38 protein-coding genes are annotated in these 44332 nt (G+C 66.0%); 18 read left to right on the top strand and 20 right to left on the bottom strand.

Annotation, left to right across the window (positions count from 1 at the left end):
• Together QPK29_RS30675 and QPK29_RS30670 are read right to left on the bottom strand one after the other, a co-directional pair.
• A partial coding sequence (locus QPK29_RS30675; RefSeq protein ID WP_400189900.1) for an acyl-CoA dehydrogenase family protein occupies positions 1 to 360 on the bottom strand: 360 nt, incomplete at its 3' end.
• 132 nt (positions 361 to 492) lie between these two features.
• Complete coding sequence (locus tag QPK29_RS30670) at positions 493 to 993, bottom strand: flavin reductase family protein (protein ID WP_056124627.1); 501 nt, start codon at positions 991 to 993, stop codon at positions 493 to 495.
• Between the two features lie 106 nt (positions 994 to 1099).
• Here QPK29_RS30670 and msrA point away from each other — a divergent pair, with 106 nt between their 5' ends.
• Positions 1100 to 1639, top strand: a complete 540-nt coding sequence (gene msrA, locus QPK29_RS30665) for a peptide-methionine (S)-S-oxide reductase MsrA (RefSeq protein WP_371772085.1) — start codon at positions 1100 to 1102, stop codon at positions 1637 to 1639.
• A 2-nt stretch (positions 1640 to 1641) separates the two neighbouring features.
• On the opposite strand, the gene QPK29_RS30660 is transcribed toward msrA, so the two are convergent.
• The gene (locus QPK29_RS30660; RefSeq protein ID WP_056124620.1) at positions 1642 to 2856 is read right to left on the bottom strand and encodes an SAM-dependent methyltransferase; all 1215 of its coding nucleotides are present in this window, start codon (positions 2854 to 2856) and stop codon (positions 1642 to 1644) included.
• Between the two features lie 38 nt (positions 2857 to 2894).
• Complete coding sequence (gene pdxH / locus QPK29_RS30655) at positions 2895 to 4091, bottom strand: pyridoxamine 5'-phosphate oxidase (RefSeq protein ID WP_371772086.1); 1197 nt, start codon at positions 4089 to 4091, stop codon at positions 2895 to 2897.
• Between the two features lie 99 nt (positions 4092 to 4190).
• Here pdxH and tcdA point away from each other — a divergent pair, with 99 nt between their 5' ends.
• The 3 genes from tcdA to cysK are packed head-to-tail and all read left to right on the top strand — an operon-like array spanning position 4191 to position 6611.
• Positions 4191 to 5072, top strand: coding sequence for a tRNA cyclic N6-threonylcarbamoyladenosine(37) synthase TcdA (gene tcdA, locus QPK29_RS30650; protein WP_371772087.1), 882 nt, complete (start codon positions 4191 to 4193; stop codon positions 5070 to 5072).
• A 35-nt stretch (positions 5073 to 5107) separates the two neighbouring features.
• Complete coding sequence (locus QPK29_RS30645) at positions 5108 to 5650, top strand: FKBP-type peptidyl-prolyl cis-trans isomerase (protein ID WP_371767228.1); 543 nt, start codon at positions 5108 to 5110, stop codon at positions 5648 to 5650.
• A 28-nt stretch (positions 5651 to 5678) separates the two neighbouring features.
• Positions 5679 to 6611 carry a cysteine synthase A gene (cysK, locus tag QPK29_RS30640; RefSeq protein WP_371772088.1) on the top strand — a complete coding sequence of 311 codons (933 nt, stop codon included), beginning with the start codon at positions 5679 to 5681 and terminating at the stop codon, positions 6609 to 6611.
• Positions 6612 to 6656: 45 nt separating this feature from the next.
• Here cysK and QPK29_RS30635 read toward each other — a convergent pair whose 3' ends face one another.
• The 5 genes from QPK29_RS30635 to QPK29_RS30615 form a co-directional block, all read right to left on the bottom strand.
• The gene (locus QPK29_RS30635) at positions 6657 to 7658 is read right to left on the bottom strand and encodes a cation diffusion facilitator family transporter (RefSeq protein WP_371772089.1); all 1002 of its coding nucleotides are present in this window, start codon (positions 7656 to 7658) and stop codon (positions 6657 to 6659) included.
• The gene (locus tag QPK29_RS30630; protein ID WP_036236165.1) at positions 7655 to 7972 is read right to left on the bottom strand and encodes an ArsR/SmtB family transcription factor; all 318 of its coding nucleotides are present in this window, start codon (positions 7970 to 7972) and stop codon (positions 7655 to 7657) included. Before QPK29_RS30630 ends, QPK29_RS30635 begins: the two co-directional genes overlap by 4 nt.
• 89 nt (positions 7973 to 8061) lie before the next feature.
• Positions 8062 to 10857, bottom strand: a complete 2796-nt coding sequence (locus QPK29_RS30625) for a M16 family metallopeptidase (protein ID WP_371772090.1) — start codon at positions 10855 to 10857, stop codon at positions 8062 to 8064.
• Positions 10858 to 10871: 14 nt separating this feature from the next.
• The gene (locus QPK29_RS30620; protein WP_160409469.1) at positions 10872 to 11762 is read right to left on the bottom strand and encodes a metallophosphoesterase family protein; all 891 of its coding nucleotides are present in this window, start codon (positions 11760 to 11762) and stop codon (positions 10872 to 10874) included.
• A gap of 2 nt (positions 11763 to 11764) precedes the next feature.
• Positions 11765 to 12247, bottom strand: a complete 483-nt coding sequence (locus QPK29_RS30615) for a CinA family protein (protein ID WP_036236278.1) — start codon at positions 12245 to 12247, stop codon at positions 11765 to 11767.
• Between the two features lie 369 nt (positions 12248 to 12616).
• Here QPK29_RS30615 and QPK29_RS30610 point away from each other — a divergent pair, with 369 nt between their 5' ends.
• The 3 genes from QPK29_RS30610 to QPK29_RS30600 are packed head-to-tail and all read left to right on the top strand — an operon-like array spanning position 12617 to position 17749.
• Positions 12617 to 13159 (top strand): YfiR family protein, encoded by a 543-nt coding sequence (locus tag QPK29_RS30610; protein WP_371772091.1) that lies wholly within the window; start codon positions 12617 to 12619, stop codon positions 13157 to 13159.
• Between the two features lie 4 nt (positions 13160 to 13163).
• Positions 13164 to 15170, top strand: a complete 2007-nt coding sequence (locus tag QPK29_RS30605) for an ATP-binding protein (RefSeq protein ID WP_371772092.1) — start codon at positions 13164 to 13166, stop codon at positions 15168 to 15170.
• Positions 15167 to 17749, top strand: coding sequence for an EAL domain-containing protein (locus QPK29_RS30600; RefSeq protein ID WP_371772093.1), 2583 nt, complete (start codon positions 15167 to 15169; stop codon positions 17747 to 17749). Before QPK29_RS30605 ends, QPK29_RS30600 begins: the two co-directional genes overlap by 4 nt.
• Position 17750: 1 nt before the next feature.
• Here the strand turns inward: QPK29_RS30600 and thiL are convergent, their stop codons facing one another.
• Together thiL and QPK29_RS30590 are read right to left on the bottom strand one after the other, a co-directional pair.
• A complete protein-coding gene (gene thiL, locus QPK29_RS30595) occupies positions 17751 to 18725 on the bottom strand; it encodes a thiamine-phosphate kinase (protein ID WP_160409468.1) in 975 nt (324 codons plus the stop codon).
• A 9-nt stretch (positions 18726 to 18734) separates the two neighbouring features.
• Positions 18735 to 19670 carry an AraC family transcriptional regulator gene (locus QPK29_RS30590; protein WP_160409467.1) on the bottom strand — a complete coding sequence of 312 codons (936 nt, stop codon included), beginning with the start codon at positions 19668 to 19670 and terminating at the stop codon, positions 18735 to 18737.
• A 112-nt stretch (positions 19671 to 19782) separates the two neighbouring features.
• On the opposite strand from QPK29_RS30590, the gene QPK29_RS30585 reads away from it, so the two are divergent.
• The 6 genes from QPK29_RS30585 (at position 19783) to QPK29_RS30560 (ending at position 27565) form a co-directional block, all read left to right on the top strand.
• Positions 19783 to 20319 (top strand): carboxymuconolactone decarboxylase family protein, encoded by a 537-nt coding sequence (locus QPK29_RS30585; RefSeq protein WP_056124590.1) that lies wholly within the window; start codon positions 19783 to 19785, stop codon positions 20317 to 20319.
• Positions 20320 to 20463: 144 nt separating this feature from the next.
• A complete protein-coding gene (locus QPK29_RS30580; RefSeq protein WP_056124587.1) occupies positions 20464 to 22776 on the top strand; it encodes an NADP-dependent malic enzyme in 2313 nt (770 codons plus the stop codon).
• Positions 22777 to 23139: 363 nt separating this feature from the next.
• Positions 23140 to 24183 carry a GDP-mannose 4,6-dehydratase gene (gene gmd / locus QPK29_RS30575; RefSeq protein WP_371772094.1) on the top strand — a complete coding sequence of 348 codons (1044 nt, stop codon included), beginning with the start codon at positions 23140 to 23142 and terminating at the stop codon, positions 24181 to 24183.
• A 1-nt stretch (position 24184) separates the two neighbouring features.
• Positions 24185 to 25126 carry a GDP-mannose 4,6-dehydratase gene (locus QPK29_RS30570; protein WP_082577100.1) on the top strand — a complete coding sequence of 314 codons (942 nt, stop codon included), beginning with the start codon at positions 24185 to 24187 and terminating at the stop codon, positions 25124 to 25126.
• Positions 25123 to 26388, top strand: coding sequence for a glycosyltransferase family 4 protein (locus QPK29_RS30565; RefSeq protein WP_371772095.1), 1266 nt, complete (start codon positions 25123 to 25125; stop codon positions 26386 to 26388). Before QPK29_RS30570 ends, QPK29_RS30565 begins: the two co-directional genes overlap by 4 nt.
• Before the next feature lie 25 nt (positions 26389 to 26413).
• The gene (locus QPK29_RS30560; RefSeq protein WP_056124582.1) at positions 26414 to 27565 is read left to right on the top strand and encodes a glycosyltransferase family 4 protein; all 1152 of its coding nucleotides are present in this window, start codon (positions 26414 to 26416) and stop codon (positions 27563 to 27565) included.
• Here QPK29_RS30560 and QPK29_RS30555 read toward each other — a convergent pair whose 3' ends face one another.
• Together QPK29_RS30555 and QPK29_RS30550 are read right to left on the bottom strand one after the other, a co-directional pair.
• A complete protein-coding gene (locus QPK29_RS30555) occupies positions 27566 to 28594 on the bottom strand; it encodes a response regulator (protein ID WP_371772096.1) in 1029 nt (342 codons plus the stop codon).
• Positions 28591 to 31947 carry an MHYT domain-containing protein gene (locus QPK29_RS30550; RefSeq protein WP_371772097.1) on the bottom strand — a complete coding sequence of 1119 codons (3357 nt, stop codon included), beginning with the start codon at positions 31945 to 31947 and terminating at the stop codon, positions 28591 to 28593. Before QPK29_RS30550 ends, QPK29_RS30555 begins: the two co-directional genes overlap by 4 nt.
• Before the next feature lie 222 nt (positions 31948 to 32169).
• Here QPK29_RS30550 and QPK29_RS30545 point away from each other — a divergent pair, with 222 nt between their 5' ends.
• Positions 32170 to 32910: a substrate-binding periplasmic protein gene (locus tag QPK29_RS30545; protein WP_371772098.1), complete on the top strand. Its 741-nt coding sequence runs from the start codon at positions 32170 to 32172 to the stop codon at positions 32908 to 32910.
• Between the two features lie 64 nt (positions 32911 to 32974).
• Here QPK29_RS30545 and QPK29_RS30540 read toward each other — a convergent pair whose 3' ends face one another.
• Positions 32975 to 34084 carry a helix-turn-helix transcriptional regulator gene (locus tag QPK29_RS30540; RefSeq protein ID WP_371772099.1) on the bottom strand — a complete coding sequence of 370 codons (1110 nt, stop codon included), beginning with the start codon at positions 34082 to 34084 and terminating at the stop codon, positions 32975 to 32977.
• A 95-nt stretch (positions 34085 to 34179) separates the two neighbouring features.
• Between QPK29_RS30540 and QPK29_RS30535 the strand changes: the two genes are divergently transcribed.
• Both QPK29_RS30535 and QPK29_RS30530 read left to right on the top strand, forming a co-directional pair.
• Positions 34180 to 35214, top strand: a complete 1035-nt coding sequence (locus QPK29_RS30535) for a hypothetical protein (protein ID WP_056124567.1) — start codon at positions 34180 to 34182, stop codon at positions 35212 to 35214.
• Between the two features lie 13 nt (positions 35215 to 35227).
• Entirely contained in the window at positions 35228 to 36583 is a 1356-nt protein-coding gene (locus QPK29_RS30530; RefSeq protein WP_371772100.1) for a hypothetical protein, read from the top strand.
• A 355-nt stretch (positions 36584 to 36938) separates the two neighbouring features.
• On the opposite strand, the gene QPK29_RS30525 is transcribed toward QPK29_RS30530, so the two are convergent.
• The 6 genes from QPK29_RS30525 to QPK29_RS30500 form a co-directional block, all read right to left on the bottom strand.
• Positions 36939 to 37544, bottom strand: a complete 606-nt coding sequence (locus QPK29_RS30525; RefSeq protein WP_056124561.1) for a GAD-like domain-containing protein — start codon at positions 37542 to 37544, stop codon at positions 36939 to 36941.
• 83 nt (positions 37545 to 37627) lie between these two features.
• Positions 37628 to 38233 (bottom strand): GAD-like domain-containing protein, encoded by a 606-nt coding sequence (locus QPK29_RS30520; RefSeq protein WP_056124558.1) that lies wholly within the window; start codon positions 38231 to 38233, stop codon positions 37628 to 37630.
• Between the two features lie 83 nt (positions 38234 to 38316).
• The gene (locus tag QPK29_RS30515) at positions 38317 to 38922 is read right to left on the bottom strand and encodes a GAD-like domain-containing protein (RefSeq protein WP_056124767.1); all 606 of its coding nucleotides are present in this window, start codon (positions 38920 to 38922) and stop codon (positions 38317 to 38319) included.
• Positions 38923 to 38936: 14 nt separating this feature from the next.
• Positions 38937 to 40361, bottom strand: coding sequence for a DUF6861 domain-containing protein (locus QPK29_RS30510; protein WP_371772101.1), 1425 nt, complete (start codon positions 40359 to 40361; stop codon positions 38937 to 38939).
• Between the two features lie 413 nt (positions 40362 to 40774).
• On the bottom strand, positions 40775 to 41323 hold the full coding sequence (locus QPK29_RS30505; RefSeq protein ID WP_056124553.1) for a DUF2726 domain-containing protein: 549 nt from the start codon (positions 41321 to 41323) through the stop codon (positions 40775 to 40777).
• Between the two features lie 10 nt (positions 41324 to 41333).
• Positions 41334 to 43097: a class I SAM-dependent methyltransferase gene (locus QPK29_RS30500; protein WP_371772102.1), complete on the bottom strand. Its 1764-nt coding sequence runs from the start codon at positions 43095 to 43097 to the stop codon at positions 41334 to 41336.
• A gap of 133 nt (positions 43098 to 43230) precedes the next feature.
• Between QPK29_RS30500 and QPK29_RS30495 the strand changes: the two genes are divergently transcribed.
• Entirely contained in the window at positions 43231 to 43470 is a 240-nt protein-coding gene (locus tag QPK29_RS30495; protein WP_371772103.1) for a type IV toxin-antitoxin system AbiEi family antitoxin domain-containing protein, read from the top strand.
• Between the two features lie 445 nt (positions 43471 to 43915).
• Positions 43916 to 44332, top strand: a 417-nt coding sequence (locus QPK29_RS30490) for a hypothetical protein (protein WP_400189899.1), incomplete at its 3' end; no start/stop codon positions are given.

The following is a 44332-nucleotide window of genomic DNA, read 5'->3' as shown; positions in this document are numbered from 1 at the left end:
GAATTCGTAGATGGGCACCATCACGAGCGACGACTGCACGCTCATCATCGAGCGGTAGCCGGAATCGACGCGCTCGACTTCGCGCGCGATCAGGCCGTAGCTGACGTAGTTCAGGCCGGGGCCGCCGTATTGCTCGGGGATGGTCGGGCCCAGCAGGCCGAGCTCTCCCATCTCGCGGAAGATGGACGCGTCGGTGGTTTCGTGGCGGAAGGCTTCGAGGACGCGCGGCAGCAGCTTGTCCTGGCAATAGGCCGCGGCGGCGTCGCGCACCATGCGTTCTTCGTCGAGCAACTGCTCGTTCAGCAGCAACGGGTCATCCCAATGGAACTGGGCTTTGCGGGGCGTATCGGAACGGCTCATGGGGCTCCTGTCTCAATCTTTGTAAGAATGTGGCGGGCGAATGGATGGCCGCCCGGGTCGATCCATTATAGAAACCCAGCCCCGCCGCATCTTTTCAAACTGCGACAGGCATTTTCATTTTTCAAACAGGGATCAGGTGCTGCCGAAGCGCCCGCCATGGAACAGCAGGGCGGACTGCGGGTGCACGGCGCAGTCTTCCACTTCGCCCACGAAGATCACGTGGTCGCCTTCCGGGTAGCGGCTGCGGTTGTGGCATTCGAACCAGGCGGAGACGCCTTTCAGGATCGGCTGGCCGGTGCGCGACAATTCGTACTCGACGCCTTCGAACGGATCGTGGCCGCGTCGCGAGAACCGGCGCGCCAGCTCTTCCTGGCCGGCGGACAATACGTTGATGACGTAGTGCGAATTGCCGGTGAAGATGGGCAGGCTGTTGGCGACGTTCGACAGGCTCCACAGCACCAGCGGCGGCTCCAGCGATACGGAATTGAAAGAGGACGCGGTCAGGCCGCGGAATTTGCCGTCGCCCAGGCGGGTCGTGATGACGGTGACGCCGGTCGCGAATTGGGACAGGGCCTGGCGAAAATGGGCGGAATCGAAACCGCGCGTGGTGGCGCGAGGTGAGCTGGTGTTCATGCGCGCATTATGCCATCAATGGCCGCAGCCTCCCCGAGCCTGCACGACCGCGCACTTTCGTTTACAGTGAAACCATGGACAACTATTTATCCCTCGAGGAGTCAGCATGAGCCAGCAATCAGCAACCGAAGTGGCCATCCTGGGCGGCGGGTGTTTCTGGTGCCTGGAAGCCGTCTATCTGGAAGCGCGCGGTATTTTCCGCGTGGAATCGGGCTATATGGGCGGCGAGGCCCCTGCGCCGACCTACGAGCAGGTGTGCGCGGGCACGACGGGCCACGCGGAAGTCGTGCGTCTGGAATTCGATCCGAACGTGATCAGTTATCGCGACATCCTGGAAATCTTTTTCACCATCCACGACCCGACGACGCTGAACCGCCAGGGCAACGACGTCGGCACGCAATACCGCTCGGTGATCTTCTTCACGTCGCCGGAACAGGAAGCGACGGCGCGCAAGGTGATGGCCGAGATGGCCGCCGTGTGGGATGCGCCGATCGTCACGCAGGTGCTGCCGGCCGAGCCGTGGTACAAGGCCGAGGACTACCACCAGAATTATTTTGCGCAGCACCCGTTGCAGGGGTATTGCGCGTTCGTGGTGGCGCCCAAGGTGGCCAAGTTCCGCAAGATGTTCACGGACCGGGTGAAATAGCGCTAACGATACATGTACCGCCGCGACCACGGAATCAGGTCCGGTTCCTCGCCCGCCTTGCCGCACACGATCTGGTACAGGCTGATCCAGTCGTGTGCGAAGCCGTACGCGCAGCCGGCCAGGTAGACGTGCCAGATGCGGAACGTCTTCGGATCGCACGTCGCCCGGATGCGGTCGGCATTGTTCTCGAAATTCTCGGTCCACAGCGCACACGTGCGGGCATAGTGGCGGCGCAGGTTTTCCACGTCGCGGACTTCGAGTCCACCTTCCTGCATCGTGCGGATGACGGTGGACAGATGCGCCAGCTCGCCGTGCGGGAACACGTATTTGTCGATGAACTCGCCACTGCCGTGCGGGCTGTTGCGCTGCTCGACATCGGTCGTGGTGATGCCGTGGTTCATCACGACGCCACCCGGCGCCAGCAGCTTGCCGATGCGACGGAAGTATTCCGGTAAATTGTCCACGCCCACGTGCTCGAACATGCCGACGCTCGTGATGCGGTCAAAACTGCCGGCGACGTCGCGGTAGTCCTGCAAGCGGATCTCGACACGGTCCTGCAACCCGGCCTGAGCCACGCGCTCGCGCGCCAGCTCGTACTGGCGTTCGGACAGCGTGACGCCGACGCAGCGCGCCCCGAACCTGCTGGCCGCGCGGATCACGAGCGCGCCCCAGCCGCAGCCGATGTCGAGCAGCGTCTGGCCCGGCTGCACGCCGATCTTGGTGAGGATGTGGTCGATCTTCTTTTGCTGGGCGGTGGCCAGGTCCTCGTCGCCGTTCTCGAAATAGGCGCAGGAATAGACCATGGCCGGGTCGAGGAACAGGCTGTAGAACTCGTTGGAGACGTCGTAGTGGTAGCGGATTGCCTCGGCATCCTTCTCGCGCGTGTGCGGCGAGACGAGGCGCAGGGCAGCGCTGGCGACGCGGCTCGCGCGCGCCGGCTTGCCCGTCGTTTCCGCGAGGGCGGAACCCACCTGGATCATGTCGGCCGCGCGTCCTTCGATCTCGAGCGCGCCTTCGACATAGGCTTCCCCGAGGTTGCCCAGCGACGGCGCGAGGAGGTAGCGCAGGCCGCCCGGGTTCGGGACGCGGATTTTCACGCGTGGCTGCTCAGGGGACAAGTCCACCTGCGCGCCGTTCCATAATTCCACGCGCAGGGGCAGGTTGAATTTACTGCGTATGCCTGAGGTCCAGGCGGAAAGCTTCATTTGATCGAACACGCGTCTTCTCCGGCTGATCCTGAACCGGATGCACCGGGTCAGGGTTGCAAACGTTGCCGCGTCCAGCTGCCATCTTCCTGCCGCATATAGACGATGCGGTCGTGGAAGCGTGAACGCCGCCCCTGCCAGAACTCGATCCGTTCCGGCACCAGGCGAAAACCGCCCCAGTGTTGTGGCCGTGGCGGTGCTTCGCCATATTGACGCGCCACTTCCTCGTAGTGTTCTTCGAGGGCGGCACGGTTTGCGATCGGCTCGCTTTGTTCGGACGCGATCGCCGACAGCCGGCTTTTCAATGGTCGGCTGTTGAAATACTTATCGCTTTCCTCGGCACTCGTGCGCTCAACCCTGCCTTCGATCCGCACCTGCCGTTCAAGTTCACTCCAGAAGAATAGCAGAGCTGCGAAAGGCTTGCTTGCCAGCTGCTTGCCTTTCTGGCTGTCGTAATTCGTGTACCAGGTGAAGCCGCGCGCGTCGAATTGCTTGACGAGAACAATGCGCGACGTCGGCCGCCCGTCCTCGCCCACGGTGGCCACGCTCATCGCGTTCGGCTCGTTCACTTCGGCCTTCAGCGCTTCCTCGAACCAGCGCGTGAACTGGTCCATCGGGTCGTCGGCGACGTCGCTTTCGTCCAGGCGAGCCTGGCCGTAATCCTTGCGCAGGTCGGCGACTTTTTCGCCGATGGAAGGTGCCGGGGCCACCGCCTGTTCGAGGCCGCGGCGCTGGCGCATCGCGCCGCCCAGGCGCGCCATCTGATCCGGACCAAAGAGGCGCAGCGCCATCGGCGCGACGATGCCTTCTTCGCGTTCCATATGGCCGTGATAGCCCTGCACGAAGCGCCGCACGATCGAAGCCGACAGCTGCGTGCCGCCGCCGTCCGCGATGCCCGTCAGTTGCTCGTGCAGGTCTTGCCACATCGCATCCATGTCCTTGTGTTCCTGCAGGATCACGGGCACGAGCGCCTGCAGCGTGGCCGCATCCTCGCCCTTGGCGACGGCGAGCAGCATCGGCAGCAGGTCCTGCTCTTCGTCTTCGTGGTGCAGGTGGGCGGCCTTGTCGAAGTATTTCAGTACGGCCGTTGCCGCCTGGCGTGCCTGCTCGTCGGCGCCGTGTTCGGGCAGGTGGGCGAGCAGTTTTTCGATGGTCGCAAGCTGTTTGCGGATGCGGCCGTGGCAATGTTCGAGGACGGCGACGGGTTGGTCGAAATCGGGAGCGGGGTCGGCTAGAAGGTTGTTCATGATCGCTGTTGTGGACGTGCGGAATGCGGAAATTTTTTGATTGACTGAAAGTTATTTTAGAGCAATGAGCGCCATTCCGTCCGGTAAAATGAAGGGATCATGACTACGATTTCCACCTCCCTCTTCGATGACGTCGACTTCGAGCGGCGCTTCGGCGGCATTGCCCGCCTCTACGGCGAGCGTGCACTGGAACGGTTCCGTGCGGCGCACGTTTGCGTGGTCGGCGTCGGCGGCGTCGGCTCCTGGATCGTCGAGGCGCTGGCCCGCAGCGCCGTCGGCCGGCTCACGCTCATCGACCTCGACAACGTGGCCGAATCCAACATCAACCGGCAGATCCAGGCCCTGTCGACCACGGTCGGCATGCCCAAGATCGAGGCGCTGAAACAGCGCATTGCGCTCATCAATCCGTACTGCGAAGTCGAGCTCGTCGAAGACTTCATCGATCCGGACAACATCCCGCAGATGATCGGGACGAACAAGCCCGGCGCGGCCCGATTCGACTACGTCGTCGACGCGATCGACAGCGTCCAGGCCAAGGCCGCGCTGATCGCCTACTGCAGCCAGCATGTGATCCCGCTGATCGTCATCGGCGGCGCCGGCGGCCAGCTGGATCCGACCAGGATCGAAGTGCGCGACCTCGCCCGTACCGAGCAGGAGCCGCTGCTGAAAAAAGTGCGCAAGATCCTGCGTGCCCGCTACGGCTTCGCGCGCGGCGAGAAGAACAAGTACCACATCGACGCCGTGTTCTCGATGGAACCGCTGCGCTACCCGCAGTCCGGCGACGCCTGCGAAGTCGACGCGAACAGCATCACGGGCCTGAACTGCGCCGGCTTCGGCTCGAGCATGGTCGTCACCGCGACGTTCGGCATGGTCGCGGCCGGCCACATGCTGCGCAAGATGGCGGAGGAGGCGAATGCCGTGCCGGTACATGTAACCGAATCCGTCGACGCTGTCCAAGTGGAAGAGGCCTTGTTATCATAGGATCAGTTTTTTACTGATTCGTGAAAAGAGGCTCCATGATCCGTCGTATTGCCGTAGCCAGCCTGCTGCTGGCGGCCGTCGCCGCCAACGCGCAGGACGCATCCCAGCAGGCCGGCGACGGCCTGCAAGGTCCCAAGGACCCGGCCCAGGCCACCGCCAACGCGGCCCATCCCGGTAACCCGAACAATCCCGTCGACCCGACGCCCGCTGGCCAGGAACAGCAAGGGCCGAAGGTGCAGGTCATCGACCACGTGATCGGCAAGGGTGCCGAAGCCAGCGTCGGCAGCACGGTCGTCGTCAACTACACGGGTTGGTTCTACAAGCCGCTGGCCGCCAGGCAACGCGGCCGCAAATTCGACTCGTCGCTGGACGCGGGCCGCGAACCGCTCGAGTTCCAGCTCGGCGCGCGCCAGGTCATCAAGGGCTGGGAGCAGGGCGTGCAGGGCATGAAGGTGGGCGGCAAGCGCACGCTGATCATCCCGAGCGAACTCGCGTACGGCAAGCGCGGCGCCGGCGGCGGTTCGATTCCGCCGGATTCCGACCTGATCTTCGACGTGGAACTCCTGAAGGTCAAATAAGTCAAAACTCATCAACCAGGAGGACTGCATGCGCATCGCGAACGACGTGACGGAACTGATCGGCAATACCCCCTTGGTGCGGATCCGCCGCCTGGCGCAGGGCGCCGGCGCTGACCTCACCGCCAAGCTCGAGTTCTACAATCCGGCCCACAGCGTCAAGGACCGGATCGGCTGGGCCATGATCGAAGCGGCCGAGCAGGCCGGCAAGATCGGCCCGAACACCATCATCGTCGAGCCCACCAGCGGCAACACGGGCATCGCGCTGGCAATGGTGTGCGCGGCGCGCGGCTACCGCTGCCGCCTCGTCATGCCGGAAACGATGAGCAACGAACGGCGCATGCTGCTGCGCGCGTACGGCGCCGAACTGGTGCTCACGCCGGGGCCGGAAGGCATGCTGGGCGCCATCCGCCGCGCCGAGGAAATCGTCGCGGCCGACCCGAACTGCTTCATGCCGCAGCAGTTCAACAATCCCGCCAACCCGGAAGTCCACCGCCGCACGACGGCCGAGGAAATCTGGCGCGATACCGACGGCAAGGTCGACATCCTCGTGGCCGGCATCGGCACGGGCGGCACGATCACGGGCGTGGCCGAAGTGATCAAGGCGAGGAAGCCGTCGTTCCAGGCCATCGCCGTGGAACCGGAAGCGTCGCCGATCCTGTCGAAGGGCACGAAGGGCCCGCACCCGATCCAGGGCCTCGGCGCCGGCTTCATTCCGGACGTGCTGAACACGAAAGCCTACGACGAAGTCATCACCGTCAAGAACGAGGATGCTTTCGAGACGGCTCGTGCGGCCGCGCGCGAGGAGGGGCTGCTGGTCGGCATCTCGTCCGGCGCTGCCCTGTGGGCCGCGATCCAGGTCGCCAAACGGCCGGAAAATGCGGGCAAGCTGATCGTGACGATCATCCCGTCGTTCGGCGAGCGCTATCTCAGTACGGCGTTGTACGCGGACCTGGCCGGCTGATCAGGCTTCCCTCGACGACAAGGCCCGCTTGCATGCGGGTCTTTTTTAATGCGCGTGCGAGTGACCGTGGGGATGGTCGTGGTCGTGGTTGTGGTCGTGGTCATCGTGCGCATGCGCCTCCAGTCCATCGTGCAGGCTGCAAGTGCGGTGCTTGGTCGTTCCTTGTTCCACCTGCAGCGTGCAATGGTGGATGGAAAAATATTCGCGCAGGTGTTCCACGATGCTGTCGATGGCCGCGTCGCCCGGATAGCCGTCCGGCATCACGAGGTGGGCCGTGAGGGCCGTTTCCGTCGTGCTCATCGCCCAGATGTGCACGTCGTGCACTTCGGTCACGCCTGGTTGCGCGGCGAGGTAGGCAGTGACGCCGGTCGCGTCGACGCTGGCCGGCACGCCCGCCAGCACCATCTGGATCGATTCCCTGAGCAGCGACCACGTTCCCACGACGATCACGACGACGAGCACGAGGCTGACGACCGGGTCGAGCCACGACCAGCCCGTGTAGATGATCACGACGCCGGAGATGACGACGCCCAGCGACAGCAAGGCATCGGCCGCCATGTGCTGGTAGGCGCCGCGCACGTTGATGTCGTCCTTGCTGCCGGCCACGAACAGCCAGGCCGAGAAGCCGTTGATCAGCACGCCGACGAAGGCGACGATGGACACCGTCGTGCCGGCCACCGGTTCCGGATGGGCGAAGCGGTGCACGGCTTCCCACGCGATGGCGCCGCAGGCCACCATCAGCAGCAGGGCGTTGGCGAGGGCGGCCAGGATGGTCGTGCCGCGCATGCCGTACGTGAAACGGCGCGTGGGCGCGCTCTTCGTCAGCAGCGCGGCGCCCCAGGCGAGGCCCAGCCCCAGCACGTCGGACAGGTTGTGGCCGGCATCGGCCATCAGCGCCGTCGAGTTGGCGATGAAGCCGTAGATGAATTCGATGGCGACGAACGCGGTGTTCAGGCCGATGGCGATGCCGAACGCGCGACCGTTGTCGCCCGGCGTCGGGTGATGATGATGGCCATGTCCATGGCCGTGGGAATGGTGGTGACTCATGCGTCCAGTCCGGTGGTGGGTTCGGCGATGTGTTCGAACATATTGGAGAGCAGGCCGCTGATGTGGGCATCGGCGGCCGCATAGAACACCTGCTTGCCCTGGCGCTCCGCCTTGACGATGCGGGCCGCGCGCAACAGGCGCAGGTGGTGGCTGACCAGCGAACTGGACAGGTTCAACGCGCCGGCGATGTCGCCCACGGCCGTCGGCTGCGCCAGGCAGGCGAGCACGATCCGCAACCGCGTGGGGTCGCCCAGCAGGTGGAACAGGTCGGCGAGTTCGTCGACCGCGTTGTCGATGTCGGGTGGGATGCTCATGCTTAACGTTTGAAGAACTGTTCACATGTTAATCGCATAGACGTGGCGGACGCAAGCCATATCGTATGCAAGCGTGGTGAAGCGATGCGTTACGGAAGCTGGCCGTCCGTATCGCGCGTTTCGGGCTGCCCCAGCCCGAGCTTCTGCAACTGCGGCAAAATCGCCGCCCGATCCCCGACGGCGATGACTTTCAACTGCTCGGGTTTCAAGTATTTCTGCGCCGCCGCCTGCACCTGCGCCGCCGTCACGGCGCGATAGCGGTCGGGCAGGGTGCGCCAGTAATCCGCCGGCAGGTCGAACACAAAGGTCTCGGCCAGGCTCGCCCCGATGCCGCTGTTCGTTTCGAACTGTCCCGGCAGCGAATACACCTGCGAGTCGCGCGCGCCCCCGAGTTCGGGGCCCGGCAGCGGCTTGTCGCGCATGCCGTTCACTTCCTTGAAGATCTCGGCGACGGCAGGCCCCGTGACGTCCGTGCGCACGCTGCCCGCGATGGTGAATGGGCCCGGCGTGCGGTCGTAGCGGAATGCCGAGAACACGCCATAGCTGTAGCCCTTTTCTTCGCGCAGGTTGAGGTTGATGCGGCTCGAGAACAGGCCGCCCAGCGCCGCGTTCATCACCTGCATGGCCGGATAGTCCGGCGTCCTGCGCGCGGCCGCGATGGTCGTCACGCGCAGCGCCGTCTGCGGCGTGCCCGGCTTGTCGACGACGACGAGGCGCGCCCGGGTGCCGGATGGATCGCCGACCGACGTCACGGCCGCATCGGCGCGTTCCCAGCCGCCGAAGCGGGCCGCCGCCAGCGTGTGCAGCTCGTCCGCCGTGATGTCGCCGGAGACGACCAGGGCCGCATTGCCCGGCAGGTAGTGGCGGCGCCAGAAGCGCACGAGGTCTTCGCGCGTCGTCGCGCGGATCGCCTGTTCCGTGCCCAGCTGGCCGTAGCCGTATGGATGATCCGGGCCGTACAGGGCACCGGCCGCGGCGACGGCGGCGACGAGGGCGGGATCGTCGCGCTGCTGCGTCAGTTCGCCAATGCGGGAGGCGCGCTGCCGTTCGACTTCGGCGGTCGGGAAGGCCGGATGCAGCACGACGTCGGCCAGTACGTCCAGCGCCTGCGGGAACGTGGAGCGCAGCGCGAGCAGCGACACGGTCGACGCGTCCGCCGTACTCCCGCTGCCGAGGAAGGCGCCGAGCTGCGCGATCTCGTCGGCGATGCGCGGCGCGCTGCGGATGGCCGTGCCTTCGTCCAGCATCTGCGCCGTGAAGCCGGCGAGGCCCGGCTGGTCGGATGGATTGGCGTCGGAGCCGCTTTTCACGACCAGTTCCGCCGCCACGAGCGGCAGCGCGGGGTTCGGGTGGACGATGACGGTCAGCCCGTTCGGCAGCTTGAACGCGTCGCCTTGCGGCAGCGTGAAGCGCGGCACCGGGCCCGGCTTCGGCGGCGTGCGGCGCCACGCTTCGTCGTGGTTGATGCCGGCGGCGCGGTCGGTCCTGCCGGCCTTCGAGACTTGGGGCGGCGCCGGCACGTCTGGACCGAGGTCCGGCTTGCCCGGTATGCCGGCGACGATCACGCGCGCGTTCGGCTGCAGGTAGGCCTGCGCCACGCGGCGCACGTCGGCGGCGGTGACGCGGCGCAGGCGCTCGATGTCCTTCGGCAGGTAGCCCGGGTCGCCCGTGTACTGGTTGTACTGGTTGATCTGGTTCGCGAGGCCGGTGCCGCCCAGCTTTTCGATCGACGTCAGCATCGCCGTCTCGATCGTGTTGCGCGCGCGTTCGACTTCCTGTTCGGACGGTCCCGCGTCGCGCAGCGCCTTGAGTTCCGCATCGATCGCCGTCTCCAGCTCGGACGGTTCGTGGCCCGGGCGTGCGGTCGCGTCGACGATGAAGGTCGAGGTGAGCGCGTTCGAATTCTGCGCGGCCGCCGCTTCCTGCGCGATCTGGCGCTCGTACACGAGGGTTTTATACAGACGACTGGACTTGCCGCCGGCGAGGATCTGCGCCGTCACCGCCAGCTCGGCGTCGCCCGGCTGGAAGGCCGGCGGCGTGAGCCACGCCATGTACAGGCGCGGGAGCTCCACGCGGTCCGGTACCGTGATGCGGCGCTCGCGCGTGATGGCGGGCGTGGCCACCTTCGGATGCACGACCGGCGGGCTCTTTTTGAAGCTGCCGAAGTATTTCGCGACGAGGGCGCGCGTCTTGACCTTGTCGATGTCGCCGGCGATGACGATGCTGGCGTTGTTCGGGCCATAGTAGCGCTTGAAGAAGTCGCGCACGTCGGCCAGCTTCGCGTTCTGGATGTCGGCGTGCGAGCCGATGACGGCCGCGTAATACGGGTGCGTCTTCGGGAACAGCGCGTGGTTCAGCGCTTCCTCGACGACGCCGTACGGGCGGTTCTCGACGCTCTGGCGCCTCTCGTTGCGAACGACGTCCTGCTGGTTCGACAGCGCCGCCTGGTCCAGCACGTCGAGCAGGTAGCCCATGCGGTCGGCGTGGACCCACAGCGCGAGTTCGAGCTGGTTAGCCGGCACCGTGTCGTAGTAATTGGTGCGGTCGTAGTCGGTGCTGCCGTTGCTGTCGGTGGCGCCGGCGCCTTCCAGCAGGCGGTCGGCGAGGCCGCGCGGCAGGTGCCGCGTCCCGGCGAACATCATGTGCTCGAACAGGTGGGCGAAGCCGGTGAGTCCTGGCGCCTCGTTGGCGGGGCCGACGTGGTACCAGATGTTGACGGCCACGATGGGCAGGCGGTGGTCCTCGACGAGGATCACTTCCAGGCCGTTGGGGAGCGTCGTCTTGTCGTAGCGGACCTCAGGCACCTCGGCCGCTGCCGTCGGCCCTGCGAGGAGGAGGAGCAGGGAAAATCGGGACAGAAACAAGCAGGACAGGAGGCGTTTCATGCGGGCTCCGTTTTTTAATGACAGGCGGCGCTGCCGCGGTCGGGCGGGGCGATGCTGAAGGACGCGAGCCGCGTCGACTCGACGAATTCCCAGCCGTAGCCGCCCGCGTACAGGCGCAGGCGCAGCACGCCGGTGCGGTTGCTGTCGCGGACTTCGCTGTGCGCGACGGTGAACAGGAATGGCGTCGGATACGCGCCGCCGGTGCCGACGACGAACTGGCGGATGCCGTGCGTCGGGTCGAGCCGGCCATCCGCGTCCTGCGGGGCGAAGCGTTCGTAGTCGTGGTCATGGCCGGACAGCACCAGCTCGGCGCCGGCCGCGTACAGCAGTTGCCAGGCGTCGCGCATCTTCGGGATGCTGCCGTGGCCGCCCGAGCTGTACAGCGGATGGTGCCAGTAGGCGAGCGTGCAGCGCGCGGGGTGGGCGGCGAGGTCGGCGCGCAGCCAGTCCAGCTGGGCCGCGTGCTGGGCCGGGGCGAGGTTGCTGTCCAGCGAGACGATGTGCCAGGTGCCCAGCTCGAAGCTGTAGTAACCGCGGCCGGCGCGCGCGCCCCACCAGTCGAAATAGGGCTTCGCGCCCGGCGTGTAGTACTCGTGGTTGCCGGGTGCGGGCCACGTGCGGTCCTTGAAGCGGCCCCACGTCGGCGCGTAGCAGCCGGTGAATTCCTTCATGGCGCCGCGCGGATAGGTCAGGTCGCCCAGCGCCAGCACGACGGCCCGCGGGTCCTGCGCGAGTCCGGCGGCGACGGTGGCGGCCGTGTCGGCCGCGCCCGAATACGCCGGATCGCGGTACGCACAGCGCGCGATGTCGCCGGCCGCGTACACGGTGATGCCCTGGTCCGGACTTGCTGCGGCCGCGTTCAAGGAAGCGGCCGCCAGGAGCGCGGCCGCGGCCAGACGGCGCATCCTTACTCGAGCAGCCGCAAGAGGCCGGCCAGCGCGTGCGCCACCGTCTGCTCGCGTACCGCGTGGCGGTCGCCGGAGAACACGAGGCGTTCGGTGTACGTCGTGTCGCCCTTCGACCAGCCGAAGCACACCGTGCCCACGGGCTTGCCGGGTACGGCGCCGGTCGGGCCGGCGATGCCGGTCGTGGATACGGCCACGTCGGCGTTGCTGTTGGCGACCGCGCCCTCGGCCATCGCGCCCGCGACTTCCTCGCTGACGGAACCGAATTGCGCGATCAGCGCGGCCGGCACGTCCAGCATTTCCGTCTTGGAGGCGTTCGAATACGTCACGAAACCGCATTCGAACCAGCCGGTCGAGCCGGGGATTTCCGTGATGGCCTGGGAGACGCCGCCGCCGGTGCAGGATTCGGCGGTGGCCAGCAGCAGGTTCTTGGATTCGAGTGCCCGGCCCACACGGGTGGCCAGGTCGATGATGTCGTTCGTCACGTGTCGCTCCTCCTTGTAATGGCGGTAGCAGAGAACCGCCAGGTCTCCAGGATCCAACCGAGGCGCCGCCGTGTGCCGGTCGCGGAAACGTTCCGCTGCGCGCTCGCGTCCATTCTAGCGCGCCTTCCCGCCCTGCGGCGTCGGAATCTTAACGAAAAGCCATTCTTGCGGTTATGCCTTTGCCGTCCTTACAAACGCAAATGTCTTTACCGCTGTAAATGGCAGGCCCCGTTCCGTGCGACATCATCCCCGGTCGTGCTGCTATCCTCCTCGCCTTGCGGGCTGGCCCGCTTCTTGTTCATTGACCGAACCAGGACCTCGCATGCCGCTCGACCGTTTCGCGCATGACCATCCGGGGCCAGCGTACTCATGATGGTCTTTTCACGCGCAGCCGCGCGGCCTGTCCGCCGGGCGGCGCTGTGCCTGCTGATCTTCGCGGGTGCCGCCCAGGCCGGCACAGGCCCGCTTGGCGCGCCTGAGCACAAGCTCAAGGCGGCCTACCTGTACCGTGTGGCCACGTTCGTCGACTGGCCGGACGCCGCGTTCGCACGCGCCGGGAGCCCGTTGCTGGTCGGCGTCGCCGGCAACGACGCGCTGGCCATCGAAGCCGCACAGTTCATGACGGGTCGCCTCGTGCATGGCCGCCAGCTGGCGGTCCGCCGCGTCGACCCGCGCGCGCTGCCGCCCGGCCTGCACGTCCTGTACGTGGCCGCATCGCCCGCGCGCGGCCGGTTGCTCGCGGCCGTGCGCAGCCAGCCCGTATTGACGGTGTGCGACGGCGTCCCCGAACCGGGTTGCGTCGTCGGACTCGTGGCGGACGGGGATCGCCTGCGGCTGCGCATCGACCGGCTCGAAGCGATGGCCGCGCAACTGCGCATCAGCGCGCGCCTGCTGGCGCTGGCGACGTGGTGACGCCATGATCCGTCCGCGCCGCTCCATTCGGGAAAAACTCGTCACGATCGTGATGTCGACGACGCTCGCCGCGCTGGCCGTGTCCGTCGGCACCGTCGTCGTGTACGACCTGCGCAGCTATAAACATGCGCTGCTGAACGACCTCGCGACGCAGGCCGAACTGGTGGGGCACATGACGTCGGCCGCGCTGGCCTTCGACGATGCGCGCCTGGCGCGCGAGAACCTGGCCCTGCTGCGCAGCCGGCCGTCGGTGCGCGCCGCCGCGATCTACGACGAGAAGGGCGCGCTGTTCGCGACCTACGTGGCGCCCGGCGCGGACAGCACGTTCCCGGCGCGGCCCGCGAAGGGCGGCCGGTCCGTGCATGCGGGCGGCACGGAAACCTATGTCGGGAGCGGCGACGAGCTGGTGCTGTACAAGCCGATCAGCGAAAACGGCGACCTGCTCGGCACCGTCTATCTGCGCTCGGAAAACCAGCTGATGGAACGCATGCGCGACTATCTCGTCATCTGCGCGTGCGTGACGGTGCTGGCCCTGTTCACCGCGTGGCTGCTCGTGCGCCGTCTCGGCCACACGATCACGACGCCCATCGACGCCATCACCAGGATCGCGCGCGAGGTCGTGGCGCGGCGCGACTATTCGCGGCGCGCGCCGCGCATCAGCGAGGACGAGGCGGCGGAACTCGTCGACTCCTTCAACGCGATGCTGACCGAGATCGAGCAGCGCACACGCGCGCTGGAAGACTCGAACCGCGAGATCGTGCGCCTGAACGAAGGCCTGGAAGCGCGCGTGCAGGAACGCACGGCCCAGCTGGAGCTCGCCAATTCGGAACTGGGACTCGCGATCGACGAGGCGCGGAATGCCAACCAGGCCAAGTCCGCGTTCCTGTCGTCGATGAGCCATGAACTGCGCACGCCGCTGAACGCCATCCTCGGGTTCGCGCAGATCCTGGCATCGAAGGACATGCCGACGACGCCGGAGCAGAAGCTCGAATTCTCCGGCCACATCCTGAAATCCGGCCGGCACCTGCTCACCCTGATCAACGAGATCCTCGACCTGGCCAAGGTCGAGGCGGGGGCCGTGAGCCTGTCGATGGAACCGGTGCTGCTGGCCGAGGTGCTCGCCGAATGCGAGGGCATGATCGCGCCGCTGGCCGCCGCGCGCGGCGTGCGCGTGCTGTTCCCGGAGGCGCCGACGGCGCGCCTGCAGGCCGACCGCACGCGCCTGAAGCAGGTCCTGCTGAACCTGTTGTCGAACGCGGTGAAGTACAACCGCGACGGCGGCGCCATCGTCGTCGATTGCGCGCAACCGGCGCCGCAGCGCCTGCGCCTGTCGGTGCAGGACACGGGCATGGGCTTGAGCCCCGAACAGGTCGCGGGGCTTTTCCAGCCCTTCAACCGCCTGGGCCAGGAAGCGGGCACGCAGGAAGGCACGGGCATCGGCCTCGTGGTGACGCGCCGCCTCGTCGAGCTGATGGGCGGCGAGATCGGCGTGACCAGCAGCCCCGGCGTGGGCAGCGTGTTCTGGATCGAGCTGGCCGTCGCCGGTACGGATGGCGCGCTGCCCGCCGCTCCGCCTGCCGCGCGGTCGGTGCCCGTCCCGGCGGACGGCGCCGGACCCGGAGAGCCGCATACGGTGCTGTACATCGAAGACAATCCGGCCAACCTGAAGCTCGTGCAGGAGATCGTGCGCTTCCGGTCCGACCTGCGCCTCGTGAGCGCGCCGGACGGCCACTTCGGCCTGTCGCTCGCGCGCAGCCAGAAACCCGACATCATCCTGATGGACCTGAACCTGCCCGGCCTCTCCGGGTTCGAGGTCCTGGCGCAGCTGCGCCGCGAACCCGAGACCGCGCGGATCCCGGCCATCGCGGTATCCGCCAACGCCATGCGCTCCGACATCGACCGCGCGCTGGCGGCCGGCTTCACGTACTACCTGACCAAGCCGATCGACATCGGCCAGTTCAACGAGGCGATCGACGCCGTACTGTCAGCCCGAATGAGGACGACCCCATGATTTCCCCCGCCGACATCCGCCACGCGCACATCCTCGTCGTCGACGACGAACCGGTGAACGTGCAGCTGCTCGAGTTCCTGCTCAAGACCAGCGGCTACGAGAAAGTCGCCAGCACCACCGACCCGCGCCAGGTGGCCGCGCTGCACCTGCAGCACCGCTACGACCTGATCATCCTCGACCTGCAGATGCCGCACATGGACGGCTTCCAGGTGATGGAAGCGTTGAAGCCGATGGAGCGCGAGTCCTGGCTGCCCGTGCTCGTGGTGACGGCGGAGCCGGACAAGAAACTGGCCGCGCTGGAAGCGGGCGCGCGCGACTTCATCGGCAAGCCGTTCGACACGGTGGAGGTCCTGACGCGCATCCGCAACCTGCTCGAAGTGCGGCTGTTCCACAAGGAGTCGCAGGACTACGGCGCGCGCATGGAGCGCACGGTGCGCGAGCGGACGGCCGAGCTGCAGCGCTTCCGCGGCGCGATGGACGCGACCACCGACGCCATCTTCCTCGTCGACGCGCGCACGATGGCGATGATCGACGTGAGCGACGGCGCCTGCCGCATGCTGGGTTTTTCGCGCGAGGCGCTGCTGCGCATCGATCCGGTGGCGCTGGGCCTCGCGGAACGCGCGCAGCTCGAACGCTATGCGGACCCGGCGTCCACGTCGCGCGAGCACGACATCGTCGAGACGGAGCTGCTGCGCTCGGACGGGCAGGGCGCGGTGCCGGTCGAGATCAGCTGGCAGCTGCAGCAGCAGGACAACAGCCACCGCATCCTGATCGCCGTCGCGCGCGACATCAGCGAGCGCCTGCAGGCCGCGCAGCGCCTGAAGCACATGTCGAACTACGACAGCCTGACCGGCCTGCCGAACCGCAGCCTGTTCTTCCATACGCTGCGCGACGCCATCGAGCTCGCGCAGGACAAGAACTGGCGCATCGCCGTGCTGTTCATCACGCTCGACCGCTTCAAGATCGTCAACGACTCGCTCGGCCCCGCGCTGGGCGACGAACTGCTGCGCCAGTTCAGCACGAGACTGGTGCGCTGCGTACGCCTGCGCGACACGATCGGCCGGCTGGGCGGCGACGAGTTCGCGCTGATCCTGACGATGACGCGCGAGCAGACGGAGGACGAAGCGGTCAGTGTCGCCAACGAGGTGCGCGAGGCGCTGCGCGCGCCGTTCGACCTGAATGGCCAGCAAGCCGTGCTGACGGCCAGCATCGGCATCGCGATGTACCCGGACGACGCCACGGACCCGGGCACGCTGGTGAAATACGCGGACGTGGCGATGGTGCGCGCGAAGGAGGCGGGCCGCGACGGCTACCGCTTCTTCACGGCCGGGATGAACGTGCAGGTGCTGGCGCGGCTCGACCTGGAACTGGCGCTGCGCGCGGCCATCGACGGCGAGCAGTTCGAGCTGCACTACCAGCCCAAGCTGGACCTGAACACGGGGCGCGTGACGGGCGTGGAGGCGCTGCTGCGCTGGCGCCGTCCCGGCGTGGGCCTCGTGTACCCGGCCGAATTCGTGCCCGTCATGGAGGACACGGGCATGGTCGTGCGCGTGGGCGCGTGGATCATCGGCGAGGCCTGCCGCCAGATCGCCGCCTGGAACGCGGAAGGCGTGCGCGACGTGCGCGTGGCCGTCAACGTGTCGAGCCGCCAGTTCGTCGAGGGCGACCTGGAAGGCGACATCCGCGCGGCGCTGGCGGAGCACCGCGTGGACCCGGGCCTGCTCGAACTGGAGCTGACGGAAAGCGCGCTGATGTCGAACTTCGAGCACACGGTGCAGGTGCTCGAGCGCCTGAAGGCGCTGGGCATCCGCATCGCCATCGACGATTTCGGCACCGGCTATTCGAGCCTCGCGTACCTGAAGCGCTTCCCGATCGACAAGCTGAAGATCGACATCGCGTTCGTGCGCGACATCACGACGAACCCGGACGACGCGGCGATCGCGCTGGCCATCATCAGCATGGCGCACAGCCTGCACATGCAAGTGATCGCGGAGGGCGTGGAATCGCGCGCGCAGATGGCGCTGCTGCGCCGTCACCGCTGCGACGAGATCCAGGGTTTTCATTTTTCGCGCGCGCTGCTGCCGGCCGACCTGGCCCGGCTGGTGCTGGAGAACCGCGCCCAGCCCACGCGGCCCGCGGAGGACGACCGCAACGTCCAAACGCTGCTGCTGGTGGACGACGACGTCAACGTGCTGGGCGCGCTGCACCGGCTGTTCAGGCGCGACAACTACCGTGTGCTGACGGCCGCGTCGCCGTCCGAGGGTTTTGAATTGCTGGCGCTGTACCACGTGCAGGTGATCCTGTGCGACCAGAAGATGCCCGGGATGAACGGCACCGAATTCCTCAGCAAGGTCAAGGAGATGTATCCGGACACGATGCGCATCATCCTGTCCGGCTACACGGGCGTGGAGACGGTGCTCGATTCGATCAACCGGGGCGCCATCTACCGTTTTTACACGAAGCCGTGGAACGAGACGGAATTGCGCGACAACGTGCGGCTCGCGTTCCGCCAGTACTGGCTCACGCACGGGCCGTACGACGACCGCAAGACGCCGCGGGGGGACGAGGAAGCGGCGTAGGTCAGCCCGGACTGAAGTGGTCCCAGCCGGCCAGCTGCAAATCCAGCGCCGCCCCGTCCGCGTCGACGAGGCACAGGCCCGGTTCGGCAGTGATCGACCCCACGCGCGTCACGGCCGTCCCGCAGGCCGTGCCGGCGGCCACGATGGCATCGCGCTGCGCCACCGGCGCCGTGAAGCACAGTTCGTAATCGTCCCCGCCGGCCGCGGCGAAGCGGCGGCGCAGTCCGACCGGCTGGCGGGCCAGCGCCGGGCCGGCCGGCAGCGCGTCCACGTCCAGCACGGCGCCCACGCGCGACGCGGCGAGTATGTGCTTCACATCGCCAACGAGGCCGTCCGAGATGTCGAGCGCGGCGTGCGCGAGGCCGCCTTCCGCGAGCAGGCGCCCGAGCGCCACGCGCGGCGTGGGCGCGTGCATGCGCTGGCCGGTGGCGGCGTGGTCCGCTGCATCCAGCGCGACTTCGCTGCGGCGCGCGGCCAGCCACAGGCGCGCATCGCCCAGCGTGCCCGAGATCCAGATGTCGTCGCCCGCGCGCGCCGCGTCGCGCCGCAGTGCCTGGCCGGGCGCCAGTTCGCCGAAGATCGTGATGCAGACGTTCAGCGGGCCCTTGGTCGTGTCGCCTCCGACCAGTTCGCAGCCGTGGGCGTCGGCCAGCGCGAACAGGCCGCGCGAGAAGGCGTCGAGCCAGTCGGGTTCCGCCACGGGCAGCGACAGCGCCAGCGTGAAGCCCAGCGGCCGCGCGCCCATCGCGGCGAGGTCCGACAGGTTCACGGCGAGACACTTGTGCCCGAGCGTGAACGGGTCGGCGCCGGCAAAGAAATGGCGGTCCTCGACCAGCATGTCGGACGAGATGGCGAGCACCTTGCCGGGCGTGGGGGACAGCAGCGCGCAATCGTCGCCGATGCCCAGGAAGGTGTTGGGGCCGGGCGCACGGTCGCGCTGGAAGTAGCGTTTGATGAGATCGAATTCGGAGAGCATGCCGCGATTCTAATCCGTGACCGTCGCCACGTGGGCCGCGCGCCGGTAGCCGCCAGGGCCGATCCCGTAATGGCGCTTGAACACGCGGTTGAACGCCGCCTCCGACTGGTAGCCGACGGCCAGCGCGACGTCGCCGACGGCGCCTTCGCCCTGCAGCAGGGCGCGGGCGGCGCGCGCCATGCGCAGCTGGGTCAGCATGTCGGCCGGCGGCATGCCGCACAGGCGCGCGAACAGGCGGGCGAACGTGGCGCGCGACATGTGGCAGGCCTCGGCCAGGTCCTCCACCTTCCACGGCCGTTCGGGCGATTCCAGCATGCGGGCGAGCGCGTTGCCCAGGCGGCGGTCGGCCAGGATGGCGAACAGGCCGGGCGCCTCGTGACCGGTCCCGGCCAGCCAGGCGCGCAGCAGCAGCGCGAACAGGGCACCCGACAGCTGGGCGACGACGACGTCGCCGCCGGGCCGCACCGCGGTCGTCTCGTGCTGCAGCAGCCGCACGAGCGCATGCAGGCCGGGGAAGTCATCGGCGCGGCTGGCGCGCACGACCATCACGTCGGGCAGGGCGCGCGCGAGGGCCTGGCGCGCGGCGCCGTCGAACACGAAGCTGCCGCACAGGATCGCGGTGGCGGGGCCATCGCCCTCGTTGCCCTTGCGTTGCAGCGGGCCGTCGGCGCCGAGTGACCGCACCGGGGCGGCGTCCGCGGCCGGCCCCGCGTGCAGGCGGTGCGCGCTGCCGCTGGGGAAGACGACGACGTCGCCCGTGGCCAGGTCCAGCGTGGCGTGTCCGGGGACGTCGACGCGCGCGCCGCCTTCGACGATCACGTGGAATGGCGCCACGCCCGGCGTCGCGGCGGGTTCGTCCAGCACCCAGGGCGCCGCCAGTTCGCAGCGGATGTCGAGGGAGGTGCGGATCGTGTAGAGGGACAGCAGGCGGCTCAGGGTATCCATGTTTTTATCAGATGAGACGATCGGGCAAATTATCGCAGCATCCGGGCATTCATCGTACTAGTCCGAAGGCCTAGACTTCTTTCCACACCAACCCACAACGAAAGGAAAGATCATGAGCCGTCTTAACGCACTGGGTACCAACGCCACCGGCCGTACCGCCGAACTCTTCACCGCCATCAAAGCGAAACTGGGCAAGGTCCCGAACGCGTACGACACGATCGGCAGCAACAGCGCCGTGGCCCTGGAGGCGCTGCTGAGCTTCGATGCGAAGCTGGCCGACACGAGCCTGTCGAAAAAAGAGATCGAGGTGATCAAGTTGGCCGTCAGCGAAGTGAGCGGTTGCGATTATTGCCTGGCCGCGCACACGCTGATGGGCAAGATGGCCGGCCTGGGCCCGGAGGCGATCCTCGCCGCACGCAAGGGTAACCCGGGCGGCGATGCGAAACTGGACGCGCTGTCGACGTTCGTGCGTGAAGTGGCGGGCACCCGCGGCACCGTGCCGCAGCCGGTGGTGGATGCGTTCAGGGCGGCCGGCTACACCGATACGCAGGTGGTGGACACGATCTTCGCGGTCACCAGCATCACGTTCACGAACCTGCTGAACCGCATCAACGATACGGTGGTGGACTTCCCGAAAGCGCCCGCCTGAAGCGGAAACGGGAGAGAAGCGGAGGCAGGTGCCATGCTACCTGCCTCCGGTCACTACTGTCGATACCAAGAAATACGTAGACGGTGCGCGGTGACACTCTGCTAAAATCGGAGACCCCCGGTCAGTTCAGGAAGGCTGCAAAGCATGGATTCGTCAATCGATAAAAAAGAAGAACTACGTCAACAACTGCGGGCTGCCGCGCTCGAGTACCACCAGTTTCCCTCTCCCGGCAAGATCGCCGTCACCCCGACCAAATCCGTCTTGAACCAGCGTGACCTGGCCCTGGCGTACTCGCCGGGCGTCGCCGCGCCGTGCGAAGAAATCGTCAAGGACCCCTCCACGGCGTATAAATATACGGCGCGCGGCAACCTGGTCGCGGTGATCTCGAACGGTACCGCCGTGCTCGGCCTTGGCAACATCGGCCCGCTTGCCTCGAAACCGGTCATGGAAGGCAAGGGCGTGCTGTTCAAGAAGTTCGCCGGCATCGACGTGTTCGACATCGAGATCAACGAAACCGATCCGGACAAGCTGATCGAGGTGATCGCCGCGCTTGAACCGACGTTCGGCGGCGTGAACCTGGAGGACATCAAGGCGCCCGAGTGCTTCTACATCGAGCGCAAGCTGCGCGAGCGCATGAAGATCCCGGTCTTCCACGACGACCAGCACGGCACCGCGATCATCGTCGGCGCCGCCATCCTGAACGGCCTGAAGGTCGTCGGCAAGGATCTCAAGAAGTGCAAGATGGTCGTGTCCGGCGCGGGCGCGGCGGCGCTGGCCTGCCTCGACCTGGCCGTCGACCTCGGCTTCCCGATCGAGAATATTTACGTGACCGACCTCGCCGGCGTCGTCTACAAGGGCCGCACCGAGCTGATGGACCCGGACAAGGAACGCTTCGCGCAGGACACCCCGCACCGCACGCTGGCCGAGATCATCCCCGACGCCGACATCTTCCTGGGCCTGTCCGCCGGAGGCGTGCTCAAGCCGGAGATGGTCGCGAAGATGGCGCCGAACCCGCTGATCCTGGCGCTCGCCAACCCGAACCCGGAAATCCTGCCGGAAGACGCGAAGGCCGTCCGCGACGACGTCATCATCGCCACCGGCCGTTCGGACTACCCGAACCAGGTCAACAACGTGCTGTGCTTCCCGTACATGTTCCGCGGCGCGCTGGACTGCGGCGCGACGACGATCACGCGCGAGATGGAAATCGCCGTCGTGCACGCGATCGCCGACCTGGCCCACGCCGAACAGTCGGACATCGTGGCGTCCGCCTACGGCATCTCGAACCTGTCGTTCGGTCCGGAATACCTGATCCCGATGCCGTTCGACCCGCGCCTGCTGACGCACATCGCGCCGGCCGTCGCCAAGGCCGCGATGGACGGCGGCGTCGCCACCCGTCCGATCGCCGACCTGGCCGCGTACGCCGAGAGCCTGCAGCAATTCGTCTACCGCAGCGGCAGCTTCATGAAGCCGCTGTTCCAGATCGCCAAGAGCGCGCCGGCCGAGCGCAAGCGCATCGTCTTCGCCGAGGGCGAGGAAGAGCGCGTGCTGCGCGCGGTGCAGGTCGTCGTCGACGAGAACCTGGCCCGCCCGATCCTCGTCGGCCGTCCGGCCGTGCTGGAAAAGCGCATCGAGAAATTCGGCCTGCGCCTGAAGCAGGGCAAGCACTTCGACGTCATCAACCCCGACTTCGACGAGCGCTACCGCGATTACTGGCAGTCGTACCACCAGATGGTGATGCGCAAGGGCGTCACGGAAGACCTCGCCAAGCTGGCGATGCGCCGCCGTCATACGCTGATCGGCGCGATGATGATCCACAAGGGCGACGCCGACGGCATGATCTGCGGCACCTACGGCACGACCGACGTGCACCTGCAGTACATCGAGCAGGTGCTGGGCAAGCGTGCCGGCAGCAACGTCTATGCGGCGCTGAACTTCATCATCACGCAGGAGCGCCAGATCGCGATGGTCGACACGCACGTCAACGAGAATCCGACCGCCGAAGAGCTGGCCGAGATCACGCTGATGGCGTCCGAGGAACTGGAGCGCCTGGGCATCACGCCGCGCGTGGCGCTGCTGTCGCACTCGAACTTCGGCACGTCGAACAGCGCGTCGGCCAAGAAGATGCGCGCCGCGCTGGGCCTCATCCAGCAAAAGGCGCCGAACCTGGAAGTCGACGGCGAGATGCACGGCGACACGGCCCTGGATGCGAAGCTGCGCGCCAAGATCATGCCGCAATCGACGCTGAAGGGCGACGCCAACCTGCTCGTCATGCCGAACATCGAGGCCGCGAACATCGCCTACAACGTGGTCAAGACGGCAGCCGGCAGCGGCGTCGCCATCGGCCCCGTGCTGCTGGGCTGCGCGCGTCCGGTGCACATCCTGACCCCGTCGGCGACCGTGCGCCGCATCGTCAACATGACGGCGCTGTGCGTCGTCGACGCCGTCTCGGAGCGTTGATACGACACCTTTGTGTTGTAGATTTGCCACCTGTGACGAAATGACTCAAAAGGGCCCATTGCGGCCCTTTTGTCATTGAAATGTAGAAGTTCCCGACATTTCGTGAATATGTAATAAAGCTTGAGGGACTCGTAACAATGCGTAATCACGCGACGTGTTTGCGGGCTTTCAGGCGATAATAGACGAGTACATATTGTTTCTTTTGCACGATTTCTTTTGTGCAAGGGCCCAAGCACCACTCTGTTACAATGCGGGGTTGTTGGAAAATTATCTGGTCCGCGCCAGCGCGGCCGACAATCCGCATGCCGACCCGCCTCGGCTGTTGCGGCGGCCGCTACGGACCACCACTGGATCACCAAGAACATGCAAACAACAAAAAAGGCCCTGATCACCGGTATTACCGGGCAGGATGGAGCCTATCTGGCACAATTGCTCCTCGAAAAGGGCTACCTGGTGACCGGCACTTTTCGCCGGTCCAGCTCGGTTAATTTCTGGCGCATTGCCGAACTCGGTATCGAGCAGCATCCGAACCTGAACCTCGTCGAATACGACCTCACCGATCTCTCCTCGAGCATCCGCCTGATCGAATCCACCCGTCCCGACGAGGTGTACAACCTGGCCGCGCAGAGCTTCGTCGGCGTCTCGTTCGACCAGCCCGTGACCACCGCCTCGATCACCGGCATCGGCGCCGTCAACCTGCTGGAAGCGATCCGCATCGTCCACCCGAAAGCGCGCTTCTACCAGGCCTCCACGTCCGAGATGTTCGGCAAGGTGCAGGCCGTGCCGCAGGTCGAGTCGACCCCGTTCTACCCGCGCAGCCCGTACGGCGTCGCCAAGCTGTACGCCCACTGGATGACCGTGAACTACCGCGAGTCCTATGGCATCTTCGGCAGCTCGGGCATCCTGTTCAACCACGAGTCGCCGCTGCGCGGCCGCGAGTTCGTCACCCGCAAGATCACGGATTCCGTCGCCAAGATCGTCCTGAACAAGCTGGATGTGCTGGAACTGGGCAACATGGACGCCAAGCGCGACTGGGGCTATGCGCGCGAATACGTGGAAGGCATGTGGCGCATCCTGCAGGCCGACGAGCCCGATACGTTCGTGCTGGCCACCAATCGCACCGAAACCGTGCGCGACTTCGTCACCATGGCCTTCCGCGGCGCCAACCTGGACGTCGAGTGGAAAGGCAAGGGCGAGCAGGAGACGGGGCATTGCGCCCGTACCGGCAAGCTGCTCGTGCGCGTGTCGCCGAAGTTCTACCGTCCGGCCGAGGTCGACCTGCTGATCGGCGACCCGTCCAAGGCGCAGCGCGAGCTGGGCTGGAAGGCCGGGACGTCGCTCGAACAGCTGTGCCAGATGATGGTCGACGCCGACCTGCGTCGCAACGAGACCGGTTTTTCGTTCTGACATGAACCGCATGGTCACGGAAGACCTCGTCCGGATGGTTGAGCCCAAGGAAGGCGAGGGCAAGCGCGCCCTCATCACCGGCCTGCGCGGCTTCACCGGCTACTACATGGCGCGCGAGCTCACCGCCGCGGGCTATCACGTGTTCGGCACGGTGTTGCCGGGCAGCGAGACCGGACCGGATATCTTCACCGTCGACCTGACCGACCGCGCCGCGCTGGCCGCGGTCATCGAACAGGTGCGGCCGGACGTGGTGGTCCACCTGGCCGCCATCGCGTTCGTGGCCCACAACGACGCCGAGCAGATGTACCGCGTCAACGTGGTCGGCACCCGCAACCTGCTGGAAGCGCTGGCGCACGGTGCGCACAAGCCATCCAAGGTGCTGCTCGCGTCGTCCGCCAATATCTACGGCAACGCCGCGGTGCCCGTGATCGACGAATTCGTGCCGCCCGCGCCGGCGAACGACTACGCCGTCAGCAAGCTCGCGATGGAATACATGGCGCGCCTGTGGATGGACAAGCTGCCGATCGTGATCGCGCGGCCGTTCAACTACACGGGCGTCGGCCAGAACGAGAACTTCCTGCTGCCCAAGATCGTGTCGCACTTCCGCAAGGGCGCGCGCCGCATCGAGCTGGGCAACCTGGCGATCGCGCGCGATTTTTCCGACGTGCGCACGGTGGCGAAGAGCTACCGGCGCCTGCTCGCGGCGGCGCCCGCCGGCGAAGTCTTCAACGTCTGCTCCGGCCGCTCGCACTCGCTGGAGAGCCTGATCGACATGATGAGCGACATCGCCGGCTACCGCATCGAAGTGCACGTCAACCCCGCCTTCGTGCGCGCCAACGAGGTGCTCACGCTGTCCGGCAGCAACGCCAAGCTGGCGGGCACGATCGGTACGATCGAGCCCACGCCGCTGGTCGACACGCTGCGCTGGATGTACCAGGCATGAACAGGGTCCCGACCGGCCTGGACACCACCATGATCGAACTGGGCCTCCCTAAACGACGACCGGACGGCGCGCCCGCCCTCCAGGACCGCCTGCGCGCGCTCCCTGGTTCCGCCGAGGCCGCCAACGATGCGCTCGTGCAGCCGGACCTGCGCATCGGCATCGGCACGACCATGATCGAACCCGCGTTCACGGGCGGACACCTGGACGGCATCGGCGTCTATACGCAGGCATTGCTGCGCCACCTGCCGCACGCCGGCTGCGCGATGCGGCCGTATTCCTGGCCGCGCCTGCGCAGCGCCGGGCCCGTGACGAAGGGCGAAGCGTTGCCCCATACGTTCGAACGCGCGTCCTTCGTCGACCTCATGACCCCGGACGCGCACCGCGTGCACATGCCCGTCGACGTGTTTCACGTGACGGACTACCGCGTCGTGCGCATGGATTGCCCCGTGGTCGCCAGCCTGCACGATGCGCTGCCCGTGAAACATCCCGAGTGGTGCAACCCGCGCATGCGTGGCCTGAAGAACTGGCTGCAGCGCAAGGCCGCGCAAAAGGCCGACCACGTGATCGCGCTGTCGCACTTCGCCATCGACGAACTGGTCGACTGCTTCGGCATCGACGAGCGCCGCATCACCGTCGTGCCGTGCGGCGTGGATGAAGAATGGCTGGCGCCGCCGCCGGCGCATGCCGTGGCGACGACCCTGCAGGCCAACGGACTGCGTCCGGGATATTTCCTGTTCGTGGGCACGCTGCAGCCGCGCAAGAACGTCGAGCGCCTGCTGGACGCCTACCTGTCGCTGCCGCCCGCCGTGCGCGCGGAGCGCCAGCTCCTCATCGTCGGCAGTGCCGGTGCGCGTTCGGAAGAACTGCTGCGCCGCATCGCCGCCGCCGTGCAGGACGGCGCGAACGTCGTCTGGCTGAACCGTCTCACCGACAACACCGAACTGCGCCACGTCTACGCGGGCGCGGGCGTGTTCGTGTTCGCGTCGCTGTACGAAGGCTTCGGCATCCCGGTCGTCGAGGCGTTCGCGTCCGGCGTGCCGGTCGTCGCGTCGAACACGACGTCGCTGCCGGAAGTGACGGCCGGCGCGGCACTGGAGGTCGATCCGCTCGACACCGGCGCGATCGCCGACGCCATGCTCACGCTGGCGCGCGAACCCGCCGTGCGGGCGCGCTGCATCGCGGCCGGGCGCGCGCGCGCCGCCCAGCTGACCTGGAACGCGACGGCGCGCCAGACCGCCGCCGTCTACCGCTCTTTACTCTGACCAGACTGCCTCCATGTCCCAGCCCATGCGTGTCCTGCACTTCTACAAGACCTATTTCCCCGATTCGGTCGGCGGCGTCGAACAGGTCATCCGTCAGATGTGCGTGGGAACAGGGCGTTTGGGCATCACGAACCAGGTGTTGTCGCTGTCGCGCGACCGGCGCCTGGAACCGTTCGACTACGAAGGCCATACGGTGCACCGCGTGCCGCTGAACTTCGAGGTGGCGTCGAACGCGGTGTCGGTGCAGGCGATCGGCAAGCTGGCGCGCATGGCGGCGGAAGCCGACGTCGTGCACTACCACTTCCCGTGGCCGTTCATGGACCTGGCGCACTTCATCGCCCGCATCGACAAGCCGACCGTCGTCACGTATCACTCCGACATCGTGCGCCAGAAAGCGCTTCTGAAGCTGTACCAGCCCCTGAAGCACCGGTTCCTGGAAAGCGTCGACACGATCGTCGCGACGTCGCCCAACTACCTGGCGTCGTCGGCCGTGCTCGACCGCTACCGCGACAAGACGCGCGTGATCACGTTCGGCCTCGACAAATCCGGCTACCCGGAACCGGACCAGGCCCGCCTGGACCACTGGCGCGCGCGGGTCGGCCCGAAATTCTTCCTGTTCGTGGGCGTGCTGCGCTACTACAAGGGGCTGCACATCCTGCTCGACGCCGTGGCCGGCACGGACTACCCCGTCGTGATCGTCGGCGCGGGGCCGATCGAGGCGGAACTGAAGGCGCACGCCGAGCGCCTGGGCCTGAAGCGCGTGCAGTTCGTCGGCGCCGTGGACGACCTCGACAAGGCGGCGCTGCTCAAGCTCTGCTACGCCGTCGCCTTCCCGTCGCACCTGCGCTCGGAAGCCTTCGGCATCTCGCTGCTGGAAGGCGCGATGTACGGCAAGCCGATGATCTCCAGCGAGATCGGCACGGGCACCACGTACATCAACGTGCACGGCGAGACCGGCCTGGTCGTGCCGCCGTCCGACCACGAGGCGCTGCGCGCCGCGATGACGCGGCTGTGGCACGATCCGCAGATGGCGCAGGAGATGGGCCAGCGCGCGGAGGCGCGCTACTGGCAGCTGTTCACGTCGGCGCAGATGGCCGACAACTATGCGCGCCTGTACCAGGAACTGGTGGCGCGCCGGGCCGAAGTGCGGCTCGCGGCCGCGCCACGCCTCGGCTGATTACGCCGCCGCCTGCATCGGCGCTGCCGCGGGTTCCACTTCCTGCTCCGCCCACCGCTCGCGGATCGCGCGGATGGCCGGCATCTGCGCCAGGAACAGGTCGACCAGCTCCGGGTCGAAGTGCTTGCCCTTCTGCTTGACGAGGAAGTCGAGCGCCTCCTGTTCCGTCCACGCCTTCTTGTACGGCCGGATCGACGTCAACGCGTCGAACACGTCGGCGATGGCGCAGATGCGGCCTTCGAGCGGAATGTCCTTGCCGGCCAGTCCGTTCGGATAACCGCTGCCGTCCCATTTCTCGTGGTGCGTGAGGGCGATATTGTGCGCCAGCGCCAGCACGCCGTGGTCGTGGTGGCCGATGATCTCGGCGCCGATCTGCGCGTGGCTCTGCATGATCTTCCATTCGTCCGGATCGAGCGGTCCGGGTTTCAGCAGCACGCGGTCGGGAATGCCGATCTTGCCGACGTCGTGCATGGGCGCGGCGTGCAGCAGGTCGTCCACTTCCGCTTCCGTCATGCCGGCCGCGAGGCCCAGGATGCGCGCGAAATGGCTCATGCGGATGACGTGCAGGCCCGTCTCGTTGTCCTTGTATTCGGCGGCCAGGCCGAGGCGCTGGACGATCTCCAGGCGCGACGCGCGCAGTTCTTCCATGCGCACGAGCGACAGGTGGGTGCGCACGCGCGCGCGCACGATCGGCGGGCTGACGGGCTTGGTGATGTAGTCGACGGCGCCGGCTTCGAAGCCTTCCACCTCGTCGCTCGTGTCGTTCAGTGCGGTGACGAAGATGACGGGGACGGCGGCCAGCGCCGGATCGGCCTTGAGGGCGGCGCACACTTCGTAGCCGCTCATGCCGGGCATCATCACGTCGAGCAGGATCAGGTCGGGCGTCTCTTCGCGCGCCAGTTCGAGCGCACGCGGGCCGTCCTTGGCGAAGCGCAGGCGGAAGTGGTCTTGCAGGATCTGGCGCAGCAGCTGGAGGTTGCTGGCCTCGTCGTCGACCGCGAGGATCAGCGGTTGGTTGACGGTGGTCATTCGATGGTCTCCTGTGCCGGCTCGTCGATGGCGGCCAGCACGGTGTCAAGTTGTTGCAGGGCGAGGTCGAAGTCGAAATCGGAAATGGCGGCGTGGACTTGCGCGACGCGGGAGGCGAGCGGATGGCCGCTCGTGGCGGCGGCGAGGCCCGCCAGCGCGGCGTCGTCCAGGCCGCCGCGCTTGAGCGCATCGCGCAGCACGTTGCCGGCGCGGCGCGCGCGGTCCAGGTCGGCCACGGGGCGGGCCGCCTGCGGCTTGGCGGCGGCCGGCTTCGGCAGGGCGGCGCGGATCGCGTCCAGCGCGGTGTCGAGCAGGCCGCGCAGGTCCTCCAGCGACGCTTCCAGCGTGGACTCGGCGGCCGGATACAGCTTGCCGCTGTCGCCGTCGACGAGGCCTTCCAGCTTGGCGAGCGCATCGGCCAGCAGTTCCAGGCCGAGGTTGGCGGCGATGCCGCGCACCTTGTGCGCGTGCATGCGCAGCGCGCGGTAGTCGGCCGCCGTGGCGTGGGCCGCGAGCGTGGCGCCGAGGCCGTCGAGCTGGGCGGCGAAGTGGGCGAGGGCTTCCAGCCACGCGTCTTCCTTGTCGCTCCAGCGGCGCAGGCCGGCGTGACGATTGAGGGTCTGGCGTTCCTGCGCCGGCAGGTCGTCCGCGTGGTGGCCGGGGCCAAGGCCCAGCACGCGCGCGATCTCGTGCGACAGCGCGAACCAGTCGACCGGCTTGCTCGCGAAGCCATCCATGCCCGCCTCGGCGCTGGCGCGGCGGTGCTCGGCCAGCACGCTGGCGGTCATGGCGATGACCGGGACGCGCGCCCGGCCGGTGGCGGCTTCCTGTTCGCGGATCATGCGCGTGGCGGTGAGACCGTCCAGCGTCGGCATCTGGAAATCCATCAGGATGACGTCGAAGCGCTCGCGGGCCGCGAGCTCGACGACGGCGGCGCCGTCGCCGACGGCCGTCATCGTGTGGCCGCGGCGCGCCAGCAGCAGCTGCAGCAGTTCCTGGTTCTGCGGCACGTCGTCCGCCACCAGCACGCGCAGCGGCGGCAGCGCGGCGGCCGTGCGCACCCGCGGCTGCTGCGGGGCGAAGCGCGCCAGCGCGAGCGGCAGCACGACATGGAAGGTCGTGCCCCGGCCCGGTTCGCTCTCGGCCCAGATGCGGCCGCCCATCAGCTCGACGAGCTGCTTGCAGATCGTCGTGCCGAGCCCCGTGCCGCCGAAGCGCCGCGTCATCGACGCGTCGGCCTGGGTGAACGGTTCGAAGATGGCGGCCAGGCGCTCCGGCGCGATGCCGATGCCGGTGTCGCTGACCGTGAAGTGCAGGTGTTCGTCCTTCAGGTCGGCGCGCAGGGTGACGCTGCCCTGTTCCGTGAACTTGATCGCGTTGTCGAGCAGGTTGGTGAGCACCTGGCGCACGCGCAGCTCGTCGCCGCGCAGGCAGGTCGGCAGCGCCGGATCGTAATGGATGTCGACTTGCAGGCCCTTGGCGCGCGCGTTCGCGGCCAGCGTCGACGACAGCTCGTCGATCAGCGACAGCAGGTTGTAGTCGTTATGTTCCAGCTCCACCGCGCCTTTTTCCAGCTTGGCGGTGTCGAGGATCTCGTTGAGGAGGCGCAGCAGGGCGCGGCCCGAGCTGCGGATCGTGTCCAGGTGGCGGCGCTGGTCGGCGTTCAGCTCGCCGTCCAGCAGCACGTCGGTGAAGCCGAGGATGGCATTCATCGGCGTGCGGATCTCGTGACTCATGTTGGCGACGAAGCTCGCGCGCGCCGCGGCCGCCTGTTCGGCGTTTTCCTTCGCCACGCGCAGCGCGTCTTCCATCTCGCGCCGCTCCGTGATGTCGAGGATGACGCCGTCCAGCCAGCACAGCTCGCCCGCCTCGTTGCGCACGCCGGTGCCGTTTTCCCACATCCAGCGGGTGCTGCCGTCCGCATGCAACAAACGGTATTCGACGAGGTACGGCCGGTCCTCGCGCAGCGCGGTGGCGATCGTTTCCGACACGCGCACGCGGTCGGCCGCATGGATCAGCGGCGCGAACGTGCGGCGCGGCGCCGCGCCCAGGAAGTCGCGGCCCGGATAGCCGGTGATGCGCTCGACGGCGTCGCTGATGAACAGCATCGGCGCCTCGCCTTCGATCAGGCTGCTGCGGTACGAGATGCCGGGAATGTTGCCGATCAGCGAACGGAACTGCTGCTCGCTGGCGCGCAGCGCCTGCTCCATCTTGCGCCGGTCGGTGATGTCGGTGATGAAGCAGACGAACAGGTCCTGCCCGTCCAGGCGCGCATGGCCGAGGGCGCGCCGGATCGGCACGATGCTGCCGTCCTTGCAGCGGCCCGTTACCTCGGCGCCGCGCGCGCCGGGGCTGATCTGGCCCATGCGCAGCGAGTGCAGCAGGCCGACTTCCTCGGACGCGGTCTCGTTGCCGATCACGAGGCGGATGTTGTGGCCGACGATCTCGTCGCGGCGCCAGCCGAAGATGCGCTCGGCCGAGGCATTGAACTCGCGGATGGTGCCCTGGCGGTCGACCGTGATCACGCCGTCCACGGTGGTGGTGAGCAGTGCCCGCATCCACGCCTCGCTGCGCGACAGTTCGCGGAACAGCTGGCGGTAGCGCAGCAGGCCGTTGGCGGCCACCACGAAGACGGTGAACGCGACCGTGATCAGCGTGATCGCCAGTGCGAGGAAGGTGCTGGTCTTGTGGGTCGCCGGCGCTACCGTGTGGCCGACGAAGCGCGCCGCGGCCATGCCCGTGTAATGCATGCCGGCGATGGCACAGCCCATCACGATGGCGGCCAGGAGCAGGCGGCGCTGTTCGCTCAGCCGGTGCGACAGGCTGGACAGGCCGAAACGCACCCACAGCGCCAGCGTCGCCAGCACGACGGCGACGACGATCGACAGGCCGAACATGAACGGGTCGTAGCGCAGTTCCAGGCCCATCTGCATGCCGGTCATGCCCGCGTAGTGCATCACGCCGATGCCCGCGCCGACGATCACGCCGCCGGCCAGCAGGCCCCAGCCGCCCAGGCGCTCGCGCGCGATCAGGGTCAGCGCCACGAACGAGGCGCCGATGCTCGGCAGGCTGGAGAGGATGGTGGCGGACGGGTCGTAGTCGACCTCCGTGCACAGGTCGAACGCGAGCATGCCGATGAAGTGCATGGCCCACACGCCGGCGCCGAGCGCGAGGCTGCCCGTGCCGAGGATGATCCAGCGCTGGGCGCGGTTGGCGGCGGCCTGGCCGGCGATTTGCAGGCCCATCCAGGATGCGAAGATGGCGACGAGGATGGACAACGCGACGAGCTTCGGCGTGTACAGCCCGTAGCTGAGCAGCGACGGATCGGAAGGAAGCGTGAACACGGACAGCATGGCGTGTGATTTTTGGTGAGAATGGCCAAAGTATGGCACTTTCACCACTGAAAGTCTTGCTTGGAAGAATTTAACGCCAACTGACTCGGCAAAATGTCGCAAATACGCTACCGGTGAGTGGTCAACATTGCCGGCTTGTTATGCGTTGCCGCGTGCGCGATGTTGCTGCTATGCTAGTTAAACGGGTTGTCCGCCGGGGACGCCCGCACTGGGTGCGAACGTATGAAAACGACAGTTCTTGCCGCATTGCTGGCGGTAGCGTGCGCGTGGGCGCGGGCGGAGCCGGCGCCGCGGCTGTACCTGACCACCGAGACCTCGGCACCGTACAGCATGCGCGAAGGCGACCGCGTGACGGGGATCGGTACCGACATGGTGCGCGAGATCATGGTCCGCTCCGGCATCGCCTATTCGATCGACCTGCTGCCCTGGAAGCGCGCCTACACGGCCGCGCTGGAACGCAAGGACGCCTGCGTCTATTCGACCACGCGCACGCCGGAGCGCGAATCGCATTTCAAATGGATCGGACCGATCGGCGAGGCCGAGTGGGTCCTGATGGGCCGCGCCGACCGCCGTTTCGACGTGCGCACCCTGGACGACGCGCGCGCCTACCGCGTGGGCACCTACAACGGCGACGCGCGCGACCAGTTCCTGCGCGCGCGCGGCTTCAACGTCGACCCCGCGCCGAACGACCTGATCAATCCCCGCAAGCTCATGATGGACCGCATCGACCTGTGGGCCGCCAGCATCCGCCGCGGCAGCCTCACGCTCGACCGCCTGGGCTACGCGGGCAAGGTGGTCCCGGTCCTCGTGTTCAACCGCATCCGGGTCTACCTGGCCTGCAACCGCGCCGTGCCGGATGCGCTCGTCGCGCGCATGAACGGTTCCCTGGAAGCCATGGAGCGCGACGGGACCTCGAGCGCGATCGTGCACAAGTACGACGACTGGGGCGTGAAGTCGCGCTGACCGTTCATGCGACCGGGATCGGGCAGGCGACCGGCGTGCCGGTCAAGGCTGCCTGGCCGTTCCGTCAGTCGCCCTGTTGCAAGGCGAGCGCCTCGGCCAGGAAGGCGCACATCTCCTGTTTGAGATCGGCTGGCGCCAGCACCTTGGCTTCGCGGGCCATGCTTTGCAACATGCGGCGCAGCGTCGACGTATTGGTCACGGTGGCCATCAGTTCCCGTTGTCCGGCCATGTTGAGGAAGATGGTTTGGTCGTCGGACAACGGCATCTCTTCCAGTGTACGCGCGAAGACGTCCGCGTTCTCGCCGCCGGCGAAGCGCAGGTGCAGGGTGATACGGCCCTTCGACCACATCTCCAGCGTGCCGCGCGCGAGCGCCTCGTCCAGCGTGGGCACCCTGATGTTGCGCGCGACCGGATCGCCCAGTGCCACTTCCCGCATGCGGTGAAGGTGGAAACTCTTGACCGTCATCGCCGCTGGATCCAGGGTGACCTCGGCCTCGTCGACAGCCAGCAGGCGCAGCGTACGGTCATGAATCACGAGGCCGACGGGATACACGCGATGCGTCTTGTTCACCTCGGACCTGGCCGCGCGATAGACGAGACGCAGCATCAGGTTCTTCATCAAGGCCTCGTTGACGGTCTGCAGATGCGCCGGAGCTACCTTGCCAGGTCCCATCGGCCGGCCGTCCGGCAGGCGGCGGATCTTGTCCTGGTAGGCGATGACTTGCCGATGCGCGTCGGTGTGGTGCAGATGCCGCTGTTTCCGTTCGATCGTCGCGACCTGCTCGTCCAGCGCCCGGCGCGCGTCGCGCGGCAGGAACGGCCCCAGTTCCTGGCGGGCGAAGCTGGCCACCAGCGCGTCGACGGCCGTCACCGATTTGAACAGAGGGATCTTGCTGTGCGCGGTCGTGAACCATTCGTTGACCCTGCCGTCGTCCGCGCTGGGACGGGACTCCACCTCGAGGCCGAACTGTCGCCGCCACGGACCCTGCGGGTCGGCGAGGTCCCGCAGGTCACGTTCGAACGTGCGCCGATCCACCGCGAAGGTGTCTCCCAGCCTGTTGATGAGCTGGTCGACTGTCGCCCCCTGTCCGGTACCGTGCTCGGGCAGAAGGGGCAACAGGTCGATGATCGCCAGCCTGCGGGCCAGCTGTCGTTCGGTGGAATCTCTGGGCATGGTTCCCGACGTATTTTGTCGCTAATCCGTCGCACTATATCGGTACCGGTGCCGGGCAACAAGCCGCGGGAATCGGATATCGAAAGGAGAACGCATTGAAGCAGACGACGAGCGCGCCACACCTGTTGCGCGAACTGACGGAGCTGGGCAACCTGGTGTTCGGCATGTTTACCGGTCCGCACGTGATCGTCCGGCACTGGCCAGTGTATTACCGCGTGTATGTCGAAGTCGACGGACTTTGCCGTGAAGTCAACCGGCTGGCCGGGCATCTCGCGCGCGGGTTTATCCACGCCGACGACACGGTCGATGCGGACAGGATCGCGGATGCGAATGCGTGCTTCGCCCGCGTCGACGGACACGTGCGCACGACGGGGGCGCTACTCGCGGACGTCGTGCGCGACCGGCTCGTGATCCCCGCCAATCCAACGCTGGTACAAATCGTGGACCGCCATTTCGCGCCGGAGAGCCAGTGGTACCGCGGCGTGCAGGCGCACTACCGGTCGGGATGCGTCGCGCCGGATGGACGCACGCTGGCGCGCACCGTTCTGCCCATCGATCCACATCCGGCCCGGTGGGGCGGGGACGAGGCCGCCATCGAACAGCAGCAGTTCGAGCTGGCGCCGGCGTACGCGCGCACGTTGAATGACCGAACCATCCGGCAGGTGCAGACGGCTCTGAACCAGGTGTACGCCGCACTCGGCGGGTATTTCGTCCAGCGCTGTCCTTCGGTGGGCGCCCTGCTGCATCCCCGTTCGACGCCTGGGCCCGCATCCATGGGTTTCTTCTACAGCGCCAGAACCCTGCACGAGGAGCATGAACCGGTCAGGGATCCGCCGGGTGGCCTGGCCGTGTACGTCAGCCGCGACCATACGTTCGCGACAATCGGCACGCGCGGGATCCGGCCGGCGGACGGGACGCCGGGGCTGATCATCCACGTAACCGTCGACATCACGGAAGAAGATCCGGCGAAGCGGCCGGCGCGCTTCATTCCCGCGCAATCGCATCACAACGGCGAATATACCGCGGCCGGTGCGGATGAACTCAAGACGCTGCTCTTCCGCGCATTGATCGACGCCGGCCTCGTGCCCCCGGGCGCCAGGTTCGACGACGAACGCTGGCGTTATTTTTGACCGAAACGCGCGCTTGACCCGCATTGCTATAATTCGGATCAAAGTTTCTTTAAAGAAAGTTTATCGCATGAACAGAAACGCATTTATCGCGTCGTCGGACGTCGCCGCATTCACGGACTGGCTGGCTGAACACTATCGTAGCCTGTCGATCCGGCTCGACATCAAATCGTCGCGCTTCGTCCCGGGTGGCATCCGTACGGACGTTTCTGGACTGGACTTGCTGCGGCATTACCGCTGGCGAACGAAGGGCAGCGAAACAGGCAACTGGCAGGAAACGCGGGATTATCTGCACGAACTGGGCGATGCGTTGAAGCGGGCCATCGCCGGCCGCAACGAGGACGAGGTGCTGGACGTCTGCCGCCGCGTCCTCGCGTGGGGTGGTAACCGTAACGATGCAAAAGGCGCCATGCCGTTCCTGAAAGCGTTGCATGCGGAGGGAAAGCTGGCGGAATACCTGGGCACATCAAGCCGCGCATTCGCGCTCGACGTCGCCGTCGTTGACGCCAGTCGGCCGCAGGCTGTGAAGATGAACTCGATGCTGACCAAGGTCCACGCGCTCGCATCGCACGACGGATTGCCGATTTACGATTCGCGGGTCGCGGCGGCGATCGCTGCGCTCGTCGAGTTGTGGCGCCGCTCGCAGGGCAAGGCAGGCGCACCGCTGCCATCCGAACTGGCCTTTCCGGCGACACCGTCCGACCGCTCCGTGCACAGCCTGTTCGCGGATGCGCAGAGCCCCGGCGTGCTGTCGTACGCACCCGCCGCCGCCGCCGCGACGGCCGCCGACTGGTGCAGCGCAAAGATCCGGCTTGGCTGGCTGATGGCCGCGGTGTCGGAGAAAGCGCCCGGGCTGTTCGCGGCAGAGGCGGCAAAAGACCGCATGCATGCGTTCGAAGCGAGCCTGTTCATGATCGGCTACGACGTCAGCTGCCTGAAGGAGAACGCGCCGGGGGCTGGCATCGACGAGCGGCAACGCAAGCACATCCAGCGGGCGGGGGCGGCACGGCTCAGGCGCGATCATGCGGGTTTGCCGCGCACGCTGATCAGCACGCTGAACGGCAAGACACCCAACATCAGCTACGCGGGCAACGTCCACATCGGATTTTCGGGCGTCTGGAGCGAGACGCCGTTCACCATCGACAGTGACTTCCTGCAAGATTTGCTGAACGATTTTCCAGCGGGCGAGGAAGCTGGTCTCGGTGCCAACATGACCGGCGATGTCGAGCCCGGCACGCTTGGCTACTGGATCAATCAACACTACCCGGCCAAGTCGCGCAGGCTGGCGTCCGTGCTGGCGCCGATTCTGGTCGCCGAAGGCTGCGTGGAATCCATCACTGGCGTGTACCCGATCCGCCTGCGGTTTCTCTGAACGCAGTGAATCCTGCGGGCGCCGCGCAATCAGGAGCGGACTGCTGATTCAAACTTCGGCGCGCAAAAAAACGCGTTCCCGGAGGGAGAAATGAGGGTTCTTGGACTTTGCGGGACTACTACGGATGAGTAGGTTCCGGCCGGAATCGATGAGTCCGCTGGATGCCGCGTCGCTGCTGGGTTTTCTTGGCAAGCTCATCTGTGGCATGGATACACGCATGGATACACAGCTGGTTAGGGTATGGGTGCGGTTTTCTAACGCGGAATACCGCTGACCACTTTGACCCTTGTCGCGGATCTTGGTTCACTGTCGTTTCCAGCCGAGGGAAGGCTGACGTTGCGCCAGCTATTGCCGATCAGACTTCGATCACGTGGAGCGGCGCGAGCTGCGCGATGAAAGCAAGGTGTTCGACCGCCTTGACCTTTTGCAGGTGAGCGAGCGTTAGCGTTCCACCGAGCGCGGGCGCCGGAACGAAGCCGTACATGTCGTCGTGTGCAAGGCGTCCCAGCTTTTGCAATGCGGGTGCGAACAAGCCTTCGACGTCATTGAAGTGGCGCCACAATCCCCCGAAGAACACGCGCATGGCGAAGTCGCGATCGATGCTTTCATCCGGCATAGACGAAAAGCAGCACGACGCCGGCGCAAAGATACGCAGCGTGTCGCCGGTTTTCTCGCCCCACAGGTAAAGCGTGCCGAACGCACTGCGGGCGATGACGTGATACGCGTCTCGTTCCATGAACGGCGTATCGCCGATCCATGCTTCGAGCGCAGGTTCGTATTCCTGAGGATTAACGGTCCAGAACAACCCATCCGCATAGCCGCACCAGCCGTACTCGTCCCAGTACGCCAACAACTGGTCCGGCAGTTTGCCGCGATAGCGTGCGATCGTCGATGGCGGCACGTCGCGCCTATCGATCGCCGGTCCAAACTCTGCCAGGAAGCAGGCGAAATCTTCATCCATGTCAAGGGTCCTTTGGCGGGAAGCGGCTGCGCCATCGCGGCCTGGACTGAGGCCGGTCACGCGGCCGGACGGCACCCGCCCGATCACATTACGGTTACGTCAAGCGGCGCAAGCTGTGCAAGGAGGACGAGGTGCTCGACCGCCTTGACCTTGCGCAGGTTGGAGAGCGTTAGAGCGCCGCCCAGCGCGAGTGCCGGAACGAAGCCGTACATTTCGTCGTGCGCGGGGCGCCCCAAATGCTGCAGGGCCGGCGCGAACAGGCCCTCGACGTCAATGCCCTTGCGCGACATTCCCCCAAAGAACAAACGCATTTCGAAATCGCGGTCGATGTCGTTGTCGGGAGGCGATGCGAAACAGGTCGAGGCTGGCGCGAATATGCTGAGTGTGTCCCCGGTCTCTTCGCCCCAGAGGTAAAGCTTACCGAAAGCGCTGCGTGCGATGACGTGGTAGGCGTCCTGTTCCATGAATGGTGTATCGCCGATCCACGCTTCGAGCGCAGGCTCGTATTCCTGAGGATCGACGGTCCAGAACAACCCATCCGCATAGCCACACCAGCCGTACTCGTCCCAGTACGCCAACAACTGGTCCGGCAGCTTGCCGCGATAGCGTGCGATCGTCGATGGCGGCACGTCGCGCCTATCGATCGCCGGTCCAAACTCTGCCAAGAAGCAGGCGAAATCTTCATCCATGTCAAGCGTCCTTTGGCGGGAAGCGGCTGCGCCATCGCAGGCCTGGACTGAGGCCGGTCACGCGGCCGGACGGCGCCCGCCGATCAGATTTCAGTTACGTGAAGCGGCGCAAGCTGTGCAAGGATGACGAGGTGCTCGACTGCTTTGACCTTGCGCAGGTTGGAGAGCGTTAGAGCGCCACCGAGCGCGAGCGCCGGAACGAAGCCGTACATTTCGTCGTGCGCGAGGCGCCCCAACTGTTGCAACGCCGGCGCGAACAGGCCCTCGACATCATTGGCCCCGCGCGACATCCCCCCAAAGAACAAACGCATTTGGAAATCGCGGTCGATGTCGTCATCGGGAGGCGAGGTGAAACAGGTCGAGGCCGGCGCCATCACGCTGAGTGTGTCTCCGGTCTCTTCGCCCCAGAGGTATAGGGTGCCGAAAGCGCTGCGTGCTATGACGTGGTAGGCGTCCTGCTCCATGAACGGGGTCTCGCCGATCCATGCCTCCAGTGCTGGCTCGTACTCCTGGGGATTCACGGTCCAGAATAACCCGTCCGCATAGCCGCACCAGCCATACTCTTCCCAGTATGCCAGCAACTGGTCAGGGAGTTTGCCGCGGTAACGATCAATCGTCGAGGGTGGCACGTAACGCCTGTCAATCGGTGGTCCAAAATGCGTTAGAAAAAGAGCGAAATCCTCATCCATGTTTGGGGGTATCCTCATTTGCAGCGTTCAAGTTTTGCGTTCATTTTCATTGTAGTGCGCAGCGATTCGGGTACGCGTTCGGCGGCTTTGTCCAGCTCGGCCAGTCGAGTGGTTCTCGCGCCGTTCTCTTTAGTCCACGCCTTCCATTGTGCTCCGATACGCGAATTGATCGAGCGGTCGCCAAACCCGGCGATCACGTCCCTCCCGCCGGCGACCATATCCGGATTATGCAGTGCGGCGAGGACTTTCATCTGGTCGGTCGCCATCTCGGCGGCCTTCGCCGTCGCTTCGAGGCCAGACAATCCCTGGTTGCGCAGTGTGTTGAAGAACTTGCGTTCCAGCTTGCCTTTATGGGTTGTACGGGCCGTGCGCGCCATATTCGGATTGCGCACCACCGTGCGGGTTTCGAACGCGTCGCGACCATCGAGGTAATCGGCCACCGTCATGTCGTTGAGCCCGGTCTCCTGCCCGGCCAGTTGGCGGTCGAATTCAGGAAAGCGAGTCGACGGCAAGCCGTTGGTCTTGAAACACGGAACCTTCGCCGTCGGCATCAGGAGCGGGCGGGATCCCTCGCTCTCGCGTCGTCCGTCACGCGGCCGCGATGGCGGCGGCTCCTGCGCGGGTCCGTGCGGACCGCCAGCGCCTCCATGAGTCGCCTGCAGCGCCGGTTGCCGACGTAGCCGCTCTTCGTTCTGCTCAACCCAGGCCGCGACGCGCGGACCAAGCCGGGGGCTGCGCTCGATTTCGTTCAGCAGGACCACCCGGTCAGCCTTCCCTCGCGACATATACGCCGTCATGACGGACAGGATCGCCATCATCACGATCACGTGGCCGTTGGCGAGGTCGAACGCTGCCACGGCGGTGTCGCCGCGCATACCCAGGCCCAGGCGCAAGCGGTCGTCCTGCCGCTCGGGACCCCATGCTTCCGCGATGCCTTTCTGGTAGTGCCGCAGCGCGGCCGGTATCGCCTCTGCGATGCCTTCCACCAGCGACTTCAGGCCCAGCACGCTCAAAATGAGACCGCCGACGTAGCTGCCCGCGGCGGCGCCGGCGGCAGCGCCCGGCACCGCACCGATGCCACCAAAGAAGGCGCCGCCGACACCGCCGATGAATCCACCGATAACGGTCGAGCCACCGTAGATCAGTGCCAGGTCCTGGCACGCCGACACAAGGATGGAGGCGATCATCGACAAGTCGATACCAGCGAGGCGCTCGACGATCATGCGCTGCGCCAGCGGCCCGGAGTCGTGCAGCGCCTTGCGCACACGATTTACGCGGCCGAGCTGGTCATAGCCCCACGCGCCGCCCAGGTGAGCCGAGGTACCGGCGGGCCGTCCCATGCTGTCGTACTGTTCGCCGTGACCAGGATGGCCACCGCTCCACGTCAACTGGTCTTCTTTTCGCTTCAGATCGTTCCAGACACGTGATACTTCCTGCATCGCCAGTCCCCTTGCGCACACCGTCCGACACCGCTCACTGCACGTCGCCCTAGTCGCAGCTGTCGTCGACAGAACCTCCCGAGGCGGCCATGACATCAGGCCTTGGCGCAGACGCGCACTCAGACGACGGCGCTGACTCGGTCGAGTTACCGCCCGGCATGTTATCCGATTGTCCTGACTACCCGCGCTCGATAGACGCTGGCCTTAAGCCTGCCGGCACGGTGGCTAAGAGCCCTGATTCGTGTCGTCCATTTGCAGCGATGCCCGGTCGGGACGATGGTTGAACTACCGGATCACATCGGAGCTGTCGGGCGTGTCTGCGAGTTCGCCGTCGTTCGCAATGATGGAAGGGCCGCCATCACGGCAGCCCGAACCACAAATTTTGTCATGACGAAATCCGGCGCATGCGCGGACTATTGCTGTGTGAGTGACGTAGCGCCGGCAGGCACGGCACCCTGACCGGTAGGTTCGGTTGCAGCCTTGCCGGCCTCGGTCACCGTGGGGCCGAGAATCATGGCCCGGATGGCCTCGACCTTTGGCTTGTTACGCGCCTGGAAGCGGATAGTCCGTATGCCCGCCTGTTCGAGTCGCGCGTCCCGCAGTTCATCCTTTGCGCGCGAGTGCGTCTTGTCGTCCAGTTCGACGACCGCGACGACCTCGCAGCGTCGGGTGCAGACGACGTAATCGACGCGCTGCTGGGCGATCCGCAATCGGTCGCCATGGGCTGTTCGCTTGTCGCTACTCGCCGTGTCGAGCAGGGCTGACATCGCGACCTGCGGAAAAATGTAATGGTCAGGAAGTGCTACGACGAGTCGGCCGAAGAACTCCTCCTCGTTATCGGTCATGAATCTGCGGCGGCGGTACGCACCGGTGCGACCTTTTCCCTTCGCCGTCTTCAACTGCACTGCGAAGATTCCCGCTAGAAGAACGGCAAGGATGACGATGACGAAGATAGTTTTCATGTGTGCGAACTCATTCGATAGTCGGTTGATGCATCGATGGGAGGCTTGCGGCCGCTGCCCGGTTGCGATCGGAGGTATTGGCCGGCTCCCAAGGACGCAGTCCCTGATCCTTGCTCAACCTGATGCGATGGACTTTCATCGCGTCGATGACGTCGGCCGGCTCCGGCGTGGCCACGAGAATCGGCAGCGTCTGCGACGCCTCGAGGAAGAACTGGCGCCTCAGACCGTCGCCCTGGCTCAGGAAGGCGTCGTTCCACCAGCTGCTGATGGTGTCGCTGGCGCGTTCCAGCGCGGCCTGGGTGACGAGCCGGTTCGACTTCTGGATGTTGACCTGGCGTGACGCCGGCATCAGGTTCCATGCGTCCCCGCAGGGCCAGGCGGCGAACGAGAAGCAGTGGTCGACGTCGTACTCGTCGCGCAGGCGCGCGCCGGACCAGACGCAGTACACCGGCTTGCCGGCCGCGCGCATGCGGTCGACCGCCGCCCTCGCGAAGCCGGTGTCGCGCGCGGGATCCACCCATGCGAGCAGCGAGTGGGCGAGGGCGCGAACGTCCGGTCGCCCGTCGTTGCAATAGGACTCCATCAGCCTGACCCACTCCGACACGAGCACGGGCTCGATCCACACGTTGTAATGCGTGAGCGCCTGCCAGATCTCGAGCGGGATGCGGAAGTCGCCGAGGCTCCACAGGAAGGCTTCGTCGATCTGCAGCGGGGACGGCGTCGATGCCATGCGGCGCCGCGTGACGTCGAAGATCGGTTTGTCGCTCGCGGGCCAGCGCAGGTAGTTCGCGGGCATGTTGCGGATTACCTGCGAAATCTCGGAAAGACTCTGGTGCAGGTGCTTCGCCGTCTGGTCGCTGAACACGGAGCCGATCCGCAGTTCGACCGCGGTCACGGGCCGCAGCGAGGTGAAGCTGTTGGTGACGAAACCGGGGCCGGTCCCGAGCCGCGTGAGCGGCATCTGGGGCAGGGCGTGTTCGATCAGGGGCTTGTACATGCGCAGCCAGAACAGCGATACGAGACCCAGCGGCACGACCACGGAATCCGCGTCGTAGCGGGCCAGTCCCGCAGCGGTATCCGCGCTGCGGGCAAGCACGCGCAGGAGCGCGATCTTGTACGTCGACGACTTTTCGTCCACGAGGATCAGGTGCCGCAGCAGGGGCAGGGCGCCCAGGCCGTCGTCGGGAAGCCCCAGCACGACGTTCGTCCACGACACTTCGCTCCGCCCCAGCTTGTCCTGGCTGTCGCTGGTGTGGACGATGCGCAGGCCGAATTGCTGGGCAAGGCCGGCCAGTTCCGGCAGCGAGACCTCGTGCATCGCACGTTCGGTGTCGGGCGCGCCGAGCCGGAGGCTGATGGCGATACGTCCTTTCGGCGCCAGCAGCGTCGCCAGCTTGCGCAACGCACGCTGCCGATCGGATGGAGGAATGTGCATCCAGACGGCGGACAGCAGGATGAGGTCGAAGCTCAAGCCGAGGCGGCGCACGTTCGCGAGGTCAGGCAGGCTGTCGGACAGCCATTGGATCCGGCTCGACGTGTGTTTTGCGCGCGCGTGGGCGAGCATGGCTTCGGATGGCTCGACGGCCACGACGTCGTATCCCTTCGCCGCGAGCCACGCCGCGTCCCGGCCGGAACCTGCGCCGATATCGAGGACCGTGCTTCCCGACGCCGGCAGTATGCCGATCAGGTCCGCGTGGACGTCCTCAAAAGACAGCGACTCGTACTGAGTAACCAGCCGAGTTGCGTGCTGTTCGTAATAGGGGATAGCGGACATCGACTGCTGTCGTTGCTGTTGAGCTAATTGCTATTGTAATGCGGAGCTGTTCAATATCTATATTTTTGTTTCAAATGGGCAATCTTTGACAAGGTTGGCAGGACAAATTCCGTCATGACGAAAACCCGCCTCTTTGCGCGACGCCGGTCGAGGTTTTGTATGGGGTGGTGAGATAAAGCTCCAGGCCGACCAAATTCTTGAGCTGGCACGATTCAAGGGCGTGCCGAGTACACGCGCTGTGGACTGCGCCGGCGTATCGCTCGCACTACTCGCGTCGCTGACCGACGAAGGCCGGCTGCTCGAGCTGGGTCGCGGCTTGTATGCTTTGCCCGACAGCGCAGCATCCGCCTACGACAAAAACGATGGCTGGTAATGGACGAGCTCAAACTTTGGCGCACAAAAAAACCGCGTTCCCAGAGGGCGAAACGCGGTTTCTTGGACTTTGCGGGACTACTACGGATGAGTAGGTGGTGCTCCGGCCGGAATCGAATCCTCCTATGAAAAATAGGTAACTTTTGATGAAAATACCATCAAAAATACCAACAATATTATTTGATGGCATCGGAACGCCTTGGATCTCGTAAGACTTGCCCGAGGCAGCAAGTCAGTTATAATTGCCTTATTGCAACTAATTTGCAGTCGTTAGTCATACTACTGGCCGACACGGAACGATACCTACAGCTATGAACTATGGCTCAGGCCGCAACTTGCGCCGTATTCTTGGACCTCAGCAGACTGAGGAGCCTGCCCACAGTCAGTTCAATCGTAACTTGTACACGAAATCGTAAGTTGTACAACCTTAGTTATGGATAATAGCCTTGCGAAACAAGGATCAAACTTTTACTCAGGATAGTTTTTCACGTGGCGTGGAGGCAGAGCTTCTCAGACTGCCTCGGGCGGCAGAACTACTTCGCTGCACCGTGGAAGAACTTCTGAATCTTGGCGCAAACGGAACAGTTGGCGTTATTGCTCCGATTCTCGCTGGGGGACGTTACACATGGCCTCGCGCTGACGCTAGTCTTGCATTCCCGGAAGTCGATCATCCATTCACAAAGGAATTTGGGGTGGGGGACCGGGTGTGGCTTACCAAGTACGATCTTGCTTGTATCGAAGCTCAAGGATGGGCAACACCGAACACCTTTTATGCGCCTCACATTGCTAGGGAGCCGCTGAACAATTCACTTTCGCGCGCGAAAGTCGACCAGATCGCTGGCTGGGTTTCCCAGCATGTCGAG

The organism is Massilia orientalis (assembly GCF_030411975.2).
GTDB lineage: Bacteria > Pseudomonadota > Gammaproteobacteria > Burkholderiales > Burkholderiaceae_D > Telluria > Telluria orientalis.
Note: the sequence above shows the minus strand (reverse complement) of the source record. Positions and strands in the feature narration are given on the sequence as shown.

Excerpts from the sequence above, each read along its gene's own strand:
- QPK29_RS30510 (WP_371772101.1), bottom strand. The coding sequence starts at position 40,361 with ATGCAGGAAGTATCACGTGTCTGGAACGATCTGAAGCGAAAAGAAGAC.
- QPK29_RS30670 (WP_056124627.1), bottom strand. The coding sequence starts at position 993 with ATGAACACCAGCTCACCTCGCGCCACCACGCGCGGTTTCGATTCCGCC.
- QPK29_RS30645 (WP_371767228.1), top strand. The coding sequence starts at position 5,108 with ATGATCCGTCGTATTGCCGTAGCCAGCCTGCTGCTGGCGGCCGTCGCC.
- QPK29_RS30545 (WP_371772098.1), top strand. The coding sequence starts at position 32,170 with ATGAAAACGACAGTTCTTGCCGCATTGCTGGCGGTAGCGTGCGCGTGG.
- thiL (WP_160409468.1), bottom strand. The coding sequence starts at position 18,725 with ATGCTCTCCGAATTCGATCTCATCAAACGCTACTTCCAGCGCGACCGT.
- cysK (WP_371772088.1), top strand. The coding sequence starts at position 5,679 with ATGCGCATCGCGAACGACGTGACGGAACTGATCGGCAATACCCCCTTG.
- msrA (WP_371772085.1), top strand. The coding sequence starts at position 1,100 with ATGAGCCAGCAATCAGCAACCGAAGTGGCCATCCTGGGCGGCGGGTGT.
- QPK29_RS30580 (WP_056124587.1), top strand. The coding sequence starts at position 20,464 with ATGGATTCGTCAATCGATAAAAAAGAAGAACTACGTCAACAACTGCGG.
- QPK29_RS30500 (WP_371772102.1), bottom strand. The coding sequence starts at position 43,097 with ATGTCCGCTATCCCCTATTACGAACAGCACGCAACTCGGCTGGTTACT.
- QPK29_RS30540 (WP_371772099.1), bottom strand. The coding sequence starts at position 34,084 with ATGCCCAGAGATTCCACCGAACGACAGCTGGCCCGCAGGCTGGCGATC.
- QPK29_RS30505 (WP_056124553.1), bottom strand. The coding sequence starts at position 41,323 with ATGAAAACTATCTTCGTCATCGTCATCCTTGCCGTTCTTCTAGCGGGA.
- QPK29_RS30520 (WP_056124558.1), bottom strand. The coding sequence starts at position 38,233 with ATGGATGAAGATTTCGCCTGCTTCTTGGCAGAGTTTGGACCGGCGATC.
- QPK29_RS30525 (WP_056124561.1), bottom strand. The coding sequence starts at position 37,544 with ATGGATGAAGATTTCGCCTGCTTCCTGGCAGAGTTTGGACCGGCGATC.
- QPK29_RS30620 (WP_160409469.1), bottom strand. The coding sequence starts at position 11,762 with ATGCGCCGTCTGGCCGCGGCCGCGCTCCTGGCGGCCGCTTCCTTGAAC.
- QPK29_RS30555 (WP_371772096.1), bottom strand. The coding sequence starts at position 28,594 with ATGACCACCGTCAACCAACCGCTGATCCTCGCGGTCGACGACGAGGCC.
- tcdA (WP_371772087.1), top strand. The coding sequence starts at position 4,191 with ATGACTACGATTTCCACCTCCCTCTTCGATGACGTCGACTTCGAGCGG.
- QPK29_RS30560 (WP_056124582.1), top strand. The coding sequence starts at position 26,414 with ATGCGTGTCCTGCACTTCTACAAGACCTATTTCCCCGATTCGGTCGGC.
- QPK29_RS30635 (WP_371772089.1), bottom strand. The coding sequence starts at position 7,658 with ATGAGTCACCACCATTCCCACGGCCATGGACATGGCCATCATCATCAC.
- QPK29_RS30570 (WP_082577100.1), top strand. The coding sequence starts at position 24,185 with ATGAACCGCATGGTCACGGAAGACCTCGTCCGGATGGTTGAGCCCAAG.
- QPK29_RS30590 (WP_160409467.1), bottom strand. The coding sequence starts at position 19,670 with ATGGATACCCTGAGCCGCCTGCTGTCCCTCTACACGATCCGCACCTCC.
- QPK29_RS30515 (WP_056124767.1), bottom strand. The coding sequence starts at position 38,922 with ATGGATGAGGATTTCGCTCTTTTTCTAACGCATTTTGGACCACCGATT.
- QPK29_RS30630 (WP_036236165.1), bottom strand. The coding sequence starts at position 7,972 with ATGAGCATCCCACCCGACATCGACAACGCGGTCGACGAACTCGCCGAC.
- QPK29_RS30625 (WP_371772090.1), bottom strand. The coding sequence starts at position 10,857 with ATGAAACGCCTCCTGTCCTGCTTGTTTCTGTCCCGATTTTCCCTGCTC.
- QPK29_RS30605 (WP_371772092.1), top strand. The coding sequence starts at position 13,164 with ATGATCCGTCCGCGCCGCTCCATTCGGGAAAAACTCGTCACGATCGTG.
- QPK29_RS30550 (WP_371772097.1), bottom strand. The coding sequence starts at position 31,947 with ATGCTGTCCGTGTTCACGCTTCCTTCCGATCCGTCGCTGCTCAGCTAC.
- QPK29_RS30565 (WP_371772095.1), top strand. The coding sequence starts at position 25,123 with ATGAACAGGGTCCCGACCGGCCTGGACACCACCATGATCGAACTGGGC.
- QPK29_RS30585 (WP_056124590.1), top strand. The coding sequence starts at position 19,783 with ATGAGCCGTCTTAACGCACTGGGTACCAACGCCACCGGCCGTACCGCC.
- gmd (WP_371772094.1), top strand. The coding sequence starts at position 23,140 with ATGCAAACAACAAAAAAGGCCCTGATCACCGGTATTACCGGGCAGGAT.
- pdxH (WP_371772086.1), bottom strand. The coding sequence starts at position 4,091 with ATGAACAACCTTCTAGCCGACCCCGCTCCCGATTTCGACCAACCCGTC.
- QPK29_RS30610 (WP_371772091.1), top strand. The coding sequence starts at position 12,617 with ATGATGGTCTTTTCACGCGCAGCCGCGCGGCCTGTCCGCCGGGCGGCG.
- QPK29_RS30600 (WP_371772093.1), top strand. The coding sequence starts at position 15,167 with ATGATTTCCCCCGCCGACATCCGCCACGCGCACATCCTCGTCGTCGAC.